This is a genomic window from Bacillus cereus group sp. MYBK79-1, from assembly GCF_051915365.1.
GTDB lineage: Bacteria > Bacillota > Bacilli > Bacillales > Bacillaceae_G > Bacillus_A.
Window position 1 is genome coordinate 1 of the sequence record NZ_JBQAEO010000017.1, and the last position, 57,671, is coordinate 57,671.

Consider the following 57,671-nt stretch of genomic DNA (forward strand, 5'->3'; position numbering starts at 1 on the left):
TAATTATAACAACAGTTGGACTACCAAACGAACAGCTGGATTCGGTTTAGCACATGAAAAAATTTATAAAATGTTTAAAGAGCGTTATGAAGAAAAAACCATTTAAAAAATAGTGTGGGAACAGTGAAGCTAGCTTCACTGTTCCCACACCAAATAATTATAAACTGGATAAACCAATGTACTGAACCCCAACAATTTACACAGACTTCTTGACGGAACCAAAACAGTAAAAAAGCAAAGCGATATCGCTTTGCTTTTTTACTGTTTTTTCTTAGGTCTACGTACTAATTCGCCGCCGCAGTTTGGGCAAACGTTTTGCCTTTCTTCTGTACATGGTGCACAAAATGTACATTCATACACGCAAATGTATGCTTCGGAATTTGATTCGAGAGATTGATCGCAAATTTGACAGTTTGTTTTCATTTCGAGTGCCATAGTAAGTCTCCTTTTAGTTTGAATATTTATAATTTAATTATAATTCAATGAGCAGAGTTAGTCCTTTTCAATTGAAAGGAAATCAAATGAGAAAGTTATGATTTGAAATGAAAGATGCTATTTTATTTTAAAATTGATTATTTAGTGCAGTTGGAATATTATGAAATAGTCAAAAGACAACAGGGGGTATATATTTTGACTAATCATAACGATCATTTAAAAGCAAACTGCGAAAAATGCTTCGGTCTATGTTGCGTGGCGTTACCGTTCGCAGCATCGGTAGATTTTGCGGTGAATAAAGATGGCGGGAAGCCATGTTCTAACTTACAATCAGATTATAAATGTAGCATACATAAAAATCTTAGAGGAAAAGGTTATAAAGGTTGTACAGTATTTGAGTGTTTCGGTGCTGGACAGAAGATTTCGCAAGTTACATTTAACGGGATTGATTGGCGGAAAGATGCTAAGCATGCGAGAAAAATGTACGATGCTTTTCCAGTTATGCATCAGCTTCATGAAATGCTGTGGTATTTGAATGAGGCTCTTCATTTAAAGGCGACACAATCAATTCATAAAGAACTAAGTAAAGCAATTGAAGAGACAGAGCGATTTTCGAATTTAAATGCGGACGAGTTAATGAAAGTAAATATTCCATTACACCGTGCAGAAGTAAATGTGTTACTTTTAGAAACGAGTGAGCTAGTTTGGAAGGAAATGAATGCCATGCGTAAGAAACGAATGAGTCACCGCGGAGCAGACCTTATGGGGGCAAATTTGAAGAAGAAAGATTTGCAAGGAGCGAATTTAAGAGGTGCTTACTTAATTGCGGCTAACTTAAATGGAGCAAATTTACGTGGAGCAGACCTTATAGGAGCAGATTTGCGAGATGCAGATATTCGCGGGGCAGATTTTACAAATAGTATTTTTCTGACGCAAGTTCAAATTAACGCAGCGAAAGGGGATACACATACGAAGTTGCCGAAAATGTTGTCCCGTCCATCGCATTGGAGTGCGTAAAGAATGTGGAGTGAAATAGTTTGGATATGTTTCAATATTTAGAAGAAATGCAAGAAGATATATTTTCGTTATCAGTAGAGCAAATAGAATTGAAGTATTTTGAAATTTGTAGCATGTTAGCATCTGCAGAATATGCAGAACGAATTAAAGCAAGTGATTTAGTGTCATATAAGGAAAGTATTCGAGTAGGTTTGGATGCAGCTGTAGAAATGGCTACTAATGAAGAAACAAAAGCGATTTATTTTGAGTATGATCTTGATAACGAGTGGAATAGTCAGTTTTATATTTGTGAGGAGTATGTTCCACTTGAAGAAGAGGATGATGATTGGGCTTCTGAATGGACATATGATGTTGAGGGACCGAAGTCTATAGAATTAGCAGATGTGTATGTTGAAAATGGCTTTGATACAAATGAAAAGGCAATTGGTATAACTGTATATTTAATTGCCAGAACGGTATGTAATTTTATAAGTGCATGTAGTGATGTACAACATAGTATACCAATTTGTATTGGTTTTCATGATCAGGACCCAATTATGCGAACAGGCAGAGATCTTTAATCTCTGCCTGTTTTTCATTTCTTTTCAAAAGTAGTAATGAAAACACTACATACAATAAGAATACCACCAATAAAAAAGTTACTATTTAATGTTTCATTTAAGAGCAACCAACCAAGTAATGATCCGACGATAGGTTGGAAGAAGAAAAATAAGGAACCGATGCTAGCGTCCATTAATTCTAATCCTTTATTCCAAAGGAAAAAGGCACCTGCTGTTGAGACGATTCCTAAATAAAGTATGCCTAATAATACATACATGTTCATATGTTCAATAGAGCTTGATTGGAATTCCCATATCATAAAAGGTGTAATGAAAAAGAGTGAAAAGAATATGGCGTACGTTGTAATAACTAAAGATGAAAATCGAGCGGAAGCGATTTTTACGTAAATGGATAGTAAAGCCCACGTAATAGCGGCCCCCACTAATATGATTGTACCGATAAAATAGGAACCAATTTCAATATCCCATCCAATGACGATAATGACACCGATTGTCGCTATGATAGTAGATAGCAGTCTACGAGCGGTTAGCTTTTCTTTTAAAATGATCGCTGCAAATATAACCATAAATGCAGGTGTAGCTGATGTGACTAACGAGCCTGTATGAGCGTCAGATAATTTTGTTCCGATAAATTGACATGTAATCGAAATGAAATATCCGATAAATCCAATCCAAGCGAATAAAAGCCAATCTTTTTTGCGAATGGTTATTTTTTTCTTTTGCTTTTTCTCAGCTGTTTTCAAAATGAAATATAAAACAACGAAAGCAATGATAAAGCGTAGCCAAACGAGTGTCAGTGGTGGGATAAAGTCGAGTACGTATTTACTAACGACGTACATACCGCCCCATATACTAGCTGCTAGTGATAAACATATAGCTCCTAAAATTGTTTGTTTCATGTAAAGTACCTCCGTCTATTTTTAGGGTTTTTTGAGTTCCCTAAGACGAGGCATAGTGTTATGTGTTATATGAATGCCCGCCTTAGCTTATAGACGGCCTACAGGTTGATCGTTTTCGAATGAAGTGTTGTAGTACATGAGTGCATTCCTCCTTCATATTTTATAATGATATTATAACTTAATTTTCAGTTTATGGGGATGATTATTAAACGGAGCTGATCTTTTTAAAGTGGAGTATTTTATAATAAGAAAGGTTGAAAAGAACAGGGGATTTCTTGGATATATTTCGTTAGCAGTCGTTTTGTAAATTCGATAATTTAATTATTTTGTTGAAATTATATTCTATGAGTTTGAGAGAATATGTGGAATTGTGTATAAATTATGAACAATAACCGTCACGTTTGACTGTACAGTTTATGTATTGTATGATGTTAGTAATATAAACAAGGGGGGAAGATCGTTGGGAAGGTGTATCGAATCGGACAGTTGGCTCTCATGGCTCACGTGTCGAAACGCACGATTGATTATTATACGAATCTAGGTATCTTAAAAGCGGAGCGATCTCAATCTAATTATCGCTATTACGATGAAACAGCATTTGAGACATTACAATTTATTGAGAAGTGCAAAGAAATGCATATGCCGCTTTGTGAGATTAAAGAGAAAATCGAGGAGAAGAAGAAGCTGCTCGGTATCAATGAACACGTTTCGAAGCATGTGAATGAAGTGACAGACCATATTCATCGATTAGAAGCAGAATTAACGGAGTTAAAGCCGCTTTTAGATGGATTGACTGATTCACAACGTGAAAAAATATCGAAATCTTTATCTGGTCAAACGACAGCTTTAATACAGACACTTGCTCTATTATTATAGAAAAAAGTGAAATCCGACCTCTTTAATTTTTGTATCGGGCTATGTTTTCTAATGAACAAATAAGAAAACATTATAGTATACAGGAGGTGGACACCTTAGTTTTTTAAACTAGGGGGATTCATTGGAAATATTTAATTTAGTCATGGTTGCGATTTTAATCGCATTTACTGGATTTTTCGTAGCAGCAGAGTTTGCGATTGTAAAGGTACGTTCAAGTCGTATCGATCAGCTTGTTGCGGAAGGAAAACGCGGTGCTTTAGCAGCGAAAAAAGTAACATCAAATTTAGATGAATATTTATCTGCTTGTCAATTAGGTATTACAGTTACAGCTATGGGATTAGGTTGGTTAGGTGAACCGACAATTGAAAAGTTATTACACCCACTATTTGAGAGATGGGACTTAAATCCTTCTATCTCATCAGTATTAACTTTTGGTCTTGCTTTTATGCTCATGACATATTTACACGTTGTAGTAGGGGAATTAGCTCCGAAAACGTTAGCAATTCAAAAGGCTGAAAAAGTAACGTTATTATTGGCAGCACCGTTAATGATGTTCTATAAAATCATGTATCCATTTATTTGGGTATTGAACGGTTCAGCGCGTGTGATAACTGGTTTATTCGGTTTAAAACCAGCTTCAGAACATGAAGTAGCTCATACAGAAGAAGAATTACGTCTTATTCTTTCAGATAGCTATGAAAGTGGCGAAATTAATCAAGCTGAATACAAGTATGTAAATAACATTTTTGAATTTGATAATCGTATTGCGAAAGAAATTATGGTACCGCGAACAGAAATCATTGGTTTCTACCTGGAAGATTCAGTAGAAGAACACATGAAAGTAATCCAAAATGAGCGATACACACGTTATCCGATTTTTGGAGAAGATAAAGATGATATTATCGGTATGGTCAACGTAAAAGATTTCTTTATTCGATATATGACCGAAGATCAAAAAGATTTATCATCGATTCGTTCGTATATGCGTCCGATTATTGAAGTGATGGAAACGACTCCAATTCACGATTTATTACTTCAAATGCAGAAGAAGCGAATTCCGATGGCTGTTTTATATGATGAGTACGGAGGAACAGCAGGGATTGTAACGCTTGAGGACATCTTGGAGGAAATCGTCGGCGAAATTCGTGACGAATATGATGAAGATGAAGCACCACCAATTCAGCATGTGAATGAGCACCATAAAATCGTTGATGGAAAAGTGCTTATTTCAGAAGTGAAAGATTTGTTTGGATTACACATTGAAGAAGACGATGTGGATACAATCGGTGGCTGGATTATGATGCAAAATCATGAAATTGAAGAAGGACAACATGTTGAGGCGGAAGGTTATGAATTTAAAGTGTTAGAAAAAGACGCTTACCAAATTAAACGTGTTGAAATTCGTAAAATGGAACAAGAGCAAGAAGAAGAGAAAGCAGCAACTGTGTAAGTTGCTGCTTTTCTTCTAACGTATAAAAAATGTGAAATTAGGAGCGGATATTTTGATTCAAGCAGCCTTACGTGTATATCGATTACAATTGTATGCGATCTTTAGTGGTTTACTACTTATGTGGACGATTACTCCGTTTGGAAAACAAGTAACAGGGTTTGGTATTGGATTAGCTGTAAGTGCGTATTGTCTTTGGTTACTAGCTCGCAGAGTGGAGAAACTCGGAAAAAGTATCGTAATGAAAGAAAAGGCTCCGGGATTAGGAGTTTTAAACCGATTCGCTGCAGCGATTTTAGGAGCAATCATCATGTATGAAATTGAGCATGAAATGGAAATGTGGGCATTTGGTACAGGCATTTTAGGTGGTCACTTTTTAATGATTGCAAATTTAGCTTATGCGAATATGCAGTTAGTGAAAGAGGAAGAGAAGCAAAGGGAACATGCTTCGAAAAACATAGAGCTATGATGAAAGGGGCCTAATGGGGTTCCTTTTTTGTGTTTAAGCGAGCTAATGAAAGGAATCAAATTTACGACAAATATAATACGCTTCTTTTTTACGTTTTTCAATAGTATGAAAAATAATGTAAAAAAATTTAAAAACCCATCGATTTCTAAAGGTTATGTATGTTATTATGACAAAAGACTTTTTGAAAGAGGTGGATATCAATGTTACAAGCGTTACTTATTTTTGTGCTTCAAATTATTTACGTTCCAACTTTAACAATCCGTACGATTTTGCTTGTAAAGAATCAAACAAGATCCGCTGCTGGTGTTGGATTGTTAGAAGGAGCTATTTACATTGTCAGTTTAGGTATTGTGTTTCAAGATTTATCAAATTGGATGAACATCGTTGCCTATGTCATTGGCTTTAGTGCGGGACTATTATTAGGCGGTTATATAGAGAATAAATTAGCAATTGGTTATATTACGTATCAAGTTAGTTTACTAGACCGTTGTAATGAATTAGTAGATGAATTACGTCACTCTGGATTTGGCGTTACAGTATTTGAAGGTGAGGGTATTAATTCTATACGTTATCGTTTAGATATCGTTGCAAAGCGTTCTAGAGAAAAAGAACTGCTAGAAATTATTAATGAAATTGCACCGAAAGCGTTTATGTCTTCATATGAAATCCGTTCATTTAAAGGTGGATATTTAACGAAGGCGATGAAGAAGAGAGCGTTAATGAAGAAGAAAGATGAACATGCATCGTAAAGAAAAGGGAGTAGTGCAGCTTTAAAAGCACGGCATAATCCCCATATAAAAAAGAGAGGGATCTATATTGAAAAAGATTCCTCTCTTTTTTATAGAAATTACAATTTTTATATTTTAAAATAAAGATATAGGATAGATGAATTCATTCACTTCGGAGGTAGTTATTTGAACATTAACGAAAAGGCGATTGAAATGTTTGAACAAAATGAATATGAGAAAGCGATGGAACTGTTTCACCGAGCAGTACATGAATCTAGAGGTGTACAATCTCTCAATAATCTTGCTTGGATGTATTTTTATGAGGAGGAGAATGATGATAAAGCTCTTGAATTAATAAAAGAAGTTGTTAAGTTAGATCCTTCCTCATACTTCCCTTATAACATCTTAGGGGAAATTTACATGAAACAAAAAAAGTGGGCAGAAGCGAAAGAAGCATTACAAAAATCTCTTTCGATTCAACGATCCAATGAAGCATATTACAATGTAGCTGTAGCTCATTATAACCTTGGAGAGTTGGAAGAAGCTTCGGAATTTTTCTTGCGAGTTGCAGGGGATTCGGACTATATCATGTATAACTATGTAAAATGTTTAATTGATTTAGGACGAACGACAGAAGCGAAAGAGAAGTTAGATGCTTTTAACAGGAAAGCTGATGATTTTGTAGGGGAAATTAATGTAGCAGATTTATATGTTGAATTGAATTGTTATAACGAAGCAATTGAGTGTTTTGAAAAGGGATACAAAGAAGATTGGAAAAGCCCCAATTGGATTGTTAGATTTGTTTATGCTTTATATAAAGCTAATAATTTCTCCCGTATAAATGAAGTGATACGGGAATCTATTGAAGCGAAGACAGCAGAAATAGAAGATGTTCAGAATGAAGAAGTAGAAGAAAACTGGACAGAAAACGATAAGAAAGAGTTAATTGAGGAATATACAGAAGAGAATAATTGTTATAAAACAATGATAGAACGTATCAAATCTGGATATGTTCCAGGGTTGGAATTTGAAACGGATTATATAGGGGGGTGTTATTTATTTGGTTGTAAAAGACATAATCATCTTGAATATGAAAAATAAAAAAATTCGACTGTCAAATATGATGGTCGAATCTTTTTATTATAGGTCGCTTTTTGATTTCGAATAATGATTGTGGGGAAGTAGGAAGAGCGTGCGAGACAATCGCGAAAGTGAAAATTACCGAGCGAAGAGAAAAGGGAGATCGGGTTATAATGTGTAATTTATATTAGGGGAATAAAATGGAATGGGGGAATGTGGGAATGTGGAGTATGAAAGATACACAAATGTTAGCGTTAAATAAAAAGTGTTGGGATACAGTAGCACCATATTTCTTTCAGGTAGATTGTTTACCGAAATACGGACCGTATACAGCGTCTGAAGATGAGATTCATTTGTTCGATTCAATTAGAAATAAAAAGGTTCTTGATCTTGGGTGCGGAAGTGGGCATTCGTTGCAATATATGGCAGAACATGGGGCAGAAGAAGTATGGGGTCTTGATCTTTCAAGTGAACAAATTAAAACAGCGAATGAAACGTTAAAGTGTTGGAATCCAAAGTTAATATGCGGAGCAATGGAAGAAGAAGGAGATATTCCGAAAGGGCATTTTGATATTGTATACTCCATTTATGCATTAGGTTGGACTTCGAATTTACGAAAAACGTTGGAACTGATTTATTCATATGTAAAGCCAGGAGGCAGTTTTATTTTTAGCTGGGAGCATCCAGTATATTCAAATTTACAGTATGGTACAGAAGAAATTGCTTTAAAGTCTTCTTACCATGAGGAAACGCCTATTACGTTTGAAACATTTAAAGGGGAGAATGTACAAGCGACATTATATAAGAGAAAAATAAGTACATACATAAATGAGTTAAATAGAGCGGGATTTACAATTGAGAGAATTGAAGAACCTGAACCATCTAGCTTATTTGATGAAGAACGAGCTGAACCGTCTACGAAATATTATTCTTTATATAAAGCTAGAGTGGTACCAACTACTTTTATTATTAAGGCGAGAAAGTAAAGTGTTTTTATAAAAAGAAGCCTAACATTTCAAATAGATGAAATGTTAGGCTTCTTTATTTTTAAAAAAATGAGGTCAAAGGTGTACTTTTCTTATCAAAATGCATTTCATATAAAAGGTGTAATTATTTTTGGGAAGGGGGATTGTTGTGCGTCATCATAGAAAGTGCAAAAAATTTGGAGTGGCACTGCCTCTTCCGCTTATAGGAGCAACTGGCCCCACTGGTAATGGTGGCCCAACCGGTCCAACTGGAGGGCATGAAGGTCCAGTCGGGCCTCCGGGAATTACTGGGCCTACAGGAGCGACTGGTCCACAAGGTCCTCAAGGTATCGGGGGGATACGAGGGCCACGAGGGACAACAGGAGCTCAAGGGATACAAGGTGTGGTTGGTGATACTGGAGAGCAAGGAATTACAGGTCCAGTTGGTTTACAAGGTCCTCAAGGATTAATTGGAGAGCAAGGTCCTGTTGGTGATATTGGATTACAAGGACTGGAAGGAATACAAGGAATTACAGGCCCTGCTGGTAGTCAAGGAATACAAGGAGCCCAAGGAATACAAGGAGAAATAGGTGAGAGAGGACAAACGGGCGCGCAAGGAATGCAGGGAGAAATAGGTGTAACCGGGATAACAGGTGTAACAGGTTCTCAAGGTTCTCAAGGAGCGCAAGGAATACAAGGGGAGGACGGAACTACAGGTATACAAGGAGAAGAAGGTCCACAAGGAATACAAGGAATTACTGGAGAGCAAGGACATCAAGGTGATCAAGGGATACAAGGTGTAGTAGGCCCCACTGGTTCTACTGGAATACAAGGCCCTCAAGGTATAAGCGGAATAAAGGGAGTAACCGGTGTAACAGGCCCTCAAGGTCCACAAGGTGTTCAAGGAATACAAGGAGTAAGTGGATCTACAGGTTTTCAAGGAGCAAAAGGAGTACGAGGGATAACAGGAGCAACCGGTTCTACCGGTACACAAGGACCAGAAGGACCTCCGGGTGCTCCGACGGGAACAACCGGTCCAATTGGTCCATCTAGTGGAGTGACTGGTCCGTCTGGCCCACCTGGCCTACCTGGAGGACCAACAGGTCCAACAGGTGGAACTGGTGCGCGGGGTGTAACAGGCGGAACTGGTGCAATCGGAGTGCAAGGGTTACAAGGTATAACTGGTCCCACTGGCCCTCAAGGTGTAAGGGGAGCACAAGGTTCTCAAGGTGTAATTGGTGTAGCTGGCGTACAAGGTGCACAAGGTTCTCAAGGTAACCAAGGAATAACAGGAGCAACAGGTGCAGAAGGTCCCCAAGGAACTCAAGGTCCACAGGGGGAAATTGGTCCCACAGGTGCAGAAGGTCCTAAAGGTGTGCAAGGAATACAAGGGATAACAGGTCCAACAGGAGCACAGGGAATACAAGGGTTACAAGGAATAATCGGTCCCACAGGCACAACAGGAGCAGCCGGAGTCCAAGGGCCACAAGGAATCACCGGTCCAACAGGAGTAGCTAGAGCGCAAGGTATACAAGGCCCTCAAGGGATACGAGGGGAAACAGGAGCAGCTGGAGCACAAGGTATACAAGGTTCACAAGGAATACAAGGGGAAGTTGGATTAACTGGTGCCCAAGGTGCTCAAGGTCTTCAAGGAGTCCAAGGAATAACAGGTCAGGCAGGAGCCATCGGTTTGCAAGGACCTCAAGGGATACAAGGTATAGTAGGCCCAACAGGAGCACAAGGTTCTCAAGGTATGCAAGGAATACAAGGAATAACCGGTCCGACAGGTGCAGAAGGAATTAGAGGTCCTCAAGGGGATTTAGGAGAAAACGGGATAACAGGTCCACAAGGAGTGCAAGGGGCGCAAGGTATTGAGGGACCCGAGGGACCACAAGGAAATGTTGGGATTACGGGTGTAACTGGAGAAACAGGAGTGACAGGAGAAACAGGGACGACCGGGGCACAAGGTATACAAGGCGTTCAAGGGGTTATAGGTATACAAGGAAGTACAGGAATGACAGGACCTACCGGTGCAACGGGAGTAACCGGAATACAAGGTGTGCAAGGTATTCAAGGTATACAAGGCCTAACTGGAGCAAGTGGAATGACAGGGGGAAGCGGTAGTCAAGGGCCAGCCGGAGCGCAAGGTAGTATAGGGCCCATTGGAGCTGCGGGACCTACCGGAGCCACTGGTAGTATAGGGTCTATAGGTTTCTTAGGAATAGTAGGTGCAACAGGGGCGACTGGTTTACCTAGTGGTGGCGGTTATTTCTTTTCTACTGCAACGAGTACAATTGCAGCGAATGCACTAATACCAATCAATTCCGGGTCTACAATTTTTGGTTCTGGTGTCAGTTTAACAAATGCAACAACTGTAACGTTAAGTACGCCGGGAATATATTTAGTGAGCTATTATTTTCAAGGCGATCCAACTGCTGGAAATGAAACGATTTCAGTGAGGCTCACGTTAAATGGTACGCAAGTTGCAGGGAGTTTTATTTTTTATGTCACGGCAGGGTTTGTATTAGAACCAGCAGTTTTGAATACGATGGTCATTAATGTTACTTCTTCAAATGCTACTTTATCTTTGCAAAATGGCCCATTAGCTATTGGGCATGTAACGACATTATCTGGTGTGATAACTGCTAGTTTAAATGTATTAAAAATAGTTTGATACGTTAGTTATAACGGGGGAGATGCTTGTGAGGGATCAAGATAAGTGTAGTAAGTTTCAAGCACCTATTCCTTTTCCGGCGCCAGGTATTACGGGGCCGACTGGTCCAACGGGTCCGACAGGTTCTTTAGGTGGACCGACTGGCCCGCAAGGAATACAAGGCGTACAAGGACCAATTGGTCCAACCGGTCCAACCGGAATTCAAGGAGTGCAAGGGGTGCAAGGAGAGATTGGTCCAACCGGTCCAACGGGTTTAACAGGACTAAGGGGGGCTCAAGGTAACCAAGGGCCGATGGGAGAACAAGGCCCACAGGGTATACAAGGTGTTCAAGGTATTCAAGGTGAACGGGGGCCGACTGGCCCAACTGGAATTCAAGGGATACAAGGAATACCTGGGCCAATGGGAGAAATCGGTCCAACCGGAATACAAGGTATACAAGGTATGCAAGGTGAAATGGGGCAGACCGGCCCAACCGGAATACAAGGTATACAAGGAGTGCAAGGTGAAATTGGTCCGACTGGTCCAACAGGGAATACCGGTATACAAGGTGTTCAAGGGAATTTAGGAAGTAGTGGATTACAAGGTGTAACAGGAATACAAGGTATACAAGGTCCGATTGGTCCAACCGGTCCAACAGGTTCTCAAGGGATACAAGGGGAACAAGGGCCAATGGGACCAACAGGGGCAACTGGTGTTCAAGGTTTACAAGGTCCACAAGGTGAGATGGGGCTAACTGGTCCAACAGGTTCTCAAGGAATGCAAGGGGTGCAAGGTGTAATAGGCCCAACCGGAGCAACTGGCTTGCAAGGGGATCCAGGTCCAACAGGATCGACAGGTCAGACGGGAGTAACAGGCCCTACTGGATCTGCAACCGGTCCAACCGGAGCAACGGGCCCAACCGGTCCACCAGGAGGCCCAACCGGTCCAACTGGTCCAGCAGGATCACCGGGAGGTCCAACCGGCCCGACTGGAGCAACAGGGGCAACGGGGGCGACCGGAGCAACAGGAACGACTGGAATACAAGGAGTGCAAGGAATACAGGGACCGACAGGAGCGACTGGTTTAACGGGTTTGCAAGGCGTACAGGGTTCAATGGGTTCAACAGGTCCAACGGGTGATCAAGGAATACAAGGTCCACAAGGTGTAATGGGAGCAACAGGTCCAACAGGATTACAAGGTTTACAAGGAGTGGAAGGACCGATAGGAGTGACTGGCCCAACCGGTCCACAAGGAGTGCAAGGGGCACAGGGGTTAATAGGTCCAACCGGTCCACAAGGAATACAAGGTATTCAAGGTGAACAAGGAATAAGAGGAGCAACAGGTCCAACGGGTTTACAGGGTCTTCAAGGAATACAAGGTCCAATAGGGCAAGCAGGTCCTCAAGGAGTGCAAGGAGTACAAGGACCAAGTGGCATTACGGGTCCAACTGGTCCTCAAGGAATTCAAGGAATACAGGGGGCGCAAGGAGAGATAGGTCCAACGGGAGCGACTGGAATACAAGGGGTGCAAGGTCCACAAGGCCTGACCGGTCCGACGGGAGCAACCGGTCCACAGGGTATTCAAGGAATACAAGGAATACAAGGTCCAACCGGTCCACAGGGTATTCAAGGAATACAAGGAATACAAGGTCCAATAGGTCCAACCGGCCCAACTGGACCACAAGGGATTCAAGGAATAACTGGCTCGACTGGTCCAACCGGCCCAACGGGAGCAACCGGAGTGACGGGAGCCACAGGTCCACAAGGGATACAAGGAATCCAAGGCCCACAAGGAGCCACAGGTCCAACAGGAGCAACTGGCCTGACAGGAGCCACAGGTCCACAAGGGATACAAGGAATCCAAGGTCTACAAGGAGTAACCGGTCCAACAGGAGCAACCGGAGCGACGGGAGCCACAGGTCCACAAGGGATACAAGGACCCCAAGGGCCCCAAGGTGTAACTGGAGTGACAGGAGCGACTGGCCCAACTGGAGTGACAGGAGCAACCGGTCCGACGGGATTACAAGGAATAAGGGGAGCAACCGGTCCAACGGGAGCAACCGGAGTAACTGGTTCAACAGGAGCGACAGGTCAGACGGGAACAACCGGCCCAACGGGATCATCTGCAATATCAATAGGTGGTGGGTACTTCTTTTCAACAGCAACAAGTACAATTGCAGCGAACGCTAACATTCCAATTAATAGTGGATCTACAGTATATGGAACGGGTGTATCGTTAACTAGCACCACAACGGTTACAGTATCCACCCCAGGAATATATTTAGTAAGCTACTATTTCCAAGGGGACGCGAATGGTGGGAATGAGACAGTATCTGTCAGATTACTATTAAATGGAGCCCAACTAACAGGGAGTTTTATACAAAACGTAACGACATCAACTGTAGTAATCGAACCTGCCATTTCAAATACACTCCTTGTGAATGTAACGAGTGCCAATTCAACGTTAATATTACAAAATGGTCCGTTAGGTGTAGGGCATGTAACCACTATAGCAGGTGCGATCACGGCAAGTTTAAATGTAGTGAGAATTTTATAAGAAATATAAAAAACACAAGGAATGTCTGTATAGACACACCTTGTGTTTTTTTCATTATCTTTTCGGCTGGAAAATATGTTGAAAGAAGTATTTGTGATGTAAATTATCGACAACTTTATTTGCTTGATATGTGCGGTGTTGTTCGAGTCGAAGTCTTTGCTCCATCATTTTTATTGCGTGATCAGATAAACGTAACATTATACATGTCTCCTTTTCTATAAATATAGGTGACTACTTGGTATCGATCCCACATTTATCATTAAGGAGGCAAAATGTGTAACATAGGCAAAAAGCACCTTCCTCTCCCATTACGCTTACGAGGTTAGCTGTCGGACTCGGGAAGTGAGAGTTTCCCTACTTAAATAAGATTCGCCCCAAGTAGCATAGCTACAAAAATGGTTCCCCCGCTCCAAATTTTGGATTCAGCAAAAGGTATTATAAAGTAAAAGATAACATAAATAAAATAATGAGTCAAACTATTTTTTGTTTTCTGATTTTTTGAGGGAGGTTAAAACCACGCCATCAGGTAATATGATATCCTTTACTTTAATAAATCCATGTTTTTTATATAAAGACAGAGCAGGGGTATTTTCTTTGCCTGTTTGTACAATATATGTTTTGGAAGGGGAGAACATGTCAAATACATATAGTAATAGCTTAGTCGCAATTCCTTTATGAAAATGATCGGGGGAAACTACTAAACGATGAATATCAACTTCCTCTTCATCCATTGTAAAAGAAATAAACCCGGCAAGTGTATCTTCATAAAAATAGCCGTAAAAATTTTCATCACATAATTGAATATCGGTTACAGTATCATAAAGACGAGGGATAGCGGTACTATTTATATATTTCGCCTCAATTTTATAAGCGGGTATTTGAATGTTTAAAATAGAAGCAGCGGTGTTGTGAGAAGTTGTTATTAATTTTTGAATCATAGGGTAAAACCTCCTTGAAGACTTTATTTTCATAGATTTGACAAGATTTTTCTCTTTTGGATATAATAATTATAATAGTTACATAATAATTTAGTGTTAAAAAGAAATACACTATAATAGAAATGGAGGACTAAAGATGGGATGGATTATCACATTAATAGTTGGTGCTATTATAGGTGCAATTGCAGGTTCTATAACGGGTAAAAATTTTCCAGGTGGTATGTTTGGAAATATTATCGCAGGTTTATTAGGTGCTTCGTTAGGTGGTAGATTATTTGGGTCTTTTGGGCCATCTTTTGGTGGGATTCATGTCGTGCCAGCATTATTAGGAGCAATCGTGTTAATTCTTATTGTATCATTTGTAGTGAAAGCTGCAAGGAAATAAAGATATAGATTATGATGAAAAGCCCTGAATAAGGGCTTTTCATCATTCGAAGAGGTGGTTTCATTGGAGAAAATAAATATAAGAAAAAGAGATAAGTTGAAAAAGTTTTTTAGAGAACACAATTATTTAGCGGTGTTACTTGGGTTTGCGTTATTGTTTATAAACATATTACTGTTAACGAAAATTTCTTTTGTGTTTACTCCGTTTATCGTCTTTTTAAAAACAATATTCTTCCCAGTATTATTAGCTGGCGTACTATTTTATATTTTGCATCCATTCGTTTCGCTTCTCGAAAAGAAAGGTGTTTCAAGAATTGTATCAATAGCTTCCATATATTTAATAGTACTAGGATTATTTGTATTTTTAGTTGTAACGGTTATCCCAATTATTAAAGATCAAATCGATGCATTAATAGATAACTTACCGTATTTCGGTCATGAAATCGAACGAGCAGCACGTAGATTTGGAGAAAGTAATTTACTAGGGAAAATTCAAGAGAATTTAAATATTAATGTAGCGAGTATGGTAAAAGACTACACAGTTGATTTTACGAAGTCGTTATCATCAGTAACTGGAAATGTAACTGGATTTTTAAGCACTGTTACAGAGGTCGTTTTAACGTTTGTAATGGTTCCGTTTATATTGTTTTATCTTTTAAAAGATGGTGAACAATTACCGAATCACTTTTTAAAGTTTATTTCAGAGCAAAGACGACCAGCAGCGATGAGCATACTAGATGATATGCATTATGCGATTAGCTCGTATATTAGAGGGCAAATTATCGTTAGCTTGTTTATCGGTATTATGCTATTAATTGGTTACCTTATTATCGGTATTAAATATGCGGTACTACTTGCTATTTTAGCGATGATTGTAAATATCGTTCCGTACGTAGGACCAATTATCGCAATAACTCCAGCGTTAATTATCGCATTTATCGATTCGCCAGCAATGGTGTTAAAAGTAATTATCGTAATGATAGTTGTACAATTAGCAGAAGGTAAATTTATTTCTCCGCAGGTTATGGGGAAAAAATTAGACATTCACCCAATTACTATTATTTTTATTATTTTAACTGCCGGAAATTTATTTGGAATTATGGGGATTATTTTAGCAATTCCAGGATATGCGATATTAAAAGTGTTAGTAACGCATAGTTATAGATTTGTTAAGTTGAATACGTAAAAAAAGAGCTAAAACAGGTAATGTTGTTTTAGCTCTTTTTCATTTATACTCTTGTTGTAGTAAACCAATAAACCTTATGCGTAGGCTTTTAATTCAATAATAGGTAGATTGCTTTCCTTTAGTTTATAATCAAATATTAGATCGTCCATGCGAAAAGTAGCATCTACTTCAAGAGAAATGAAAGTACCCCCGATTTCTACTTGGTTTCCGTTCTCATTTTCAAAAGTGAGCGCACCGTCAAATGTTTCTATGTACTCATCGCAGGTGTATACATATATAGCGATAGGTGTGAAGTGTATAATTACCCCTAAAGTATCACCTTGACTTTTATCATCGTTCTTAAACACATCAATCTTAAACGTATCATTCTTTTTAGTAAACCAACCCAAAACATCACCTCGTTTTTGTAGTGCAAATCGATTATATATATTGATTATATATCTCTCGGAATAAATTGGTAATCACTATTGCTGAAATCTAACAAAAAAAGAAAATTCAGTTTTAGATGAACGAGAAATGTGATAAACTGTAAAAAATAACGAAAAGCGATGAAAGAGAAGAGTACATATTCGAAACTTTTCAGAGAGCTGATGTGTGGTGGAAATCAGTAAGGGATGAATATGGAATGGGCTCTAGAGCTTCTAGCTGAAATGAGTAGGCAAAGACGGTTACTTCACGTTAAGAAGTTGAAGTGAGCTATGATGATAGCTAATGAAGGTGGTACCGCGGGAGTTTCTCGTCCTTTTTTAAGGATGAGGGGCTCTTTTTATTTTGAGAAAGGAGGAGTTAGGTTGAGCGGAAAAATAATGTTAACAGGAATTAAGCCGACAGGTTATCCGCATTTAGGGAATTATATTGGCGCGATTAAACCTGCATTACAAATGTCAAAGAGTAATGAAGGAAAAGCATTGTATTTTATAGCTGATTATCATGCATTAAATGCTGTACATGATCCAGAAAAGTTCAGTAGTTATACGAAAGAGGTAGCAGCCACTTGGTTATCACTTGGAATTGGAGAAGATGTTATTTTCTACAGGCAAACAGAAGTACCGGAAATTCTAGAATTAGCTTGGATATTAGCTTGCCTAACTCCGAAAGGGCTTATGAACCGTGCCCATGCGTATAAAGCGAGGGTGGAGCAAAATAAAGAAGTGGGTTTAGAGGTAGATGCGGGAGTGAATATGGGATTATATACGTACCCGATTTTAATGGCAGCTGACATATTATTATTTCAAGCTACGCATGTACCAGTTGGAAAAGACCAAATTCCGCATATTGAAATTGCGCGTGATATTGCGACGTATTTTAATCATAAATTCGGCATGACATTTACACTTCCGCAGTATGTCATACAAGAAGAAGGTGCCATTTTACCTGGTCTTGATGGAAGAAAGATGAGTAAAAGTTACGGAAATGTGATCCCGTTATTTGCAGAACAAGAAAAACTACGAAAGTTAATCTTTAAAATTAAAACAGACTCCTCACTTCCGAATGAACAGAAAGAATTAGAAACGTTATTTACGATATATAAAGAATTTGCGACGGAAGATGAAATACAGTCGATGCGTGAAAAGTATGAAACTGGCATTGGATGGGGCGATGTGAAAAAAGAGTTATTGCGCGTTGTAGACCGCGAATTAGCCGGACCTCGTGAGAAATACGCTATGTATATGAATGAGCCAAATTTATTATACGAAGCGTTAGAAAAAGGTGCTGAGCGGGCAAGAGAAATCGCGAAGGTAAATTTAGCAAAAATAAAGAAACGGATTGGATTTGAGAGGGGATGCTGAGCGTTCCCTTATTTTTGCGTAATATCATTAGGTGAAGCAAAGAGTTCACATTTTCTTTCGAAACTTATGAGTTGCATATATGAAAAAGTATGCTAATATAGGGTTACTTATTAAATGTGTTTAATAAGTATAATTAAAGTCACTTATTAAAGATGTTTAATAAGTGTATCTCATATAATAAAAAAGGAGAGGATTGTATGAAAACGGAGAAAGAAAAGATGGTGGCAGGAGAAATGTATATTGCGGATGACGAAGAATTGGTAGCTGATAGGGTGGAGGCAAAACGTTTAACACGTCTTTATAATGAGGCGATGGAGACAGGAGATGAACAACATTTTACGTTATTAAATCAGCTTTTAGGTTCTTCAGCTGACGGAAAATCCCACATTAATCCTGATTTTCGTTGTGATTATGGATACAATATCCATGTTGGAAAGAGCTTTTTCGCAAATTTTAATTGTGTGATTTTGGACGTTTGTGAAGTGCGAATCGGTGATAATTGTATGTTTGCACCGGGTGTCCACATTTATACTGCTACGCATCCCTTGCATCCAGTTGAACGGAATTCTGGCAAAGAATATGGGAAGCCTGTAAAGATTGGTAATAATGTTTGGGTTGGCGGAGGAGCTATAATTAACCCTGGTATTTCAATTGGAGACAACGCTGTAATTGCTTCAGGGGCAGTTGTGACAAAAGATGTACCTAATAATGTAGTTGTTGGTGGTAATCCAGCTAAAGTTATTAAAACAATAGACTTATAGAAATCGTTTTTTACGGGTATATGAATAAACTGGTGTCTTATCGTATAGACAATGTGAAAGGTGTTTCATATGGAGAAATATAGTACGGACAATTATACAAAGACATTACTTGCCTCTCGAAATGCTCTTTTTCTCTTATTTGCTTTGCCAGGTGTCGCTTTTGCTACATGGATTTCAAGAACAGCATCTACTCGAGATATTTTAGCAGTGTCAAATGCAGAAATGGGCTGGATTTTATTCGGACTATCTGTCGGTTCAATAATTGGTTTACTAAGTGCAAGCCGCTTCATTGACTGTAAGGGAGCTAGAGACGTTATTATAGGCAGTATGTTTTTTATGATTGTTGGATTGATTTGTTTAGGGATAAATATTTATTTTGTTTCTAGTATGGGGGCTTTTAGTAGCTTACTAGTATTTGGAGTAGGGTACGGATTGGCGGAAGTCGCATTGAATGTAGAAGGCTCTTCCATTGAGCAGAAATTAGGAACAACTCTTCTTCCGAAATTCCATGGCTTTTTTAGTGTAGGAACTTTAGTAGGCGCGCTCAGTGGTTCTGTCGCAGCGTCGCTTCACATCCCGATTCTGTATCAGTTTCTTGCGATTTCGGTAGTGTTTGTATTACTTGTATGTATGGTGTATCGTTTTCTGCCACATGGAACAGGAAAGAAGGAGAAATTGCGGAACAAAAAGCGAGAGAAGCTTAAGACCTTACGTATGGAAAAAAAGGTGCTTTTAATTGGTCTATTTGTGCTTGGAATGGCATTTGCAGAAGGAAGTGCAAATGATTGGTTATCTATCGTGATGGTAGATGGACATGAGCAAAGTGTAGTGACAGGTTCTATTATGTACACAATTTTTGTATTGGCAATGACGTTAGCTCGTATGTGTAGCAGCTATTTCCTTGATCGATTCGGTCGTGTCGCTGTCGTACGTGCCACTATTATGATGGCGATTCTAGGAATTTCAATCGTAATATTTGGGAGTAATTCGTATTTTCTAGCATTTGGTGTAGTACTGTGGGGGATTGGTGCAGCGCTAGGGTTCCCAATTGGTCTGTCAGCTGCTGGAGATGACCGCGAAAATGCGACTTCTAATGTTGCTGCAGTTTCTATCATTGGTTATACCGCTTTTTTAGTCGGACCACCATTTTTAGGGATACTTGGGGAAGCATTCGGAATACGTAATGCCTTGCTAGCTGTTTTATTATTTGTTCTTTTGTCTGGAATTGTATCATCTGTTACGAGAGAGAATACATCAAGCTAAATAAGGATTGCATGCAGCGGAAATATATCATCTTTATTGCTTTAGAAAATGATGTATGATATATTGTCAACGCAACTTATTAAAAGAGTTTAATAAGTATGTTGATTAAGGTGGTGAGCGATTTGAGTGAACAATTTGTTACTCAAAAATCGATTAAAGAGACGATCCTTCGCGGCATTCGTACAGCTCTTCTAGAGCAAGGAAGTGCGACGAAAGTTGAACTTAGTAATACATTAGAAATTAGTTTTCCAACGATAAGTAAATTTATAGAAAATATGAAACAAGAAGGTGAAGTTACTTTAGTCGGTCTAGATGATTCAAGTGGCGGAAGAAGAGCGAAACGATATGCGTATAATCCAGAATATATGTTAGGATTAGCGATATTTTTAGAAAAAAATGAAACAAACTATACCATTTTTAACTGTTTAGGGGAAGTAAAAGAACAAGGAAGTACTTCAAGTGTATTAATGGATACTGGCGTGAATCTATTATCAAAACATATTGAAAATCTTATCGCTACATTCCCGAAAATAAGCTCTATATCAATTGGTGTGCCCGGTTCGGTTGATAATGGTCGTATTTTCTATATTCCTGGTTATGAAAAGTTCCAAAATTTCAATTTGAAAAGTCACTTGGAGGATCTGTTTTCAATACCTGTAGTAATAGAAAATGATATGAATGCCGCAGTGCTTGGTTATTATAAAGGCACTGGAAATAACGACAATTCATCTCTTGTGTATTTGTATTCAGGTCAAAATGGCCCAGGGGCAGGGATTATGATAAATGGAGATGTAGTACGAGGAAGCACCTTTTTCTCAGGAGAAGTATCTTTCGTTCCGCAGTATGATAATAAAAATTTCTTACAAGCTTTAAGAAGTGGAGACGAAGTTAACGATGCAAATAATCCAGAGAAATATAATATAGATGCTATTACCCGTTTAATAGCTACATGTATAGCTATTATTAACCCTCATACCTTTATCTTCTGTGATGATGAGGTGAACCAATTTGTAATAGATCAAATTGTAAAAACTTGTCCGCAGTACATTCCGGTAGAACATATTCCGAAAATAACAGTGAGCGATTGGAAAGAAGATTATTTATATGGACTAAAAAGTCTTGGACTTGATCTTATGATAACAAGAACAAGTAAAGAAAATTAAATATAAAAATGTTGGTTGAATACAGTAAAAGAAAAGGTGTCGATTATGAAAATTGAACATGTAGCAATTTGGGTGAATGATTTAGAAGCCATGCGTGAGTTCTATAAACAGTACTTCGGTGGTGAAGAAAATAGCTTATATCACAATCCGAAAAAGCAGTTTGAATCTTATTTCATAACTTTTGAAGGTGGTGCGCGTCTAGAACTTATGAGACAAGTAGGGATAGACGATAAAATAAAAACACAAACAGTAGGATATGCGCATATTGCTTTTTCTGTAGGTAGTAAAGAAAAGGTGAACGAATTAACGAATACATTAAGAGAAGCAGGATACCATGTGTTAAACGGCCCGCGTACTACAGGGGATGGTTACTATGAAAGTGTAGTAAGTGACCCTGAAGGAAATCAGATTGAGATAACAATCTAACTCTGAAGGGGATAATTCGGACTTACAGTGAAATAAAAAACCGCATTTCGCGTTATAATAACGGGAAATGCGGTTTTTTAATATGTAATGCTTTTTAATTGGAGTGCTGAAATTCTTTAATAATCTTCTCAATAACAGGAGGAAGATTGCTAGGTAACTCATCAAGCGGAAAGAAGTGTAGTTCTTTCGATTCCGTATGGTCGCATACAAGTTCACCATGGAACGTGCGGCAAATATAAACAACGAGTACACCGTGTACTTGATCGCCATTTGGATAGATTTGAAAGAAATCTGGTCCTGAGTATGTACGGAATGGTTCTGGATTTTTAATGATAAGTCCAGTCTCCTCATATACTTCTCGCTTTAAAGCGTCTTCTAACGTTTCATTATACTCTAAGGCGCCGCCAATAATGCCCCAGCGGTTAAAATCTGTGCGTAGCTGCAGTAATATTTTATTTTCCTCATTTAATATAATGGCGTGCGAACCTATTAAAATAAGTGGATGATTGCCTACTAAATTTCTCATGTCTTCAACATAACCCATATTTGTTCTCCTTATAGTTAATAATAATTAGGAAGTTCTTTTAACATTCTTTCTGTTTTACGTGCTGTAAAGGCTAAGTTATGATCATCTTTCGTTCTGAAAAATAAAGTACGTAAAAAGGTTTTAATGTTGGCACATAAAATACAATATTCATTTAGCGAAAGGCGTTTTCTAATTTGAGGAAGCCTTTTTATTTTTTTATAAATAATTGAAATTAACTCATCTTGTGGGAAATCATGATATAGCATCGATAGTAACGGTGTAACAATTCGTTCATCTTCATTATTATGAAAAAGATCCGATGGGATAAAAATTTTATTTAATAAACAATGAATTAATTCTTCATACCACTCAAAATTCGTATAAGAATTGTGAACAATTTCAGTAAAGGCATCAGATACGTGGGCAAGACAATGAACCCACCCTTTATTTTCAATATAGCCTCGAAAATCCGTTTCTAAGTTTGTGTATGTAATGAGTTTGTTTTTTATTTCTTGGATATCCGCCTCTGTAAAAAAGTAGTGCGAGTTAGCGAATTGGAGTATTAATGCAAGTAATGAAACAGTGTAAGAACGTGTGAAAACCCCATCTGTATGTGGGGAGTAAATGTCACAATATAAATACTCATCACTTAAACAAGTTTGCAACAGTAATTTCAGTTGATCATCCATAAGGAATTCATGATGAATGAAATGTGCAAAACATTTATATATAAGCTGGTAACGAACGTAACTATCAGTTGTTCCGACATACTGAAGCATATTGAGTGTTAACTCATTCATATCTATATGTTGCAGTTGCGTATAGTCATTTTGTTGTATAAGCTCTAACTGTTGTTGCAATGCTGTAATATCCAATGGAGAACCTCCTCCGCACTTTAAAGATGTGATGTTTTCTAGTATTCTATATATTCAAGGACAATCCTGCTCATGCAAGGAGAACAAGTAGAAATTCGAGTATGACATAGATGAGGGAAGTATATGATGACTATAGAACAGCTAGAAAAATATTTTAAAATAAGAAGAAATGCTTCTTCTATCATGATAAAAGAAAATAATGCGGAGCCTTTTACAAAAACGCAATTAGAAGAAATAATGCAGTATTGCGTTAATGAGGCTGAAAAAGAGGGAATAGAAAACTTACATTTTGAGGTTTCTTCAAAAAGCCCAAATTACGATGTGTATAAGAAATGCTTCGAAACGTATTCATTTGAATATATTACTGAAAACATGATTGTGTTTAAGGATATATATGAAGTAGAAGATATAGAAAGTGAAATTGATTTTAAGCTTATTGAAGAAGTAGGAGAAAATACATTTTATTCTCTTTGGAACGAAATGACGGAAGAACAAGTCACTTATGATCAATTTGTAAATATGATGCTACAAGAAATTGGTGAGCAATGGAAAGAGCATTGTTTAACAGCGAGTGTAGGTGAAGTGCCGATAGGAATTGTAATTCCCCATATTGAAAGAGGTACGTTAGAAGAAGGAAAACTCATGTATTTCGCAGTCGCTCCAAATATGCGAAATAAAGGGTATGAAGCAGCATTCTTTACAGGAGCAATGTTTGTCTTAAAGGAAATAGGCGCATCTTATTATATTGGCGAGACAAATGTGCAAAATGAATGGATGAAGGATGTTTTTGAAAAGAACGGATGTCAGCTGCTGAGTTGTACTGAGCGATATGTGAGGAAGTTTTAGGAGGATGAAAAAGGTTCTTGAACTTGTTTAACGGGAATCCGTGTACAAATTTTGAACAAGTAAAAGAACTCTTTGCCTGTTTGTAAGATAAAAAGAAAAATGAGAACGACAAAATAGATATTCCTATAATACAATAGAGAAAGATTCGATTATACGAGAAAGCGTTGGTGAAAGAATGGAGCAGCAAAGAAATTGGTTACAAGCAACTGTAGAAAGAAATGAAGACAATACGTTATATATAAAGTGGGAAAATAATATAGAGGAAGTTCGCATTTACTGGAGTACTTCATCAGAGCATATTGAGGAAAATGGAGAATTACTTGCAACGGTAAATGGAGAATCATCATGTACAATTGAAAATCCGAGTGAAAATGAGCGTCCATATTTTAGACTAGTAGGAAGTAATGGACAAGCAGTGACAGTAGCTGAGCGTAGATTGCCATTACAAGGCGCGTTTAACTTCCGTGATATGGGAGGTTATGAAACGACTGAAGGACGTAAAGTAAAATGGGGCAAGTTGTACCGTTCTGAAGAATTAGCAGGATTAACAGAGTGGGATATCGACTATTTACAAAAGTCTGGCTTAAAGTTAATTTGTGACTACCGTACAGACTTTGAAGTGAAGCATAAGCCGAATCCAGAGATTACGGGTGCTCGCCAAGTATGCTTACCAGTTATGCAAGATTTAGCGAAAGACTTGAACATAAATGAATTTTTCCAAGTTGGTGACCTTTCTATGTTAGGGAAGCCAGGCGAGTACCTTGTGAAAATGAATCAAGATTTCGTAAGTGGTAATGAAGCATTCGTGAGCTTCTTAAACTTAGCGCAAAACCCAGAAAACTTACCGTTAGTAAACCACTGTACAGCTGGAAAAGACCGCACTGGATTCGGATCAGCACTATTATTACTTTTACTAGGTGTACCGGAAAAAACAGTAATGGAAGACTATTTACTAAGTAACGGTTTCCGTGAAAAGTTAAATGAAAAAATGATGGCCTTTTTAGGTGCAAAACTACAAAACGATGAAAGTAGAGCGATATTAGGTGCAATGTTTGAAGCGCGCGCTGAATATTTACAAGCTGCGATTGATGAAGTGAAAAAGCAATATGGTTCAGTTGAAGCGTATGCTGAAAAAGCACTTGGCTTTACGAAAGAGTCGTTAGAGGAAATGAAAGTGTTATTGTTAGAGGATAAATAATGAGGATGGAGGCTAATTGGATTAGCCTCCTGTTTCTATTATGAAATTTTTCGTTGCCTAATAACTCCTATTACAATTGGAATAACTGTCCCAATTAACAATATCGGTAAAAATAATTTTCCGAAACCGCCGCTCCAATTTAAAGCGATTGAAATTGTTTCAAATAGGATGAAAGCAAAAATAAGTAAACAGACATTTTTTAATTGATTAAGCATTTTTCTACTATTTAAATAAAACTCTTTAGCATTTGATTCATTCAGTCTTTGTGGGTAGTTATGAACTTCTGGAAACTTTTCTAAAGTTTGCATTAAAAGGAGTATGAAAAGCCCTATTCCTGGCAAAAGCAAAAGTTCCCACTTTAATCCCCAGCGATCTACAGCACCATATGCGTTATAATGTGCGGGTACTTCCTCGGGTAATCTTCCCCAAATAATGATCAGAAAAATGATTGATCCAAAGAACAATGAATATCCAATGATATCTCCAACCCATTCACTTTTTGTTTTTGGGATTGTTATTTTAGGTCTTCCCCATGAATTTACTATGTTGTTCCGCCCCTTTCTATTCCTGTATTACCTTTTTAAAAATTTGATTCATTATCCAAATTATCTCAAATTTATAGTATTTTCACAATTAATTATTTTTGAATAACATAACTCGTTTGCCTAAAAGCAACTTTAAGTTCTCTGTACAGCTACGATTCGTAAAGGGAAAAAGTTCGACTTAAGAGAGAATTAATGAGAAAATACAAGTTGTAAATAACGTACTAGTTGAGGAGAGCATAATGAAATATAAAGTTATATTATTCGACGTAGATGATACATTATTAGATTTTCCTGAAACGGAAAGAAATGCTTTGCATAACGCGTTTGTACAGTTCGGGATGCCTACAGGGTATAATGATTATCTTGCAAGTTATAAAGAGATTAGTAATGGATTATGGAGAAATTTAGAAAATAAAATGATTACGCTAAGTGAATTAGCGGTAGATCGATTTAGACAATTATTTTCCCTTCATAATATAGAAGTAGATGCACAGCAATTTAGTGATGTATACCTTGAAAACTTAGGGAAAGAAGTACACCTTATAGAAGGTGCAGTGCAATTATGTGAGAAACTACAAGGTTGCAAGTTAGGTATTATTACGAATGGATATACGAAGGTGCAACAATCTAGAATCGGAAATTCGCCTTTATGTAATTTCTTTGATCATATTATTATTTCAGAAGAGGTTGGTCATCAAAAACCAGCACGTGAGATTTTTGATTATGCATTTGAGAAGTTTGGGATTACTGATAAATCAAGTGTATTAATCGTTGGAGATTCTTTAACTTCTGATATGAAAGGCGGAGAAGTTTACGGCATTGATACGTGTTGGTATAATCCGAGTTTGAAAGAAAATATGACAGGTGTTAAGCCGACTTATGAAGTGGAGAGCTTGCTACAAATTTTAGGAATTGTGGAAGTGGCGGAAGAAAAGGTAGTTTCATTTTAATCGTGTTGATATATTTTGAGTTACGGTAGATATATTGGGAAAATCGTCGATATAATTTGAGTTGCGTTCAATTTATAGGTACGATCGGTGTAATAACTAGAGGTGAGTGAAAGATGTTAACGTTTTTATTTGAGTTAGACAAGAGTATTCCGCAGAAGGATGAACCACGGTATGCCGCTTATGCAAATGGCTTTATTGAAGGAGATTTAACGATTCGCGCGAGTGACAGCGTATTTTTTCAGAAGCCATGCATGAAGGTTGCAGAGCTTGGCATTTATTTAGGACAGTGGATGGAACAAGTACAATACGGTCAAAACGTACATATGAATTATGAAACGAGTGACCGTGAGGAAGTAATTCTCGGATTCTTCTATGAAGAGGAAGATCAGTGGAGAGTTTCTTCCAGTTGGCAACAATTTGAACTTCAAGAGCGTATATCCACTACAGCATTAGTAGAGAGCGTTCAACGCTATTTGAATGAGCTCAATAAGGAACTGCGCGCGATAGAATATCCCGTTACGTTTGATCAGTACTTAAGAGGAGAGCGAATGATGAAGCTTTCTTACAAACGACTGTGTGATAGTAAAGCGGATACGACGTCGATAGAGGTTTATAATGAAAGCGAAAGAGTAGGCGTAGTACGGGGCTATTATAAAAATATGTTGATGAAAGTGCTAGACTTTATTCCGAAAGTCGGTAGTAATATCATTTATGAAATAAAGGATAGTAAGGACAATATTCGCGTCATTGCAAAGGATGTAAGTAGGCAGCGCCAAAGAAGGATTTTAGTAACGTACATCAATAATAATGATGCAGAGCATGAAATACTTGTATGTGATGGAAAGTTATTGGATGCAAATTTCATATTTACCTTTACATATAAGACAGAAGAATATGTTGTTCACAAAACTTCAATTGGGCTTGGAAAGTTATTACGAAACGGCTACGTAATCGCAGATTGGAATATTCGTCTTGAAGAAGATATGTATGATATCGAGATGGATGTATATGATGAAGATTATATAAAGGATCAATATTTACTGTTAGGCGTATTTCATGCTGTTTTGTATGGGTGATAAATGAGAAATACCGGCATTCTTCATGGGAAGGATGCCGGTATTTTTATATGATTTTGTGTCCTCAATTAATCCTCAAAAATAAAAATCTCATCAATTGTACTATGAAGTGCCTTCGCTATATCGTGAGCGAGTTGTAAGGAAGGGTTATATTTTCCTTTTTCGAGATGGCTAATTGTTTCACGGCGTACACCAACACTTTTTGCTAAATCCTCTTGTGTCATATGTAACTTGGCTCGGTATTCTTTTATTTTCGTTATGAACGCCATGGTGCATCTTCCATTTCATCAACAGGTTTATCGTAAAAGAACATAGAGAAGCCGAACGTAAGAATGAGCGTGCCGAAAATAAGGGCGATATCAATCTCTTGTAGCGTAGGGTTTGGAAATAACATTTCAATAAACATAATAATAGCAGTAGTTAGTAATGTAACGATAAAGGCATTGCGGCACGATTTATTGACGATTTGTTCAAATAGTTCATCGTGTTGAACCGTTCTATACGTTGTGAAAAAGGAGAAGAAACAGAACATAGTAAACAATCCTTTTTCATAAAAAAAGCCGAGGAAACCGAAGAAACCGAGAAATCCTAAATATTTAATCCAAGTTGTTTTCACGATAGATTCTCCTTTCGATGTTAGAAATAAATCACGTTATGTTATAAATATATCACATATAGAAATGTATAGTAATAATAGTTTTCCAATTCTTTTCATAATAATAGTAAAAAGAGGAAATATACTGCGAAATAAAGAGGATAATATTGTAAAATGATTGTAAGGAGGGGGAGGAAGGCATGCTAACTTGGATCATGATCGTTGCATTACTTGTAGTAATTACTGTAGTGGCGACGGTGTTAATTGGGCGAAATGGTGATGCGAATTATAGTAAAGCGACAAAAGGGAATATTAAACGGCTGACGATGATTTATATAATACTAGCTGTCGTTTTAATCGTTGGATTAGGTTTGTATATTTATTTTAAAGGTTGAAAAAACTGAAAAAATATAAAAATCTAAAAATAGAAGTATGCTATAATATTAATATAGTTATTTGGTAATTAAGGAAAGGATTGGATGGAATGATTGAAATTACGAATGTGTCAAAAAGTTATAACGGGTCTACTTATGCAGTAAAAGATTTAAGTTTATCAGTGCCTAGCGGAGAAATTTTTGGATTTTTAGGGCCGAATGGTGCGGGTAAATCAACGACAATTAAGATGATTACTGGTATTCATGGGGTGGACAAAGGGACGATTACGATTAACGGTATTGATATTATGAAAAATCCGATGGAAGCAAAAAAGACGTTTGGTTATGTCCCTGATAGCCCAGATATGTTTTTACGATTAAAGGGAATTGAATATTTAAACTTTATGGCAGATATGTATGAGGTACCGAAAGAAGTACGACAAGAACGAATCGAGTCTTTAGCAAAGAAATTTGATCTTTACAATGCGTTATCGGATCAAATTCAAAGTTACTCGCACGGTATGAGACAAAAAATCGTTATTATTGGTGTGCTCGTGCATGAGCCAGATGTATGGATTTTAGACGAACCGTTAACGGGGCTTGATCCGAAATCTGCATATATATTAAAAGAAATGATGAGAGAACATGCGGATAAAGGGAAGATTGTATTTTTCTCTACTCACGTATTAGAAGTAGCTGAAAAAATATGTGACCGCGTTGCGATTATTAATAGGGGGAATTTGCAGTTTAAAGGAAATTTAGATGAAATGAGAGATCATTTTAAATCCAATGAATCACTTGAAAAAATGTTCTTGGAGATGACGGGCAATGAGTAAAATTTGGACGTTAACGAAAGTATTATTAAAATTAAATTATGCAGATTTTATAACAGATAAGAAGAAGCGATGGGCGTATGTATTTTCATTTGCAGCCATTTTATTTGTCGGCTTTTTACTGTTTGGTTCTATCACGCACGCAATGTATGAGGGAATGATACATTTAGGGCAAAATCCGGGAATGATTATCGCAATGGGACTTGCGATTGCGAGTATATGGGTATTTTTAATGAGTATCACGAACATTTTAACTGTATTTTACTACAGCAATGATATTGAAATGTTACTACCGTTACCATTAAAACCAGCGCAAATTATTTCTGCAAAATTTCTAACAGTATTAATTACACAATACGTAATGAGTTCATTTATTTTATTACCGATCTTTATTACGTATGGGTTAAAAAGTGGCGCATTTATTACATATTACATATATATGATTTTCATTTACTTACTTTTCCCGATTGTGCCGTTAGTATTAGCGTCGTTACTGATGACAGTTATTATGAGGTATACGAATATAGCGAAAAATAAAGATCGAGGAAATATATTTATTGGAATCGTAAGTATACTATTTATTGTAGGAATTAATGTATTTTTACAGTGGAAAAATAAAAGTTCGTTTTCTGAAGATGCAATCACGAATTACCTAGCGAACAACGAATCTTCTCTTTTAGTACAAATGACAAACTATTTTCCAACTACATATTTCGGAGCAGTGGCATTAGTAGAAAATGCAAATTGGAAGGGTCCTTTATACGTAATCATCTTTGCACTTATTTCATTTGTATTCTTTGTGTTGTTTTATTACATTGCAGAGCGTACATATTTAAAAGGGGTTATTGGACTTTCAACGAGTACAGCAAAAAAAGAGGTCATTTCAGCAGAAGGTTTACAGAAATCAACGGTACAAAGTTCACATTTAAAAGCGTATGTGAAAAAAGAATTTAAAACGTTATTCCGTACACCACAATTTTTCTTAAATTGTATCGTACAAACTTTCGTTATGCCGATTATGTTATTCTTTGTTTTATTCGTGCAAGATGGGAATTTAAAGTGGATCACAGGGTATATTGATAATCCAGAATCAGCAGGACTTGCAATTGGCGTTGGTCTTTGCGCATCGCTATTTTTAATGGGAAGTAACGTCATCGCAACAACTTCATTCTCACGTGATGGAAGCTCTTGGTTTGTGAATCGATATTTACCAGTAAAAGCTTCGGATATCTTTTTTGCGAAAGCAATCACTGCTTGGTTAATTAATGTAATTATTTTGGCGGTATTCGGTATTACGATGGCAGTTGTAGCGGGGATTTCTCCTGTCTTCATGATACTTTGGTTTTTACTAAGTGCGAACGGGTTACTGTTAATTAATTTAATCGGTACACGCTGGGATGCACAAACTGCAGATATACATTGGGATACAGAGCAGAAATTATTTAAGAGCCGATATACAACTTTGTGGAATTTTTTAGCTAATATTTTAATAGCTTTAGTTATTGTAGCAGGAGTAAGTTTATTATACTTCTTCCTTCAAGTAGGACTGTGGATTATGTTTATCGTTTTATTTGTAATGTTTACGATTGTAAATTATATTTTCATTAAAATTTTAAAATTAGGTGCCGAACGTATATTGTCAAATATTGAATAAAAAGATAGATCCTCTGTATTCGTGCAGAGGATCTATGTATAGATGGAGGAGAAATGGTGAAGAAAATAGCAATTGTAACAGGGGCAACTCGTCTGAATGGAATTGGTGCAGCTGTATGCAAGGTGCTTGCTCAAGAAGGGATAGACATTTTTTTCACGTACTGGTCTCAGTATGATAAAGCGATGCCGTGGGGAATGCATGACAAAGAGCCCTTTTTGTTGAAAGAGGAGATTGAAAGTTTAGGTGTTCGATGTGAAATGGCAGAAATCAATTTATCGCAGTCGTATTCGCCCAATCGTTTGTTTTATATGGTCTCAGAACGTTTAGGTGATCCATCTATTTTAATTAATAATGCAGCGTATGCTAATCATACGAGAATTGAAGAATTAAATGTAGAACAGTTAGATAAACATTATACAGTGAATGTTCGCGCTACGATGTTATTAAGTTCATTATTTATAAAACATTATGCACTGAAAAAGAGTGGAAGTATTATTAATCTTACTTCAGGACAGTCGTTAGGGCCGATGCCAGATGAACTAGCATACGTAGCAACGAAAGGAGCAATTGAAGCATTTACAAAATCAGTAGCACCAGTTGCGATGGAGAAGGGGATTACAGTGAATGCTGTTGACCCTGGACCGACGAATACAGGATGGATTACAGAGGAACTGAAGCATCATATAGTATGGAAGTTCCCGCAAGGTAAAGTAGGAGAACCGTCAGATGCAGCGCGCTTAATTTCTTTTTTAGTAAGTGAAGAAGCAAAATGGATTACAGGGCAAGTTATTCATTCGAATGGTGGTTATTCATAAAAATATTATGTTAACAAAAGTTGAGAAACAAAAAAATGAAAGAAAATTTTATTTTTTTGTATAAATAAAATGTCAAGAAAGATAAAAATTTGATAGGAGAGTATATCGTCATATGAAGATAGTAATTCTTCATGTGACAATATACTCTTTTTCTTTTGCCAAAGAGAAGAAAAATGCAGTAGAAGAAACTCGAATATTCAAACTGGTTTATCGGTTTTTGTACGTATTATTATGAAGATTACTGTCGGAAAGATGGTAATTCGTATGAAAAGGGATTTTTTAAGGGGAAATCGAATCGTAAAGGGGAGGATAAATAAAGTAAACATAGGGGGATTTATATGAAAATGAAAAAGGTCGCTATCGCATCGATAACAATTGGTACAATGCTTACTATGGCAGCTTGTAGTCCTTCAGCAGATAAAGAAACAGAAAAGAAAGAGCAAGTAACAGCGCAAAATGAAGGAGAATCAAAAACGACAAGTGCAGATGAGACGTCAAAAACAACGAAAGATACTGAAAAAGATACAAATACTTCTTCAAATGAAAAAACAGATAAAGATGCAAAAAATACGAAAGAATCATCAGGAACAGAAAGTAACGGTAAAACGTCATCTCAAAATGAGAATGTGAAAACAAAAGAAAAAGAGACGACAGGAAAAACGAATGACGAAACGACTAGTGGAAAAACGACAGATCAAAGTACAAGTACAAACGCAAACGGAAAAACAACGAAAGATCCGAAGAAAAGCGTAGCTGTGAAAACAAATGTTAAAGAAGTTGCTGCATTAATTGAAAGCTTAGACAAGCAATTAGCTGCAAACCCTAAATTAGAAACAGTAAATAAACTTGGAAAACAAATTAATGAAAAGTGGGATGTAATCGAGAAAGAATTAGAAGCATCTCACCCAGCTGAATATAAAACAATTGGACAAAGTATGTATCCGTTAATTGTAGGAGCGGAGAAAGAAAAGATAGACATTAATAAAATGAAATCATTAACGACGAAAACGAAAAAAGATTTAAATCAGTTATTAACGAAACTTTCGTAGTTTTAAAAGCCTACTTTTGGGAGTAGGCTTTTTTTACGTTGTTTAAGGGGAATTTGGATGAGTGTATCCTTCTATAGAAAATATTATACGGAAAATATAACAAATATTGTATATAGATTGATATAATGATTATATGATGTAAGAAATAGTTTAGGCAATAAAGATTAATATCTATTATTGTTATAAATTTTTATAGAAAATGGGGGCAGTTTTGAATGATAGGTAAAAGTTTAGCTAACGGATTAATGGCGGCAAACGGGGAGCAATTACGCTTAATTTATGTTTTAGTTATGGAGACTGGAATTTTTAATATGATAGCAAATAAAACGAAAGACTTTTTTAATAAAGGTGTAGACCATTCAAAGCAAGAGCTAGATTTCGAAATTGCAAAGCTAAAGGATGTGGATGACAATACACTACGTTTACAATTATTTTTATATATGACAAAAGAATTTGACCTAGCAGGGTCGTACTATAATACCTCTTATGAAATAGAGAATAAATGTGGAGAAATTCTTCAAAAAGCACATACACTTCAAATGAAAAAAGATAAAAATTATAGTGCGTTTGTATCACGTAATGAACATTTGACAATCGATAATCAATTAACATTGTATCAAATGCAAAAAATATTCGAGTCAATTGGTGGGGAGTTAAAAAATCTAACTGCGGATCAAGAAGAAAATTTTGCCAATCAAATTGAGCAATTTATTGAGTCTCTACCAACAGAGCAGCAAGAAAAGATTAAAGATAAATTAAATATTGATGCAGTAACAAGTGCTACGATAAAAAAACTCATTGCGACACAAGGCAGTGCTGTATTGTTGGCTGTTATTGTGGAGATAGCAGGATTTGCGGCGTACACAACTTTAACGTCGTTAATTGCTGGGACAGCTAGTTTGCTTGGATTGACATTACCTTTTAGTGCTTATATAACAGCAACATCTGCATTATCTGTTTTGACAGGACCAGTAGGCTTTATTTTAATTGGTGGATTTAGTAGCATGATGATGTTAACACAAAGTAAAAAAGTGAAGAAAACATTGTTACAGATGGGTATTGTTCAATTAATGCTACCAGTACTTTTAGGAGATGCGAAAGTATATGAGTATGATACTTTTATTCAAGAATGGTCTCAATTTTATAACGAGCAAAGTAAATTGTTAGATGTAATTGCTAATTATAAAAAGGAATGCGAAATGATAACGCAGCAATTAAAAATGAACAAAGATAGTCTAGTGTATTGCAATAATCAATTATCGGAAAGTACAAGTGCTTATAATAACATAGTGAATCAACTCATTGATTCTTTAATACTAGTAAGTGAATATGAAAAGACAGAGGTTTTCAAACAGAAGAGCATGAAAATTGAGGGTTTAGAAATGGAAGTGCGAACTAAGAAAGAGTCTATTAGAAAAAATAGACAGGTAGATTCTTTTTGGGGGAGAGTTAGCGGAATGGTTTCAAATATTTCATATGAAAATGATATTTCAAAAATAAAAAAACAAATCCATGAATTGAAAAGAGAACAAGCTGTTGAAGTGATTTCTATTCGGCCGATAAGCCTAAATAAAATGTGCAATGAAGCACATTTTATTATGAAGGAGAAACAAAAAGTAAATGAAAAAGTGACTAAGTTAAAAGAGCAAAAAAGAGATATTGAAAAAAACTTATCGACAGTAAATACCATGCTTTATGAAAAGAAAGATGAATTACGCGCATTACAAAAAGAAATCTATGGCTTAGGTGATATCGTATGATTCAAAATGAACAATTTTGGGAGTATTGGCGGAATGGTGAATTTGAACAGGCAATGAAATGCACAGTAGGTAAGAAAAATAAAAGAAAAGGTGCTAGGTTATTTGGGAGTACAAATCAAACAGAAGAAATGAATGGTATTGTCGGAATTAGTGTAGGTGAGTTTTTATATGATTATTTTATGATTAATCCTACCGTTGTTAAAGGAATTGACTTTGCACGTAGTGAGGATTTGAGTTCGATATTTTCATTGGCTCAGTTTGCAAAAACAGTCGATATAGACTTAGCTACAGGAGACATGGCTCAATTACAAGGATATGTAGCTGAACAAATGATTGCCCAAAGATTGGAAGCAGCAGGATATGATGTACAGTTTCCAGAAACCTCAAATCAAGCTGGATGGGATATTCTTATTGATGGGGAACAATTTCAAGTGAAGTGTGGTAGTAATAAAGCAATTGTTGATGAACATTTAGAACGTTATCCCGATATTCCTGTATATGTGAATGATGAATTGGCAATGCATTATTCAGATAACCCTAATGTTTATAGTATCGGGGTAACGAGAGAAGAAGTTCTTGAAGCAACACAATCTACTTTATCTCATGCAGAGGGGATACTTGATTTTGAGGTTCCTTGGATTTCGGCTGGGGTGAGTTCTTTTTACAATTTAAGGCGAGTTGTGAAGGAGCAATTACCTTTTCAGCTTGCAGCACGAAATGTGGCTATTGATACAACGAGTCGTGCATCATTAGCCGCTGCAGGACAAGTAGCTTGTACTTTTGCTGCGAAAGCCGTATTTGTATCAGGAGGAGCATTTGTTATAGTACTGCCTCTAGTAGGTGCTTTTGTCGGATTAAAACAGAGCTGGCGTGTTGCGAATAAGTTAAAGAAAATTCTTGCGAAGAAGGAATTTAGTCAATTAGAAATAAGTTTGCAGGATCTAGTTGTAGCTATGAAAAGACAATTGGGCTTGAAAGAAGAAATAAAGAAAGAAAAGTGGAAAAGTATTTTACACGAAATTTTTAATAAAAAACCTATAGTTAATTTAGAAGTGGTTCATCAGGGGAAAATTCAATTTCTCGGTAACATGAACAAGGAGCTTACTGCAATTGAACAGGAAATACATAAAGATGCTTTACGTGCATTTGAAAGGTTAATTGGAGTCTTAACAAAGTCAGGAATTCATGTACACAGTATTCGAAATGAACTTTTGAACGTAGAAAAATCAATGAAGGCATTATATAAGAAACTATAGTTTTTTGCTTAAGTAATTATATGATCTAAATTATAACTTCATTTTGCTATTCAATTCATATTTTTAGACGACACCTATAATGAGAATTAATCATTTTTTAGTGGGAATCCTAACGAAAAAGGATGGTGATAAAAATGACAATCGAACGAATTTGTACAATTGGGCCAGCAAGTAATAATAAAGAAACGTTAGCGCAGTTAATAGAGAACGGTATGAAAATTGTACGGCTTAATTTATCACATGGCACGCATGAAAGTCATAAAGACATCATTCGTTTAGTGAAATCTTTAAATGACTCTATTAAAATTTTAGGCGATGTACAAGGTCCTAAAATAAGATTAGGTGAAATAAAAGGAGAACAAATTATACTTCAGGCGGGAGATTCTTTTATTTTACATACGCAACCAGTTACAGGGAGTAGTACTGAAGCAAGTGTTGATTATGAAGGAATCGCGAATGATGTAAAAGTCGGCAGTAGAATTTTAATTAATGATGGCGAAGTTGAGTTAATCGTAGAGAAGGTAAGTACGGACAAAATAGAAACAAAGGTGAAAACAGGTGGTAATATCTCCTCTCATAAAGGGGTGAACTTACCAGGGGCAATCGTTAGTTTACCAGCTATTACAGAGAAAGATAAAAAAGATATTCAGTTTCTTTTAGAAGAGGATGTTGATTTTATCGCATGTTCTTTCGTGAGAAAACCTAGTCATATAAAAGAAATACGAGAGTATATACAACAATATAAAGAAACGTCACCTAATATAATTGCAAAAATAGAAACGATGGAAGCAATCGAGAATTTCCAAGATATATGTAAAGAAGTAGATGGAGTTATGATTGCAAGGGGGGATTTAGGAGTAGAGTTGCCGTATCAATTTATTCCGCTCTTGCAGAAAATGATGATTAAGGAATGTAATCGAACGAATACATATGTTATTACAGCGACACAAATGCTTCAATCAATGGTAGATCATTCTATTCCAACAAGAGCTGAGGTAACTGATGTGTTTCAAGCTGTACTGGACGGAACGAATGCCGTTATGCTTTCTGCTGAAAGTGCATCAGGAGAGCACCCGATTGAAAGTGTAAAAACATTACGTCTCGTTTCTGAATTCGCTGAGCATGTGAAAAAAGATGGTCCTTTTGTGATGAAATATGTACTCGAATTGCTGCATAAGTCTTTGGATGAGTGATAAAGTGAAACTTTAATCAGTGGGGGTTTTGTCCATCCCCACTGATTATTAGTTGAACCAATCGGGCTTTTACGGGCAGTTGATCTCCTACCTAACACCTCCGCATTTGCTGAATTTTGAGGTGGGAGTCTTACTGCCCGTTAATGTGGGATAAATAAAAAGAGGGCGGATATGCATCCGTCCTCGTGTTTTTAACTAATATTATTCTTGCTCTTGCTCGTCCAAAATTTTATCAAAAGCAGCAGATACTTTATCAAACTCTTCATCATTTTCAATGTATGAAAACTCATTATCTTCTTCTACTTTTAAAAAGAAAATATCAATGTCTTCCTCAGAATCTGTTTGAATGTCTTCTACGAAGGCAACTGCAATATATTCTGCGCCTTCGACATCCATCGCTCCAAGTACTTCTACTTCCTGATCCTCATTATTCTCATCACTGAGAGTAAACACTTCGCCAACTTCAATATCAGACATATCCATTCTCCTCCTGTTCGACTCTAAAAAATAGAGCGCTCAAACTGTATACATACTAACATATCTTTCCATGAAAAATCAATTTCATACATTCGAAAACAACTGATTCTTCAATAGAATAAGTATTTAGCTAGAAGGACTTTTATTTGTGAGTGCTATATTACTTAATCCATTCAACAATTGTATCCATAGTCTGTCTTGTTTTATCACGTTTTGGCTCTTCTTTACGGTAACCAAAGGCAACCATAACGGATACTTCAAGATTATCATCTTGTATAATGCCTTCTTGACGAAGTAAAGAATCTATTTTCTCTTTATCAAATCCTTCTATTGGACAAGAATCAATGCCAATTTGAGCTGCACTCGTCATCATATTACCTAAAGCAATATAAGATTGCTTAGATGCCCAATCAAATACAGCACGATCGGATTGTAACAAGTTAAAATCTGATTCCTGGAACTTTTTGAAGAATTCATATCTAATTTTTTGAGTGTCTTCAGATAATCCGATAATATCGTTCATCATATATTTAATATACTCTGCATCATAATGCATATCTTTAATGTTTCTTGAAAGAACTATGACAAAGTGACTAGCTGTTGCAAGTTGCCCACCAGCGCCCCATGAATACGGTTGTAGTTTTTCTCTTACTTCTTTATTTTGTACGACAATAAATTTCCAAGGTTCATATCCGAAAGAAGAAGGAGATAATCTTCCTGTTTCTAAAATAAATTTAAAATCCTCTTCTGAAATTTTGTGCATAGGATCGAATTCTTTACATGCATGTCTGAAATGAAAAGCCTCCATAATTTTTTCTTTTGTAATTTGTTTTGTATTTGTCATAAAAGTACCTCTTTTCATTAATTTATTTTTGTAAGTAAATTATATTTTTAAAGTAACATAGACACAAGTACGCACATTTATGTGTTATAGTATCAAAAAAGATACTATTGGTAAGGGAAGGGATTTATGATGGATTGTTCAAATGAAAATAATATAAATTACCCATTTTTAAATAAATATTCTTGTCCAGTTGAAGCTATGGTTGAGGTTATTGGCGGGAAATGGAAAGGGGTTATTTTGTATCATTTATTAGATGGTACAAAGAGGTTTAATGAATTAAAAAGATTAAAACCTAATATCACACAACGAATGTTAACACTGCAGCTGAGAGAACTTGAAGCAGACGGCATTATACATCGTGAAGTATACCGTGAAGTTCCTCCGAAAGTAGAATATTCGTTAACTGAGCTTGGTGAATCACTACGTCCAATGATTTTATTAATGATGGAATGGGCAACTCATAATATGGAGAAAGTTTTGGAGAGTAGAAATACAAAAAATAATAGTTAAGAGTTGTAGAAATAAAAGGTGTTTTCCATATGTGAAGACACCTTTTATTTCTATATTTTTTACTTTTTAACTTCAACTGCTGAAATTGCAAAGTCATTCAAGTTTACAGTTTTACCATACCAATCAGAGTGTTTGAAGATGATACCTTTACCATATCCTTCAGTTGAAGTACGATCCCATAGCGTTGTCGAATAGCTAGCAGTAGGGGATGCTGTACTTACAGAAGAAATTCTATTTTGCCAATTAGGAGGCAAATTTTTAAAACCGCTACTAAGAGAAAAATACTCGCCACCCTTATTTGCATGTTCATAGAAGTCTGTACTATTAGGTCCGCTCCCACCAACACCAAGGGGAGTGATTGTATGATTCCACCGTTGTTTATCTTTTTCAATAAAAGACTCTAAACTTTCTTTGCTCGAAAATCCATAAGATAACCAGTCTCCATTTTGATTTTGTTTCGGTAGAACTAATGTTATTTTTACGTCTTCCTTTGATGGAGCACCAAACTTGTTAAGCGCATCTACTGTCTTTTCATCTACAGTTACATATTCAAAAGAGGTAATCAAATAATCCTTTTCGGTACTAGCTGATACTGATCCCAATCCCACAGTTAATGATGAAATGGCGACCACTGCACCTACTATCAATTTTTTAAGCATGAATTCATCTCCTTTAAACTAAGTTTTTTTTACATAACTAAAATGTATGATAATTAATTTATATTGTAAATATTTAGAATTTTATAAAAATAAAACAGAATATTCTTTTATTAGTCTGGAGTAAGGAAAGTAATTTAAAAAAGGATTTACTTAAAAAGTAAATCCTTTTTGGGTGTTAACAATAAACTTAATGTGTGTGATGATTTTGCAATTTGCTAACCTACTTTAAAACTCTACTGATTATAGTTTCATGTTATCCAGTTATGAATCATACACTTCTTTTGCATTTGTAGAAGCCGCATCTAATAAAAGGAAAACAGCCGCTATAATATGTAGAACGATGTCTATATAAGGAAAGAAGGCAACTAGAGTAACGACAATACCTATATAATGAGGGTACGTATTCATGCCTGCTTTTTTAGCTAATAAAATAGTAGTGATATGTAAAGCAATCAATAGGAGCAAAGGTATCCCATATAGGTTAACAAGACTTGGAAATACATAATAACAAGGAAGTAATAAAAGGTGATAGATACCTGTAGTCCACTTTAGTGCTTGTATGTAGGTTTTCAAAATCAATCCTCCTAAAACAATTCATATCTATATATTACCAAAATTAATAGGTGATTGGATATTAGTTGGATATAATTATTTTATGTTAACTAATTGTTTCGTTATCTTTAAAATAGAAAAACCACCCAAACGAGGGTGGTTCGTATTATAAATAACTACTTAAAGAAGAAAGGGAGACTTTCACCTCACTACCTTCCTTCATATTCCGCAGCATAACGGTGTCTGTACTAAGTTCTTCTTCCCCAATAATAAGCACATAAGGGATATTCTCTTTATTTGCATAATTAAGGGCACGTTTTAATTTACGGCCTGCTAGTTCGAGTTCAACTTTTAAGGAAGTGGTAGAACGTAATTGCTGAGCAATTTGTAAACATTGTAATTCTGTCCCGAGTGGGATGATAAATACATTCGCTGTAGATGATACTGTTTCTCTCTGTGATAGTGCTGTATAAATAACGTCTAAGCCGAATGAAATACCGACTGTTGGATAGTTCATATTATCACCACGGAATGCTCCGATAATATTATCGTATCGACCGCCGCTACCGATGCTGGATGTAATTGAGCCGTCTTTTAGAAAGATTTCATACACGGTACCTGTATACATTGTAAGTCCTCGCGCTAAAAACGGATTGAATATAGCATTTTCATTTATTCCAAGGGCGATTAAATATTGCTGTAATTGTTGCAATTCGTTTACTCCATCGGCAACGAGTGGAGTATTGAAAGCTTCTTTAAAGTCAGCAATTGTAAGCTTTAGACAAGATAAAACAGTATTACATATCGTATCAGCCATTTCTTCAGAAATTCCGCGCTCTAATACATCTTTTCGTACACCATCAATCCCAATCTTTTCGATTTTGTCTAATGATAAAATGACGTCACTCGTTCGTTCAGTAGGGATGTTAATGGACTCGAGAATACCGTTTAACAATTTTCGGTTATTATATTGAATCGTTACTTCTAAGTTTAACGTTCGGAACAGTTCAAACGCCATACTCATAAGTTCCGCTTCTGCCATGACAGATTCTACACCAACTATATCAACATCACATTGAATGAACTCACGAAATCTACCTTGTTTAATTGGCCCATCTCGAAATACTTTCCCAATTTCATACCGTTTAAAAGGAAGGCGAATATTCGGATTCATTGCCACAAATTTTGCGAATGGAATAGTTAAATCGTAGCGTAAGGCAAGGTCGCGTCTTCCTTGATCCTGAAGCGTATATATTTCTTTTAATATTTCATCGCCACCGCCGTACTTGTAAGACATAAGCTCATACATATTTAACGTTGGTGTTTCTAACGGTTTACATCCGTATCGTTCAAACGTATCTTCACAAGCTCTTTTAATTTTATTTCGCAACACTTGTTCCTCTGGTAAATAGTCTTTCGTTCCTTTTACATTTTTCATTTCCATTATAATCACTCCTTTTTAAATTAAAAAAAGCTATGCGGATATAAAAATACCCACATAGCTTTATGAACGCTTCGTGGGTCAACAGGAAAAGCCCTGTACCCACGAAGAAAAATTTTTCTTCGGATACACGGCGTTACGTATGATGATGAAGTTGGAAAGAAGTATTAACATTTCGCATGACAAATCTCTCCTTAACATAAGTTTTTCAAAATTATATCAGATGATTTTTGAATTATCAATATTTTTAGTTTTGAAATATACGTGAAGTTATGTAGGAGAAATGGAAAAGGTGTATAATAAAACTTAATAATATGAAATAACCTGTTAAGGAGACCGTTATGAAAAAAGATAAAACAAATGCGATGCGAATATTAGATAAAGAAAAAATTGAATATTCGATGATGTCATATGATCCAGATGATGGGAAAATTGATGGCGTATCAGTAGCCGAGAAAATTGGACGAGAAGTGAGAGAAGTATATAAAACGTTAATCGCTCAAGGGAATAGTAAAAATTATCATGTGTTTATCATACCAGTAGATGAGGAACTGAATTTAAAAGCTGCCGCAAAAGCGATCAGTGAAAAGAAGATTGAAATGATTGCTGTAAAAGATATTACGAAAGTGTCAGGCTATATTCGCGGCGGTTGTTCACCAGTCGGAATGAAAAAGTTATTTTCTACATGTATTGATGAAAGAGCTCAATCACTTGAAACGATTATTGTAAGCGGCGGGAAAATTGGTATACAAATTGAGCTTAAAGTGGATGACTTGGCGAAAGTGACGAGAGCGCAGTTTAGTGAAATAACGAAATAATGATACATAGGAAAAGAAGTTTTAGTTTTAGTGAATTTAGATAAAGATTTATAGGATAATTAGTCCGTTTTGTCTTAGAAAGGTGTAGATTTTTTTGAATACAAAATTAATCATAGTAGAAGGGCTTCCTGGTTTTGGGAAATCCACCACTGCAAACTTGCTTTACGATATTCTCATTGAAAAAAATATTGACGTTCAGTTATTTCTGGAAGGAAATCCAGACCACCCTGCTGATTATGATGGGGTATCTTGTTTTGATAAAAGTGAATTCGAAAGTTTGTTAGTGAATAGTGGTGATTTTAGGGAAATAATTAGTGATAGAGTCACGAAGCGAGGAAACAATTATTTATTGCCATATAAAAAAATTAAAAATGAACCCAGCTCTAATTTTCCTGAAAGTTTATTAAATACCATTTTTAAAAATGATATATATGAATTACCGCTAGAGAGAAATATTGAATTAATAACTGAAAAATGGAGAGATTTTGTTGAAATTGCCAACAACGAAAATAAAATTTATATTTTTGAATGTTGCTTCATACAAAATCCATTAACAATCGGAATGGTTAAATATGGTGAAGAAAAAGAGAAAGTTAAAAGTTATATTAATGCATTAGCGAAAATCATAGAGAAATTAAATCCAGTATTGATTTATATAGAACAAGATGATTTAGAATTCTCATTCAGAAAGGTATTTAATGAAAGAGCAAAAGAATGGTCTGCTGGATTTATTGAGTATTATACAAATCAAGGGTATGGGAAAATGAAAGACTATCACGGTTTAGACGGAACAATTAAAGTTTTAGAAGCAAGAAGAGATATTGAAAGAGAAATATTTGATATGTTAAATATAAAAAAGACGAAAATTGATAATTCACAATATGAAGCTATCAAGTATAAGTCAATGATAATTGAAAGATTGAAATTACTTGAATTTCTAGATTAATTTTGTTCAATTAACGCATACGTTAGTTACATAATACTTTCTAAGGGCTGTCTAATTGGATAGTCTTTTTTTATGATAAGAACTTCTCATATCGAAAATTATATAAATAAACTGTTCACTGGATTCTCATAGAAAACGGTGGTGAGATAAAATTTTTGATTTTGCAGCACTTCAAAATCTTAGCTAGATGGCTATGTATCGGTACCCCGCAATAAAAAGGCAGGAACATAACAAATATGTTCCTGCCTTTGATTTTATCCCACTATTTGTGAGTCGGGCTGCCCGTAAAAGCCCGATTGGTGAGGGTGGATTATCCTTTTTTATTTACAAACTGGATAAAGATTGAATGTCCGGTTTAAAATAGGCTGTAATTTGAATCGTTTGTTTGGCCTTGGGGGAGGACAAAGGCTCGGTGCGAGGACTTTAAATAAACAAGCAGAGTTACTCACAAAGATAGACAAAGGAATGGAGCGTGTTTTAATGAAGGTTCAAGAAATACCCATAAGAAAGCACGTATTGGGGATGCTAATATTTTGGGAAAATCCCACACTAAGAGTATGCAATATTTTATACAGTTTTTTTGCTAATCCAGTAATAAACAAGAACCCTAAAACCGTGCTAGTATAGGAATGTATAAAAAAATGTATAGATTTATAGAACTAAAAAAGAAATGGAGAGAACAATGAGTATAAACTATCCATTTAAACCAAAATCAAATCGTTATTTAGTACCAGGACAATTTTGGGCATCGATAAAGGGAGAAATAATAGATTAAAATTTATAAATTGATTGAGCATCTAAAAGGAGTATAAAGTATTTTGAAAAAAACTAAAATGAGAAACTATGTGAAATTATTTATTCTTTACTTAATTATTGTTTTAATATATTTCCTATTGTTTGATTACAGTAAAGTATATATTAAGGAAAAAATAAATAACGAATTTTTATTTCAATTATATCTATTAATAGGACGTATTAGTATGGGTTTGGGAATATATTTTATTCCAGAGAAGCTAGGTATTAAGATTAAATTTAGATTTAAATTTCTTATAGCAGTTATCGCAATTATAACTACTATAATTTTTCTTGATATAGTTGGTTTAATTGAATAGCTTTGATAACTTCCTATATCGAAAACTATGCAAATAAGCTGTTCACTGGATTCTCATAAAAACTGTGGTGAAATGAAATTTTTGATTTTGCAGTACTTGAAAATGTTAGCTAGATGGCTATGGATCGGTACCACACAATAAAAAGGCAGGAACATATCAAATATGTTCCTGCCTTTCATTTTAGAGAGCTGTTTCCTAGCAGTTGATTTTGTTAACGAAAGTCGACTTTAAATCAATATAGGTGTAGGCTTACAATAAAATTAGAACAATTATACAACACCTTATAAATAATCCAGGCTATTTAATATTAGGAGGAAGCCAACTATACACATAATCCATGACAGTGCTGATCCTGAATGATTAGCGATTTTCATTCGGAGCCTCTCAAGAGGTTTTTGCATCCACCGACCAAACAGGAGATAGAAGAGAAACAGCACGAGAGAGGGCAATACCATAATAAAGTTGTATCCAGCTAAAATAGAAGACCATTCTATCCATGATAGATTAGAAGTAGTTAAAATGCCGATTGCTGCAAAATAAGGAAATGCAGTTCCCGCTTCAATTAATGTAGTAGTGAATCCGAGCGCAATCATTGAAAGAATGCTATTTGATTTTGGTGAAGGGAGCTTTAAATTTTTCTTTGGTGGAATATAAAAGCTTGCGATGAATAATAGGGCCCCAATAATAAATAACGTCCAGCTTACGATTCGGTTTTGAAATACGTCAGAAATAATCTCAAACAAAAAATCTAATCCTAACATGAGTGAAACTCCAACAGCAAAATAACATCCAGCTACCGTCAATAAATAAACGAATAATCGTTTCGTAAGACTCTCATTATCTGTTAAAAGTAGATATATTGTTACTCCTATTGTAGTAGGGCTTAGCGTGTCCAATATAGCCAATCCGCCTATTAGGAGAAATTGTTCTGTATCCATCGCTCATTCCCCCTTATTTCGGCTCAAGATTATTTTTTTCAGTCATAAATATGGCATATGCCTCGTTCATAAACTGAAGCACATCTTGGTCGATTGGATATAAACTGAGTTTATCGGATTGTTTTGGAGACATCCTTATCTCCCAAAGCTTATTTAAAAATTCATCCTCCCCTTCAAATTCTTCTAAGCGTTTTTCATCCATTCTTCTCATGATATTTTGAACTTTCGTTGCTTTTGGGCCGTCTTTCATATAACGCTTTAATTGGCCGATGAGAGCAATCCATTCAAGTGAATCAGAACAGTCACTTGCCATTTTAGGAACCTTTTCCAATAGCTTTATTTCTTTTTCTTTAAATACTGATTCGCGATAATACTGTTGTATATCTTTATTTTTGCTGGATAATTGCATAATCTTTTGAATCGCAATCCAGCTTTCTTCTCCTTCTATCGCAATTCCATTTATCAATTCCCGTAAGGATAATTCTATTTTCTTTAAATTTTCCTGCTCTTTTATTACGTAAGATAATTGACTCTGTAAACTATCCGACCAATCCCAATCATTGAAGTCGAGCATATTTTTAATCTCTTGTAACGGAAATCCAACTTTTTTAAAAAATTGAACTTGCTGTAGTTTTTTTATTTCTTCATTTGTATATAAACGATGGCCACCTTCTGTTTTTGATGCTGGTTTTAATAATCCGATTTTATCGTAATAACGCAGTGTCCTTACTGTAACGCCTGTCAGTTCTCCAACTTTATTAATGTGTATCAATTAATAAACCTACCTTTCTGTACGTTAAGATTTTATCGTTAACGATTATTTTCTTCATACCACATCTATTCTTCTTTACTAAAAAGGTTTTTCAGTAAGTAGCCTGTTCCTAAGCCAATTAGTACACCAGGAAATGCATGATCCAATGTCAGTCCGATCCCTGCACCTATAATGACACATCCATAAATAATAATATCGCCTTGTTTCATCTGAAAACCTCCTATTTTTCTAATTTCTTTTATGAAATTGCTAAATAGTAGCTACTTAACAGTATATAAAATGACCCAACGTCAACTTCAAGTGTTTTTGATTTTTATTAATACATTTATATAAACCTTTAAAGCGCCCTCTAACGGAAGATTTAATTTCAAAATATTTTGCGGGCTTATCGTTCCAAAATATTTATACTAAACAATATAATAGGGGTGTGTTGTTAATAGGTAGAAAGATTAGTTTTAAGAAAGAACATGCTTTAACTAAAGCTATGCATTTATTTTGGGAGAAAGGTCATGATGCTACAAATATCAGATCTTATTGAAACGAAGGGCATAAGCCGAGCTACTCTCTACGATAGTTTTTGAGGTAAGGATGCACTATTTAAACTAGTTCTGGAACATTATAAAAACTTCGGTGCCTTAGCATATAGAATTCACGTATTGTTTTTGCTATCCTGAGTTGAAATGGGAGGGGATGTCTTTTGGGGAGCATACCTCTAAAGTTATTTTTTAAATCAATCCTATTTTTTTCTTATGCGGGATTGTTGTTTATTCTATATTTCAAATTATGTTTGTCTGGAGTGTTTGGACAGGATTAGGAAGGGATGATATAGTCGAATTTTCTGATAATAAGCATGTGATTGGTCGTCCACCTGTTAGCTATAATTTATATAAAAAAGATAGTGGGGAAACTATATTAGATAATGTTATTGGTTATAAAAAAGGAAAAACGAAAAGCTATGTTCGGAATGAAATTGAATTTGTAGTGATAAATGAGATAAAGGGTAGCTATGAATTGTATAAAATAGAAAAGGCTTCAGAAAAGGATATAGAACGGCTGAAAGAAATGCAGAAATTAGAATGAAAGAGACTATCTGAAGGATAAAAATGCTGTTGGGTTAGACTTCGCAATGGCTGAATTGTACGTGAGTAGCGAAGATGAGAAATCCAATTATCCTCGCTTTTATCGTCAGATGTTAGACAGATTAGCAAAAGCGCAATGAGTATTAGCAAGGCGCGTAAAAGATTCAGCTCGCTGGAAGAAATAATTGTGAAGTGGATAGAGGCGCATTTTATCTCGTAATACGAGGGAAAAAGACTTCCAGCTCAATATAAGGCGAAAGTGAGAAAGCTTAACTGTTTATAAAAGATCGGTTGTTGTAGGTGGATTTAGTTTAGTATTTAGAATGTAAGTTTTTAGTGGTATTTTTCGCTTGAAAATGTATAAAAAAAATAATTTATCATTTAAAAACGAACATTAAAAATTATTTTAATAAAAATGTTCACTTTTAGATTGCGTGCACACTAAAAGTTTGATATATTACCAATATAATAATTTTACACATCATCACTCGTATATACTCGGTAATATGGTCCGAGCGTTTCTACCTAGTTCCCAATGAAAGAACTGGACTACGGGTTAAAGTGTTCGGCCGTGCTGTTCAATGAGCACTATCGATCTATAATTTTGCATTTGTTTTACCTTATGCTTAATTAACTTTGACTATCGTAGTTCTAGAAAGTAGAGATTTTTCTACAGTTTCTAGAACTTTTTTGTTTGGACCAAAAGTATCGAGTATAGAAAACAACAAGAGAAAGAGGAGATTATTTATGAAGAAGAATACGTTAAAAAAATGTGCTGCCCTAGTAACTACTGTTGCATTGTCATTCTCGATACTTGCGGGATGTAATGCGAGTCCGAAACAAGTTGAGGCAAAAAACAATCAAAAACCTATCTTAATTCAAGGGCCAATGCCGATAGAAGCTGAAAAGTTTGCAAAAAGGTTAAAAAATGTGAAAGAAGAAAAGTCTGGAACTTTCGTATTTTATAAAGGCACTGTCGACAATTATCCTGTAATCGTAGCGAAAACAGGTAAAGGAATGGAAAATACAGCAGCCGCTACAGCAGTGGCTATTGAAAAATATAAGCCTAAGGCGATTATTAACCAAGGAACATCAGGTGGACACGATCCAAATTTAAACGTATTTGATATTGTTTTAGGAAAACAAGTAGCAAACATAGGTTCATTAAAAACAACAAATATGGATGAGAATCAAGGGATTGAACCGACAAAATGGATTTCAATGGACTTATTGGCTTCGGAAGGAAGTGCAGGAGAAGATCCAAATGCTGAGAAAATCCGATACTACGAGGGAGATAAGGATTTACTTGCAGCAGCTAATGCGGTAAAAGATAGATATACAAAAGGTAAAGTGGTGGAAGGGACTATAGGTTCAGCAGATCTTTGGAATAATGAAGTGGATAGAATTAAGTGGTTCCATACAAAATACGGTACATCTGTAGAAGAAATGGAAGGTGCTGCAGTAGCGCAAATTGCAAAAGCTTATGACGTACCATTTTTAGGGATTCGAGTATTATCTAACAATAAAACAAACGGTGGCAAATACAATCCAAATACAGCGGCGGCAAATCAAGAATATGTATATGAAGTAGTTAAAAAGTATATAGATTCGATACCAAATAAATAGTATTAGTTCTGTCCAAAGATAAAAATGTTATCATTACTGCACAATGTGTTGTGAACTCAGAATTACCAAAGTTCCTTTCATTAAAATAGATTGGTGCCTTACATGGTATCCAATCTATTTTTGTATTAATCCTTCAGAGGAAGAAGGGTTTTACAAAAAAATAAATACAATTATAGAAAAAGGAAAAGTCAAACTATAATCTTAATTTTTATTCAAAATGTTTTTTGAACGATTTATCCCACTTTAATGGGCAGTAAGACCCCCACCTCAAAATTCAGGGGAAGCAAAGAAGTTAGGTGGGGGATCAACTGCCCATAAAAGTCCGATTGGTTCAACTAATAATCAGTGGGGGATGAAGAAAACCCCCACTGATTAAAGTTTCACTTTATCAAATATGCATAATTGCATAAAAAAATTAAAAAATATAAGTTAACATTAAACTACTTTTTAATTGTAAAGAATATTTTAATAATCTTTACTAGAGAAGGATATTCCTTGAGAAGTAGATAAACCAAAAGTGTGAAAATAATACAGACTCAATAGAGTTTTGTATTAAATAAAAAGAAAAGGATGGGTATGGCTTTCTAAAAGTTTTTTTGGGGGTAGAAAGCACTTTTTAGTTAATAGCTTCAAATTATATTTTAAAGGGGAAATGGGTATATGAAGTTTCGAAATACAAAGCTTGCTATGGTTACACTATCTTCATTTTTTATTTTAGGTACTGCATCTTTATCATTCACAGATATCATACACGGTGAAGTAGCTTCTGCATCACCACAAGAGATTACTGTAAAAAGCTATGACGATACATATTATAATAATGCAATAGGAAAAACGGGTTTAGAATTAAAGAAGGAACTTCATAATATTATTGATGATCATACAAAGTTATCATACAGTGCGGTTTGGGAAGCACTAAGAGATACTGATGAAGATCCAAATAATAAAAACAATGTGATACTCTTATATACTGGGCGTTCGCAAGGGAAACTTACGAATGGTTCAGGAGTTGATAATTGGAACCGAGAGCATGTTTGGGCAAAATCTCACGGTGATTTTGGAACGACTGCAGGAGCTGGAACAGATTTGCATCATTTAAGAGCGACGGATGTATCTGTAAATAGTTCACGTGGAAATCTGGATTTTGATAATGGTGGTGTGAATCATTCGGAAGCGACAGAATGTAAATACGATAGTGATTCTTGGGAACCTCGTGATAGTGTAAAAGGAGATATCGCTAGAATGCTATTTTACATGGCTGTTCGTTATGAAGGAGACAACGGCGAAATAGACTTAGAATTAAATGAAAAGGTGAATAACAATAAAGATCCATACATGGGCAAACTATCCGTTTTACTAAAATGGAATGAACAAGACCCGGTAGATGATTTAGAGCGAAAGCGTAATGAAGTGATTTTTACGAAATATCAACATAATCGTAATCCTTTTATTGATCATCCGGAATGGGTAAATAAAATTTGGAACTAAAATACTTAAAGGTATTTTACTTTGAGAGAAGGGATTGATCACTATGATCAATCCCTATTTATATCTATACTAGAATAAATGATTTTTATAGGAGAGGAGGATAGATATTTTATCAAGTTAAGTATAATATGAGCCTTTTAATACGGTCCCCATTCAATATTCACACCAGCAATAAGGAAAATAAGTCCGATGATAAACCAACTGAATGCAAGTGGAGCCATAAATCGAATCCATTTTCCGTAAGAAATGCCGCTCGCTGCGAGGAAGCCCATTAAAACACTGGAAGTTGGATTGAGGCAGTTCACTACTCCTTCGCCAAGCATAACAGCTTGTACTGTAACTTGGCGTGTAATGTGCATGAAATCGGCTAATGGGGCTAATATCGGAATGAAAATAACAGATTCTCCTGTCTCGAATGAAATGAGGAAATGTAATGCCGCACTACTTACATACATGCCGATAACGCCAAATACAGGGCTATGTCCTTCGAGAGACTGTGCGAGTTGGTTAACGATTGTATCAAGTAATTTCCCTTGTTCTAAAATGAAAAGTAATTGCTGATTATGAAATTTATTAATAACATGATAGATTAAACCGTCAAGAGCACCTGTTTTTTCAAGAATGCAATAGCTCCACCTGTAAATAAAATTAAGAAGATGATAGGAGCAGCAAGTGTCATAGCTTTTTCAATAGCGGTAAAAAAAGAAACAAATCCTACCGGCGATTGTGGAACAGAATGATAACTTCCTGGTATTGTCGTTGTAACAGTACCGTTTGTAACTCTTTTAAATTCTCCAGCTGGAACGAAATATGTAGCAATGGCACAAAGTCAGGCAATAAAAAATAGTAGTACGTACGCGTCAGGCATTTTAAACTTTCGTTTACTCGGCTATTTTTTTACCTCGGTATGTAATTGCATAAAACCCCTCCTTTTTCACTTTATTAATTTTTAATATTCTGAAATTTATTTGTGAAATAGATTATAATAAAGGTGCCTTCTTAAGGCAATAGTTTTTCGTTCCCTTTCCTGCAATACAAATTCTTGCAACATTAGACAGGGAAACGAAAATAATCCAAGAATAAGTTATTATAGAAAGAATAAGGAAAAGAGGGAAAAAGATGTGGAAAACTACGGATCTATGTGATGAGTTTGAAAAGGATTTACAAATATGTCGCCAGTCTTTTCGGTCTTTTGGGAAGAAAGAACAATTTCACGGGAAAATTGCAACGGTAAAAGTGAAGGATGATAACGTACTAGTGAAAGAAGGATTGCAAACACTACCAGAAGGAACGGTATTAGTTGTTGATGGCGGAGCGTCCACGAATTGTGCGTTACTTGGTGATAATTTGGCTGCTATTGCGGAGGAAAGAAAGCTGGCAGGAATTATTGTGAATGGATATGTTCGTGATTCTAGTGAACTAAAGCATATTAATATTGGTATTTTAGCGCTAGGAACGATGCCAAATAGAAGTGTAAAAGAGGGAAAAGGAGAGCGTGATATTTCATTGCAATTTGGACAAGTAGAATGGAAGCCGAATGAATATGTATATGCGGATGAAGATGGCGTTATTATTAGTGAAAAGAGATTACATGGTTAAAGGCTAGTAAGTTACTATTCTTAGAAAATAAATCCGATAAAGCATGGACAAAATTCTTTGTCAATAGTAAAATAATACAGAAATTTATAATTAACAGAATGTATAGGTTTATCGTTTTACGATAACTGAAATGGAAGTAAGTAGTGCCTAGAAAAGTGAACGTTATCACAATGATACGTTCATAAACAAAATTATTTTTCCTATACAAATATAGCCGCGAATGATGCGGGTAGGAGGTGTTGCACAGTTTGTTCGACACTTACAAAAAAAGAGTGTCAATTGCACGCCCTTGAAGGGCCTTTTTTTGTGTAAATAGTAGTAAGGGAGGAAATTTGGGGATGGCAATGTTGAAAAAATGGCTGCTTACGTCGTTAATGGCAGTTACACTCGTATTTGTTTCTTTTGCGAATACAGTACATATTACGTTTGCTGAAGGAAATACAGCAAAACTTGCAATTATTGGGGAATCACAAAAGGGCATTATGTTATGTCCAAAAGAAGAGCAACTTAAAGATGGGGAAACAGCTTTAAGTTTGCTGCAAAAGGTCATGGGGGACAAAGTAGAATCTGAAACGATGTCGTTTGGAACATATGTAAAAGGCATCGACGGTTTAATGGCCGGGGCTACAAGTGGTTGGACGTACGATGTAAATGATACATCTGCACAAGTTGGGGCAGATAGTTATAAATTAGAGTCTGGTGATGTTGTTGTTTTCCGCTTTGTTTCAGACTGGAGCAATATGAGCCAGGAAACATTACAGCAAACATTAGATAAATTTGGTACTTGTAAAACTGTAGAAGAACCAAAGACAGATGATCCGAAACAAGAAAAACCAGAAGAACCAAAAACGGATGATCCAAAACAAGAAAAACCAGAAGAACCAAAAACGGATGATCCGAAACAAGAAAAACCAGAAGAACCAAAAACGGATGATCCGAAACAAGAAAAACCAGAAGAACCAAAAACAGATGATCCAAAACAAGAAAAACCAGAACAACCAAAGCAAGAGAACATTCAAATTCCAGCAGCGAAAGTAAATGAAGCAATCTCTAAGACATCTGAAAAGATGTTACAAGATGGAATTGAAAGTGATTGGGTAGCTTTAGGCCTTGCTCGTTCTGGAAAGAATGTTCCAATTGAGGCGAAATTAAATTATGTTAAGGCAGTAACTGAAAAAGTAGAAAAGCGTATTAATCGTTTTTCAGCGACAGATTTAGCTAGAACGATTATTATGATGAATGCAATGTATGCAGACCCTACAAAGGTAGGCGAACATAATTTAGTTCAAAAATTGTATGAATCAGATAAAGTGAATTCTGTGACAGGTTATACATTTGCTTTACTTGCATTTGATACGAAGAAATATGAAGTTCCAGTGAATTCAAAATGGAACCGAGTTGCTTTAGTAGATGCGCTATTAAACGCGCAACATACGGATGGCGGCTGGACTTACGATAGCGCAAGCAGTAAAGACAGTGCTAGTAGCGTTGATGTAACAGGTATGGTTTTATCAGCATTAGCTCCTTATCAAGATCGACCAGATGTGAAACCAGCTGTAGAAAAGGCTGTTGCCTATTTATATAAACAGCAGCTAGAAAATGGTGGTTTTTCTGCTGATGGACAAGAAAATTCTAATAGTGCAGCGCAAGCAATTATTGGATTATCACTTGTGAAAGATGTAGATCAAAACCGTCTACATAAGGCAATGCAAAATCTTCTGTCATACCAACTTCCAAATGGTGAATTCAAATGGTTACCAAGCGATCAAAACGGTAGCGGAATGGCAACAGAGCAAGCGTTATTAGCGTTACTTCAGTTTAAAGAACTTGGGAAATCGATTTATGATTGGTCAAATGTATCTGTTCCTGAAATCGATACGAAACCAAATGTGGACTCAGAAAATGTTGTAGTAGAAAAAGAAGTTACTGAACAACCAGAAGAACAAAAACAAGTACAACAAGAAACGAAAGATGACAATTTAAAAGTTGTTATTGATAACGAACCGGTTAAAAGCAAAAAGTCAGGAAACGGTAGCACGTTACCAAAAACAGGTGGATCTTCTCATAGTGCAGCTACAGAAGTAGGTATGGGTGTATTATGTATTGCTTCTGCATATGTATTATGGAGACGTAAAGCGGCTTAACAAAAATTAGGAGCAATCATTTGCTCCTAATTTTATCCCGCATTAACGGGCAGTAAGATCCCCACCTCAAAAGTTAGCGAGTGCGAGGAAGTTAGGTGGAGATTAACTGCCCGTAAAAGCCCGATTGGTTCAACTAATAATAAGTGGGGGGTGGAAAAGCCCCCCACTTATTAAAGTTTCACTTTATTATGAAAGGTGAGAGACAACATGAGTAAGATGAAGTGGTTTATTTCTTTAATGCTTTCAATGGGGCTACTTGCCGGGTGTGAAGAGGCAGCTGTAAAGCCTGAGAAAAAAGTAGAACCAAAGCAAGAAGAGGTAGCAAAACAAGAAGAGAAAAAAGATGAAGCGAAACCGGAAGAAAAGCCGGAGGAAAAACAAGCTGAACAAGAGCAAAAGCAGCAAGACGAGCAGAAAGAGAAGCAAGAGCAAAAAGTAGAAGAGAAGCCGAAACAAGAAAAGCCGCAGGCACAACCGGAAGTAAAGAAAGAAGAGAAACCTCAGGAACAGCCTGCTACTAAGCAACCAGAACAGCAAAAAGCACAAGAAGAGGAACCACAACAGCAACAACAACCGAAAGCACCAGAAGTAAAAGAAGAAGCGAAGGTTGTTAATCAGCCGAAAGAAACACCGAAGCAGGAGCAAAAGGTTGATCCGAATAAAGAGGAGAAAACGATACCGACTCCGACCGTTCCAAAGCCAGTACCACCCAAAACAGAAATAGTACCAGATTCAGTACCAGTACCTAAACCGCAAGCGAAACAAGTTACGATCTCAGTAAAAGGTGATGAAGGATACTTATTAGGTGCGAAAAAAATGGATGTACAAGAAGGCGATACTGTTTATAAAGTATTACAACGTACAGGTTTAGATGTGGATGCAATGGGTTCTAAAGGTGATATTTACGTAAAAGGTATTAATGATTTATATGAAAAAGATGTAAATGATAATAGTGGATGGAAATATCGTTTGAACGGTTCGTTTCCAAACTATAGTGCGGGTGTAGTTACAGTGAAGCCAGGAGATACAATCGAATGGGTGTATGTATACTAAATTAAGAAAGGCATTCGGTAAAGGACTATGAAAATAAGTTTTTCTTCTTTACATCCTTTTGTGAATTTTTTCTATTATATCGGGGTGATGATACTATGTATGATGTGTCTTCATCCTCTTTTTTTAATTGGAGCAATTCTATTAATCGTTATAATTAATGTGATGCAAGGGAATAGCGAAAAGATAAGAAAGATGTTACCGAGCACAATTGTTTTCTTTTTTATGGTCATTTTATTTAATTCGTTATTAACACATAGAGGTCGAACTACGTTATTTTGGTTAGGTGATAGCCGCATTAAGCTTGAGGCGATTATGTATGGAGTCGTAATGGGGTTATTATTAGTTGCGATTATGTTTACGTTTGCTTCGTATAATGATATTATTTCAAGTCATAAATTTTTATATTTATTTTCTAGAATTTCACCGAAAGTAGCATTGTTAACGATGATTACAGTGAGGTTTGTTCCTTTGTTTATGAGGCGATTACAGAAAATAACACTCGTCCAAAAAACGAAAGGTGTACAAGTAGACGCAGGTTCCATTGTGGAACGGGTGAAAAATGGTATGCAACTATTGCAAGTATTATTAATTTGTTCGTTAGAAGATGCACTGCAAACGGCAGATTCTATGCAAGCTCGCGGATTTGGTGTAACGAAGCGTACGACATATATTCGGTATAGAATGGAAAGACGAGATTGGTATACGCTTAGTTATTTAAGTATTCTATTTATAATTGCTATTGTATGTAGTACGTATGGCGGAGGAAAGTTAATCATTTATCCGAAAGTCGAATCTATTCTATTTCAGCAATACGATGGAATGATGTTTGGCGTATTTACGATGTTTATTAGTCTACCAATTATAATGGAAGGAAGGGAATGGGTATGGTGGCGCATGCAGAAATAAACAATTTATCATTTGTATATGCTGATGAAAACGAATATGCGTTACAGCATATTTCTCTTTCTATTCAAAAAGGAGAGTTTATTGCACTTGCTGGAGGATCAGGTTCTGGGAAGACGACTTTATTAAAACATTTTAAAAAGGAATTACTTCCAATCGGTAAGCGTACTGGAGATACATATTATGATGGTACTTTATTAGAAAATGTACCGGATTTATTATCTGCACAAGAAATTGGTATGGTATTTCAAAATCCAGAAAATCAGCTCGTAATGGATACAGTCATTCAAGAATTAGCATTTTCTTTAGAGAATGTTGGATTACCATCACATATTATTCAAAAACGAATAGCAGAGCTCATTAGCTTCTTAGGATTTCAAGATTTATTGCACCAATCTGTTCATACGTTATCTGGTGGACAAAAACAACTTGTCAATTTAGCTGCCGTACTAGTTATGCAGCCAAAACTATTATTATTAGATGAACCAACAGCGCAGTTAGATCCAATTGCAGCGAAAGAATTTTTAGGATTGTTAAAACGTATTAACGAAGAACTTGGAATTACGATCGTTTTAAGTGAACATCGTTTAGATGAAGTGATACCACTTGCTACGCGCGTTATTTGTATGAATAATGGCCAAATCGTGTATGATGGAAATCCTAAAACGGTTATAGCGAACATGTGGGAAGTAGAAAACTTTCGTCCATTTATTCCGCAAATTCCAAGATTGTTTTTAGAGTGGAATGCAAGAGATATTCCATTTACAGTGCGAGAAGCACAAATGAAACTGAATAACTTTTCAGAGATATCATATGTGAATGAGCCAATAGCACAAAGTGAAAAGCAAGAAGTCATTTTAAGTGCAGAGCATATTTCGTTCCAATATGAAAAAAATAGTCCACTTATTTTACGAGATTTAACCGTATCGATTGAAAAAGGAAAATGGGTAGCTCTCGTTGGGAAAAATGGTACAGGTAAATCTACACTGTTAACGATTTTAGCGGGGTTGCAAAAAGCGAGAAGAGGGAAAGTAAAGTGGAATGGGAAAGTGATACATAAAATTGATTCGAAAGAACGATTTAAAAGGATCGGGTATGTATCACAACATCCGTACTATCATTTTACATTTGATACAGTGTGGGAAGAAGTATATGAACGTGCACGTGAATTATACGGAGAACAAGGAAAAGAAATAGCAGAAGGTATGCTAAAACAGTTTTGGTTGAGCTCGCTTAAAGAACGCCATCCGCACGATTGTAGCGGGGGAGAGCAACAACTACTTGCGTTATGTACAACGTTATTATCAAAGCCGACCTTATTATTACTTGATGAACCGACAAAAGGATTAGATCCATGGAAGAAAGAAAGAGTAGGAGAACTATTTAGGAAGTTGCAAAAAGAAGGTACAACAATTGTAATGGCGACGCATGATATTGAGTTTGCAGCGAAATACGTTGATCAATGTATGATGTTATTTGACGGAGCAGTCATTATGAATGACGCACCGAAAGAATTTTTTAGTGGAAACTTCTTTTATACAACATCTATCAATCGATTCATTCGAAAA

General features: G+C 36.0%; 57 protein-coding genes, 4 pseudogenes, 2 riboswitches and 1 other annotated feature (1 of these 64 running past the window's edge). Of the genes and pseudogenes, 42 read left to right on the forward strand and 19 right to left on the reverse strand.

Translation table 11 applies throughout. The features are described 5' to 3' along the window. Nucleotides 1-258 precede the first annotated feature (258 nt). Nucleotides 259-435 (reverse strand): DUF1272 domain-containing protein, encoded by a 177-nt coding sequence (locus ACTFOB_RS21520; protein WP_002146550.1) that lies wholly within the window; start codon nucleotides 433-435, stop codon nucleotides 259-261. A gap of 195 nt (nucleotides 436-630) precedes the next feature. Between ACTFOB_RS21520 and ACTFOB_RS21525 the strand changes: the two genes are divergently transcribed. Both ACTFOB_RS21525 and ACTFOB_RS21530 read left to right on the forward strand, forming a co-directional pair. Then, nucleotides 631-1,452, forward strand: a complete 822-nt coding sequence (locus ACTFOB_RS21525; protein WP_440029030.1) for a pentapeptide repeat-containing protein — start codon at nucleotides 631-633, stop codon at nucleotides 1,450-1,452. 20 nt (nucleotides 1,453-1,472) lie between these two features. Further along, nucleotides 1,473-2,012, forward strand: a complete 540-nt coding sequence (locus tag ACTFOB_RS21530) for a hypothetical protein (protein ID WP_440029029.1) — start codon at nucleotides 1,473-1,475, stop codon at nucleotides 2,010-2,012. Between the two features lie 14 nt (nucleotides 2,013-2,026). Here the strand turns inward: ACTFOB_RS21530 and ACTFOB_RS21535 are convergent, their stop codons facing one another. Next, nucleotides 2,027-2,911, reverse strand: coding sequence for a DMT family transporter (locus ACTFOB_RS21535; RefSeq protein WP_440029027.1), 885 nt, complete (start codon nucleotides 2,909-2,911; stop codon nucleotides 2,027-2,029). Nucleotides 2,912-3,379: 468 nt separating this feature from the next. Here ACTFOB_RS21535 and ACTFOB_RS21540 point away from each other — a divergent pair, with 468 nt between their 5' ends. From ACTFOB_RS21540 to ACTFOB_RS21575, 8 genes are all read left to right on the forward strand, one after another. Then, the gene (locus tag ACTFOB_RS21540; RefSeq protein ID WP_087958918.1) at nucleotides 3,380-3,787 is read left to right on the forward strand and encodes a MerR family transcriptional regulator; all 408 of its coding nucleotides are present in this window, start codon (nucleotides 3,380-3,382) and stop codon (nucleotides 3,785-3,787) included. Between the two features lie 121 nt (nucleotides 3,788-3,908). Continuing rightward, a complete protein-coding gene (locus ACTFOB_RS21545; protein ID WP_440029025.1) occupies nucleotides 3,909-5,237 on the forward strand; it encodes a hemolysin family protein in 1,329 nt (442 codons plus the stop codon). A gap of 52 nt (nucleotides 5,238-5,289) precedes the next feature. Then, a complete protein-coding gene (locus ACTFOB_RS21550; RefSeq protein WP_046957915.1) occupies nucleotides 5,290-5,703 on the forward strand; it encodes an ATP synthase subunit I in 414 nt (137 codons plus the stop codon). 200 nt (nucleotides 5,704-5,903) lie between these two features. Beyond that, nucleotides 5,904-6,452: a DUF2179 domain-containing protein gene (locus ACTFOB_RS21555; RefSeq protein WP_000938446.1), complete on the forward strand. Its 549-nt coding sequence runs from the start codon at nucleotides 5,904-5,906 to the stop codon at nucleotides 6,450-6,452. Nucleotides 6,453-6,617: 165 nt separating this feature from the next. Beyond that, nucleotides 6,618-7,532, forward strand: coding sequence for a tetratricopeptide repeat protein (locus ACTFOB_RS21560; RefSeq protein WP_440029023.1), 915 nt, complete (start codon nucleotides 6,618-6,620; stop codon nucleotides 7,530-7,532). A 209-nt stretch (nucleotides 7,533-7,741) separates the two neighbouring features. Beyond that, nucleotides 7,742-8,497, forward strand: coding sequence for a class I SAM-dependent methyltransferase (locus ACTFOB_RS21565; protein WP_440029031.1), 756 nt, complete (start codon nucleotides 7,742-7,744; stop codon nucleotides 8,495-8,497). Between the two features lie 148 nt (nucleotides 8,498-8,645). Continuing rightward, nucleotides 8,646-11,150, forward strand: a complete 2,505-nt coding sequence (locus ACTFOB_RS21570) for a collagen-like protein (protein ID WP_440029021.1) — start codon at nucleotides 8,646-8,648, stop codon at nucleotides 11,148-11,150. 22 nt (nucleotides 11,151-11,172) lie between these two features. Further along, nucleotides 11,173-13,686: a BC_3345 family exosporium-associated protein gene (locus ACTFOB_RS21575; RefSeq protein WP_440029019.1), complete on the forward strand. Its 2,514-nt coding sequence runs from the start codon at nucleotides 11,173-11,175 to the stop codon at nucleotides 13,684-13,686. A gap of 54 nt (nucleotides 13,687-13,740) precedes the next feature. On the opposite strand, the gene ACTFOB_RS21580 is transcribed toward ACTFOB_RS21575, so the two are convergent. Beyond that, nucleotides 13,741-13,884 carry a hypothetical protein gene (locus tag ACTFOB_RS21580; protein WP_000945246.1) on the reverse strand — a complete coding sequence of 48 codons (144 nt, stop codon included), beginning with the start codon at nucleotides 13,882-13,884 and terminating at the stop codon, nucleotides 13,741-13,743. A gap of 97 nt (nucleotides 13,885-13,981) precedes the next feature. Continuing rightward, a riboswitch (cyclic di-AMP (ydaO/yuaA leader) is annotated at nucleotides 13,982-14,124 on the reverse strand. 38 nt (nucleotides 14,125-14,162) lie between these two features. Further along, nucleotides 14,163-14,624 (reverse strand): GNAT family N-acetyltransferase, encoded by a 462-nt coding sequence (locus tag ACTFOB_RS21585; RefSeq protein ID WP_440029017.1) that lies wholly within the window; start codon nucleotides 14,622-14,624, stop codon nucleotides 14,163-14,165. Between the two features lie 136 nt (nucleotides 14,625-14,760). Between ACTFOB_RS21585 and ACTFOB_RS21590 the strand changes: the two genes are divergently transcribed. After that, nucleotides 14,761-15,009, forward strand: a complete 249-nt coding sequence (locus ACTFOB_RS21590; RefSeq protein WP_000539721.1) for a GlsB/YeaQ/YmgE family stress response membrane protein — start codon at nucleotides 14,761-14,763, stop codon at nucleotides 15,007-15,009. Nucleotides 15,010-15,072: 63 nt separating this feature from the next. Next, nucleotides 15,073-16,194 carry an AI-2E family transporter gene (locus ACTFOB_RS21595; RefSeq protein ID WP_151634506.1) on the forward strand — a complete coding sequence of 374 codons (1,122 nt, stop codon included), beginning with the start codon at nucleotides 15,073-15,075 and terminating at the stop codon, nucleotides 16,192-16,194. A gap of 74 nt (nucleotides 16,195-16,268) precedes the next feature. Here ACTFOB_RS21595 and ACTFOB_RS21600 read toward each other — a convergent pair whose 3' ends face one another. Further along, a complete protein-coding gene (locus tag ACTFOB_RS21600; protein WP_151634508.1) occupies nucleotides 16,269-16,583 on the reverse strand; it encodes a hypothetical protein in 315 nt (104 codons plus the stop codon). Nucleotides 16,584-16,733: 150 nt separating this feature from the next. Beyond that, nucleotides 16,734-16,941: a binding site (T-box leader), on the forward strand. Nucleotides 16,942-16,946: 5 nt separating this feature from the next. On the opposite strand from ACTFOB_RS21600, the gene ACTFOB_RS21605 reads away from it, so the two are divergent. The 5 genes from ACTFOB_RS21605 to ACTFOB_RS21625 all read left to right on the forward strand — a co-directional run bounded on the left by ACTFOB_RS21605 (nucleotide 16,947) and on the right by ACTFOB_RS21625 (nucleotide 21,597). Next, complete coding sequence (locus ACTFOB_RS21605; protein ID WP_440029015.1) at nucleotides 16,947-17,984, forward strand: tryptophan--tRNA ligase; 1,038 nt, start codon at nucleotides 16,947-16,949, stop codon at nucleotides 17,982-17,984. 197 nt (nucleotides 17,985-18,181) lie between these two features. After that, nucleotides 18,182-18,745 carry a maltose O-acetyltransferase gene (locus ACTFOB_RS21610; protein WP_440029013.1) on the forward strand — a complete coding sequence of 188 codons (564 nt, stop codon included), beginning with the start codon at nucleotides 18,182-18,184 and terminating at the stop codon, nucleotides 18,743-18,745. Nucleotides 18,746-18,814: 69 nt separating this feature from the next. Beyond that, nucleotides 18,815-20,008, forward strand: coding sequence for an MFS transporter (locus tag ACTFOB_RS21615; RefSeq protein WP_440029012.1), 1,194 nt, complete (start codon nucleotides 18,815-18,817; stop codon nucleotides 20,006-20,008). 122 nt (nucleotides 20,009-20,130) lie between these two features. After that, nucleotides 20,131-21,171, forward strand: coding sequence for an ROK family protein (locus ACTFOB_RS21620; RefSeq protein WP_440029010.1), 1,041 nt, complete (start codon nucleotides 20,131-20,133; stop codon nucleotides 21,169-21,171). Between the two features lie 45 nt (nucleotides 21,172-21,216). After that, on the forward strand, nucleotides 21,217-21,597 hold the full coding sequence (locus tag ACTFOB_RS21625; protein WP_440029008.1) for a VOC family protein: 381 nt from the start codon (nucleotides 21,217-21,219) through the stop codon (nucleotides 21,595-21,597). A 94-nt stretch (nucleotides 21,598-21,691) separates the two neighbouring features. On the opposite strand, the gene ACTFOB_RS21630 is transcribed toward ACTFOB_RS21625, so the two are convergent. Next, nucleotides 21,692-22,141, reverse strand: a complete 450-nt coding sequence (locus ACTFOB_RS21630; RefSeq protein WP_440029007.1) for an NUDIX hydrolase — start codon at nucleotides 22,139-22,141, stop codon at nucleotides 21,692-21,694. A 17-nt stretch (nucleotides 22,142-22,158) separates the two neighbouring features. Next, nucleotides 22,159-22,998, reverse strand: a complete 840-nt coding sequence (locus ACTFOB_RS21635) for a DUF2785 domain-containing protein (protein WP_440029005.1) — start codon at nucleotides 22,996-22,998, stop codon at nucleotides 22,159-22,161. A gap of 123 nt (nucleotides 22,999-23,121) precedes the next feature. On the opposite strand from ACTFOB_RS21635, the gene ACTFOB_RS21640 reads away from it, so the two are divergent. Together ACTFOB_RS21640 and ACTFOB_RS21645 are read left to right on the forward strand one after the other, a co-directional pair. Continuing rightward, nucleotides 23,122-23,844: a GNAT family N-acetyltransferase gene (locus tag ACTFOB_RS21640; RefSeq protein ID WP_440029003.1), complete on the forward strand. Its 723-nt coding sequence runs from the start codon at nucleotides 23,122-23,124 to the stop codon at nucleotides 23,842-23,844. A gap of 175 nt (nucleotides 23,845-24,019) precedes the next feature. Continuing rightward, nucleotides 24,020-25,042 (forward strand): tyrosine-protein phosphatase, encoded by a 1,023-nt coding sequence (locus ACTFOB_RS21645; RefSeq protein ID WP_151634531.1) that lies wholly within the window; start codon nucleotides 24,020-24,022, stop codon nucleotides 25,040-25,042. Between the two features lie 38 nt (nucleotides 25,043-25,080). Here ACTFOB_RS21645 and ACTFOB_RS21650 read toward each other — a convergent pair whose 3' ends face one another. Then, complete coding sequence (locus tag ACTFOB_RS21650; protein ID WP_440029000.1) at nucleotides 25,081-25,506, reverse strand: DUF1648 domain-containing protein; 426 nt, start codon at nucleotides 25,504-25,506, stop codon at nucleotides 25,081-25,083. Between the two features lie 320 nt (nucleotides 25,507-25,826). Between ACTFOB_RS21650 and ACTFOB_RS21655 the strand changes: the two genes are divergently transcribed. Next, nucleotides 25,827-26,537, forward strand: a complete 711-nt coding sequence (locus tag ACTFOB_RS21655; protein ID WP_440028997.1) for a YjjG family noncanonical pyrimidine nucleotidase — start codon at nucleotides 25,827-25,829, stop codon at nucleotides 26,535-26,537. A 113-nt stretch (nucleotides 26,538-26,650) separates the two neighbouring features. Then, entirely contained in the window at nucleotides 26,651-27,613 is a 963-nt protein-coding gene (locus ACTFOB_RS21660) for a tubby C-terminal domain-like protein (RefSeq protein WP_440028995.1), read from the forward strand. Between the two features lie 68 nt (nucleotides 27,614-27,681). On the opposite strand, the gene ACTFOB_RS21665 is transcribed toward ACTFOB_RS21660, so the two are convergent. Both ACTFOB_RS21665 and ACTFOB_RS21670 read right to left on the reverse strand, forming a co-directional pair. After that, nucleotides 27,682-27,882, reverse strand: coding sequence for a helix-turn-helix transcriptional regulator (locus tag ACTFOB_RS21665; protein WP_440028993.1), 201 nt, complete (start codon nucleotides 27,880-27,882; stop codon nucleotides 27,682-27,684). After that, complete coding sequence (locus tag ACTFOB_RS21670; protein WP_097833192.1) at nucleotides 27,870-28,229, reverse strand: DUF3796 domain-containing protein; 360 nt, start codon at nucleotides 28,227-28,229, stop codon at nucleotides 27,870-27,872. The genes ACTFOB_RS21665 and ACTFOB_RS21670 overlap by 13 nt, the downstream gene beginning before the upstream one ends. Before the next feature lie 179 nt (nucleotides 28,230-28,408). On the opposite strand from ACTFOB_RS21670, the gene ACTFOB_RS21675 reads away from it, so the two are divergent. The 8 genes from ACTFOB_RS21675 (at nucleotide 28,409) to ACTFOB_RS21710 (ending at nucleotide 37,142) form a co-directional block, all read left to right on the forward strand. Further along, on the forward strand, nucleotides 28,409-28,603 hold the full coding sequence (locus ACTFOB_RS21675) for a hypothetical protein (protein WP_440028990.1): 195 nt from the start codon (nucleotides 28,409-28,411) through the stop codon (nucleotides 28,601-28,603). An 89-nt stretch (nucleotides 28,604-28,692) separates the two neighbouring features. Then, nucleotides 28,693-29,418, forward strand: coding sequence for an ABC transporter ATP-binding protein (locus tag ACTFOB_RS21680; protein ID WP_087984151.1), 726 nt, complete (start codon nucleotides 28,693-28,695; stop codon nucleotides 29,416-29,418). Beyond that, nucleotides 29,411-31,069: a putative ABC transporter permease subunit gene (locus tag ACTFOB_RS21685; RefSeq protein WP_440028988.1), complete on the forward strand. Its 1,659-nt coding sequence runs from the start codon at nucleotides 29,411-29,413 to the stop codon at nucleotides 31,067-31,069. The genes ACTFOB_RS21680 and ACTFOB_RS21685 overlap by 8 nt, the downstream gene beginning before the upstream one ends. Nucleotides 31,070-31,125: 56 nt before the next feature. Continuing rightward, nucleotides 31,126-31,884, forward strand: a complete 759-nt coding sequence (locus ACTFOB_RS21690; protein ID WP_440028986.1) for an SDR family oxidoreductase — start codon at nucleotides 31,126-31,128, stop codon at nucleotides 31,882-31,884. A 338-nt stretch (nucleotides 31,885-32,222) separates the two neighbouring features. Then, complete coding sequence (locus ACTFOB_RS21695; RefSeq protein ID WP_440028984.1) at nucleotides 32,223-32,933, forward strand: hypothetical protein; 711 nt, start codon at nucleotides 32,223-32,225, stop codon at nucleotides 32,931-32,933. A gap of 215 nt (nucleotides 32,934-33,148) precedes the next feature. Then, on the forward strand, nucleotides 33,149-34,693 hold the full coding sequence (locus ACTFOB_RS21700; protein ID WP_440028983.1) for a hypothetical protein: 1,545 nt from the start codon (nucleotides 33,149-33,151) through the stop codon (nucleotides 34,691-34,693). Then, a complete protein-coding gene (locus tag ACTFOB_RS21705) occupies nucleotides 34,690-35,949 on the forward strand; it encodes a hypothetical protein (protein WP_440028981.1) in 1,260 nt (419 codons plus the stop codon). The genes ACTFOB_RS21700 and ACTFOB_RS21705 overlap by 4 nt, the downstream gene beginning before the upstream one ends. Nucleotides 35,950-36,071: 122 nt before the next feature. Then, complete coding sequence (locus ACTFOB_RS21710) at nucleotides 36,072-37,142, forward strand: pyruvate kinase (protein WP_440028979.1); 1,071 nt, start codon at nucleotides 36,072-36,074, stop codon at nucleotides 37,140-37,142. 201 nt (nucleotides 37,143-37,343) lie between these two features. On the opposite strand, the gene ACTFOB_RS21715 is transcribed toward ACTFOB_RS21710, so the two are convergent. Together ACTFOB_RS21715 and ACTFOB_RS21720 are read right to left on the reverse strand one after the other, a co-directional pair. Then, nucleotides 37,344-37,625: a DUF1292 domain-containing protein gene (locus ACTFOB_RS21715; RefSeq protein WP_097819705.1), complete on the reverse strand. Its 282-nt coding sequence runs from the start codon at nucleotides 37,623-37,625 to the stop codon at nucleotides 37,344-37,346. Between the two features lie 154 nt (nucleotides 37,626-37,779). Then, nucleotides 37,780-38,463: an NAD(P)H-dependent oxidoreductase gene (locus tag ACTFOB_RS21720; RefSeq protein WP_440028977.1), complete on the reverse strand. Its 684-nt coding sequence runs from the start codon at nucleotides 38,461-38,463 to the stop codon at nucleotides 37,780-37,782. A gap of 129 nt (nucleotides 38,464-38,592) precedes the next feature. Here ACTFOB_RS21720 and ACTFOB_RS21725 point away from each other — a divergent pair, with 129 nt between their 5' ends. Next, on the forward strand, nucleotides 38,593-38,973 hold the full coding sequence (locus ACTFOB_RS21725) for a winged helix-turn-helix transcriptional regulator (protein WP_000340656.1): 381 nt from the start codon (nucleotides 38,593-38,595) through the stop codon (nucleotides 38,971-38,973). 59 nt (nucleotides 38,974-39,032) lie between these two features. Here ACTFOB_RS21725 and ACTFOB_RS21730 read toward each other — a convergent pair whose 3' ends face one another. The 3 genes from ACTFOB_RS21730 to ACTFOB_RS21740 form a co-directional block, all read right to left on the reverse strand. Beyond that, on the reverse strand, nucleotides 39,033-39,632 hold the full coding sequence (locus ACTFOB_RS21730; RefSeq protein WP_440028975.1) for a hypothetical protein: 600 nt from the start codon (nucleotides 39,630-39,632) through the stop codon (nucleotides 39,033-39,035). 261 nt (nucleotides 39,633-39,893) lie between these two features. Next, nucleotides 39,894-40,205, reverse strand: coding sequence for a hypothetical protein (locus ACTFOB_RS21735; protein WP_440028974.1), 312 nt, complete (start codon nucleotides 40,203-40,205; stop codon nucleotides 39,894-39,896). Between the two features lie 145 nt (nucleotides 40,206-40,350). After that, complete coding sequence (locus tag ACTFOB_RS21740) at nucleotides 40,351-41,628, reverse strand: histidine--tRNA ligase (protein WP_440028972.1); 1,278 nt, start codon at nucleotides 41,626-41,628, stop codon at nucleotides 40,351-40,353. Nucleotides 41,629-41,966: 338 nt separating this feature from the next. On the opposite strand from ACTFOB_RS21740, the gene ybaK reads away from it, so the two are divergent. Both ybaK and ACTFOB_RS21750 read left to right on the forward strand, forming a co-directional pair. Further along, nucleotides 41,967-42,443: a Cys-tRNA(Pro) deacylase gene (gene ybaK, locus ACTFOB_RS21745; protein ID WP_440028970.1), complete on the forward strand. Its 477-nt coding sequence runs from the start codon at nucleotides 41,967-41,969 to the stop codon at nucleotides 42,441-42,443. Nucleotides 42,444-42,537: 94 nt separating this feature from the next. Further along, nucleotides 42,538-43,389, forward strand: coding sequence for a hypothetical protein (locus ACTFOB_RS21750; protein ID WP_440028968.1), 852 nt, complete (start codon nucleotides 42,538-42,540; stop codon nucleotides 43,387-43,389). A gap of 1,393 nt (nucleotides 43,390-44,782) precedes the next feature. On the opposite strand, the gene ACTFOB_RS21755 is transcribed toward ACTFOB_RS21750, so the two are convergent. From ACTFOB_RS21755 to ACTFOB_RS21765, 3 genes are all read right to left on the reverse strand, one after another. Continuing rightward, entirely contained in the window at nucleotides 44,783-45,439 is a 657-nt protein-coding gene (locus tag ACTFOB_RS21755) for a GAP family protein (protein WP_440028966.1), read from the reverse strand. Between the two features lie 13 nt (nucleotides 45,440-45,452). Then, nucleotides 45,453-46,211 carry a MerR family transcriptional regulator gene (locus tag ACTFOB_RS21760; protein ID WP_440028964.1) on the reverse strand — a complete coding sequence of 253 codons (759 nt, stop codon included), beginning with the start codon at nucleotides 46,209-46,211 and terminating at the stop codon, nucleotides 45,453-45,455. 65 nt (nucleotides 46,212-46,276) lie between these two features. Then, nucleotides 46,277-46,420 carry a hypothetical protein gene (locus ACTFOB_RS21765; protein WP_440028962.1) on the reverse strand — a complete coding sequence of 48 codons (144 nt, stop codon included), beginning with the start codon at nucleotides 46,418-46,420 and terminating at the stop codon, nucleotides 46,277-46,279. Between the two features lie 227 nt (nucleotides 46,421-46,647). On the opposite strand from ACTFOB_RS21765, the pseudogene ACTFOB_RS21770 reads away from it, so the two are divergent. From ACTFOB_RS21770 to ACTFOB_RS21790, 5 genes and pseudogenes are all read left to right on the forward strand, one after another. Next, a pseudogene (locus ACTFOB_RS21770) lies at nucleotides 46,648-46,789 on the forward strand (TetR/AcrR family transcriptional regulator); the annotation flags it as partial. A 119-nt stretch (nucleotides 46,790-46,908) separates the two neighbouring features. Beyond that, a pseudogene (locus ACTFOB_RS21775) lies at nucleotides 46,909-47,291 on the forward strand (hypothetical protein). A 19-nt stretch (nucleotides 47,292-47,310) separates the two neighbouring features. Then, nucleotides 47,311-47,427, forward strand: a pseudogene (locus ACTFOB_RS21780) (RNA-guided endonuclease TnpB family protein); the annotation flags it as partial. A 331-nt stretch (nucleotides 47,428-47,758) separates the two neighbouring features. Continuing rightward, nucleotides 47,759-47,862, forward strand: a riboswitch (purine riboswitch). A gap of 175 nt (nucleotides 47,863-48,037) precedes the next feature. After that, nucleotides 48,038-48,916: a 5'-methylthioadenosine/S-adenosylhomocysteine nucleosidase gene (locus ACTFOB_RS21785; protein WP_440028960.1), complete on the forward strand. Its 879-nt coding sequence runs from the start codon at nucleotides 48,038-48,040 to the stop codon at nucleotides 48,914-48,916. A gap of 660 nt (nucleotides 48,917-49,576) precedes the next feature. Next, nucleotides 49,577-50,404 (forward strand): endonuclease I family protein, encoded by an 828-nt coding sequence (locus ACTFOB_RS21790; protein ID WP_016135002.1) that lies wholly within the window; start codon nucleotides 49,577-49,579, stop codon nucleotides 50,402-50,404. 137 nt (nucleotides 50,405-50,541) lie between these two features. Here the strand turns inward: ACTFOB_RS21790 and ACTFOB_RS21795 are convergent. Then, nucleotides 50,542-51,272 (reverse strand): annotated as a pseudogene (locus ACTFOB_RS21795) (hypothetical protein). A gap of 251 nt (nucleotides 51,273-51,523) precedes the next feature. Here ACTFOB_RS21795 and rraA point away from each other — a divergent pair. From rraA to ACTFOB_RS21820, 5 genes are all read left to right on the forward strand, one after another. Next, complete coding sequence (gene rraA / locus ACTFOB_RS21800; protein WP_440028958.1) at nucleotides 51,524-52,003, forward strand: ribonuclease E activity regulator RraA; 480 nt, start codon at nucleotides 51,524-51,526, stop codon at nucleotides 52,001-52,003. Nucleotides 52,004-52,341: 338 nt separating this feature from the next. Further along, on the forward strand, nucleotides 52,342-54,147 hold the full coding sequence (locus ACTFOB_RS21805) for a DUF4430 domain-containing protein (RefSeq protein ID WP_440028955.1): 1,806 nt from the start codon (nucleotides 52,342-52,344) through the stop codon (nucleotides 54,145-54,147). A gap of 207 nt (nucleotides 54,148-54,354) precedes the next feature. Beyond that, nucleotides 54,355-55,200 (forward strand): DUF4430 domain-containing protein, encoded by an 846-nt coding sequence (locus ACTFOB_RS21810; protein WP_440028952.1) that lies wholly within the window; start codon nucleotides 54,355-54,357, stop codon nucleotides 55,198-55,200. A 27-nt stretch (nucleotides 55,201-55,227) separates the two neighbouring features. Next, nucleotides 55,228-56,106, forward strand: a complete 879-nt coding sequence (locus ACTFOB_RS21815; RefSeq protein WP_440028948.1) for an energy-coupling factor transporter transmembrane component T — start codon at nucleotides 55,228-55,230, stop codon at nucleotides 56,104-56,106. Further along, nucleotides 56,079-57,671 carry the 5' portion of an ABC transporter ATP-binding protein gene (locus tag ACTFOB_RS21820; protein WP_440028944.1) on the forward strand. It continues 69 nt past the right edge of the window, so only the first 1,593 of its 1,662 coding nucleotides appear in the window; its start codon is at nucleotides 56,079-56,081; the stop codon falls past the right edge of the window. Before ACTFOB_RS21815 ends, ACTFOB_RS21820 begins: the two co-directional genes overlap by 28 nt.

Bases quoted from the DNA above. Each gene is read 5' to 3' on its own strand.
- ACTFOB_RS21520 (WP_002146550.1), bottom strand. From the start codon at position 435: ATGGCACTCGAAATGAAAACAAACTGTCAAATTTGCGATCAATCTCTC.
- ACTFOB_RS21535 (WP_440029027.1), bottom strand. From the start codon at position 2,911: ATGAAACAAACAATTTTAGGAGCTATATGTTTATCACTAGCAGCTAGT.
- ACTFOB_RS21555 (WP_000938446.1), top strand. From the start codon at position 5,904: ATGTTACAAGCGTTACTTATTTTTGTGCTTCAAATTATTTACGTTCCA.
- ACTFOB_RS21565 (WP_440029031.1), top strand. From the start codon at position 7,742: ATGAAAGATACACAAATGTTAGCGTTAAATAAAAAGTGTTGGGATACA.
- ACTFOB_RS21575 (WP_440029019.1), top strand. From the start codon at position 11,173: ATGCTTGTGAGGGATCAAGATAAGTGTAGTAAGTTTCAAGCACCTATT.
- ACTFOB_RS21580 (WP_000945246.1), bottom strand. From the start codon at position 13,884: ATGTTACGTTTATCTGATCACGCAATAAAAATGATGGAGCAAAGACTT.
- ACTFOB_RS21585 (WP_440029017.1), bottom strand. From the start codon at position 14,624: ATGATTCAAAAATTAATAACAACTTCTCACAACACCGCTGCTTCTATT.
- ACTFOB_RS21590 (WP_000539721.1), top strand. From the start codon at position 14,761: ATGGGATGGATTATCACATTAATAGTTGGTGCTATTATAGGTGCAATT.
- ACTFOB_RS21605 (WP_440029015.1), top strand. From the start codon at position 16,947: ATGAGGGGCTCTTTTTATTTTGAGAAAGGAGGAGTTAGGTTGAGCGGA.
- ACTFOB_RS21610 (WP_440029013.1), top strand. From the start codon at position 18,182: ATGAAAACGGAGAAAGAAAAGATGGTGGCAGGAGAAATGTATATTGCG.
- ACTFOB_RS21615 (WP_440029012.1), top strand. From the start codon at position 18,815: ATGGAGAAATATAGTACGGACAATTATACAAAGACATTACTTGCCTCT.
- ACTFOB_RS21625 (WP_440029008.1), top strand. From the start codon at position 21,217: ATGAAAATTGAACATGTAGCAATTTGGGTGAATGATTTAGAAGCCATG.
- ACTFOB_RS21630 (WP_440029007.1), bottom strand. From the start codon at position 22,141: ATGGGTTATGTTGAAGACATGAGAAATTTAGTAGGCAATCATCCACTT.
- ACTFOB_RS21640 (WP_440029003.1), top strand. From the start codon at position 23,122: ATGATGACTATAGAACAGCTAGAAAAATATTTTAAAATAAGAAGAAAT.
- ACTFOB_RS21645 (WP_151634531.1), top strand. From the start codon at position 24,020: ATGGAGCAGCAAAGAAATTGGTTACAAGCAACTGTAGAAAGAAATGAA.
- ACTFOB_RS21655 (WP_440028997.1), top strand. From the start codon at position 25,827: ATGAAATATAAAGTTATATTATTCGACGTAGATGATACATTATTAGAT.
- ACTFOB_RS21660 (WP_440028995.1), top strand. From the start codon at position 26,651: ATGTTAACGTTTTTATTTGAGTTAGACAAGAGTATTCCGCAGAAGGAT.
- ACTFOB_RS21665 (WP_440028993.1), bottom strand. From the start codon at position 27,882: ATGGCGTTCATAACGAAAATAAAAGAATACCGAGCCAAGTTACATATG.
- ACTFOB_RS21675 (WP_440028990.1), top strand. From the start codon at position 28,409: ATGCTAACTTGGATCATGATCGTTGCATTACTTGTAGTAATTACTGTA.
- ACTFOB_RS21680 (WP_087984151.1), top strand. From the start codon at position 28,693: ATGATTGAAATTACGAATGTGTCAAAAAGTTATAACGGGTCTACTTAT.
- ACTFOB_RS21685 (WP_440028988.1), top strand. From the start codon at position 29,411: ATGAGTAAAATTTGGACGTTAACGAAAGTATTATTAAAATTAAATTAT.
- ACTFOB_RS21695 (WP_440028984.1), top strand. From the start codon at position 32,223: ATGAAAATGAAAAAGGTCGCTATCGCATCGATAACAATTGGTACAATG.
- ACTFOB_RS21700 (WP_440028983.1), top strand. From the start codon at position 33,149: ATGATAGGTAAAAGTTTAGCTAACGGATTAATGGCGGCAAACGGGGAG.
- ACTFOB_RS21705 (WP_440028981.1), top strand. From the start codon at position 34,690: ATGATTCAAAATGAACAATTTTGGGAGTATTGGCGGAATGGTGAATTT.
- ACTFOB_RS21710 (WP_440028979.1), top strand. From the start codon at position 36,072: ATGGTGATAAAAATGACAATCGAACGAATTTGTACAATTGGGCCAGCA.
- ACTFOB_RS21715 (WP_097819705.1), bottom strand. From the start codon at position 37,625: ATGGATATGTCTGATATTGAAGTTGGCGAAGTGTTTACTCTCAGTGAT.
- ACTFOB_RS21720 (WP_440028977.1), bottom strand. From the start codon at position 38,463: ATGACAAATACAAAACAAATTACAAAAGAAAAAATTATGGAGGCTTTT.
- ACTFOB_RS21725 (WP_000340656.1), top strand. From the start codon at position 38,593: ATGGATTGTTCAAATGAAAATAATATAAATTACCCATTTTTAAATAAA.
- ACTFOB_RS21730 (WP_440028975.1), bottom strand. From the start codon at position 39,632: ATGCTTAAAAAATTGATAGTAGGTGCAGTGGTCGCCATTTCATCATTA.
- ACTFOB_RS21740 (WP_440028972.1), bottom strand. From the start codon at position 41,628: ATGGAAATGAAAAATGTAAAAGGAACGAAAGACTATTTACCAGAGGAA.
- ybaK (WP_440028970.1), top strand. From the start codon at position 41,967: ATGAAAAAAGATAAAACAAATGCGATGCGAATATTAGATAAAGAAAAA.
- ACTFOB_RS21755 (WP_440028966.1), bottom strand. From the start codon at position 45,439: ATGGATACAGAACAATTTCTCCTAATAGGCGGATTGGCTATATTGGAC.
- ACTFOB_RS21765 (WP_440028962.1), bottom strand. From the start codon at position 46,420: ATGAAACAAGGCGATATTATTATTTATGGATGTGTCATTATAGGTGCA.
- ACTFOB_RS21785 (WP_440028960.1), top strand. From the start codon at position 48,038: ATGAAGAAGAATACGTTAAAAAAATGTGCTGCCCTAGTAACTACTGTT.
- ACTFOB_RS21790 (WP_016135002.1), top strand. From the start codon at position 49,577: ATGAAGTTTCGAAATACAAAGCTTGCTATGGTTACACTATCTTCATTT.
- rraA (WP_440028958.1), top strand. From the start codon at position 51,524: ATGTGGAAAACTACGGATCTATGTGATGAGTTTGAAAAGGATTTACAA.
- ACTFOB_RS21805 (WP_440028955.1), top strand. From the start codon at position 52,342: ATGGCAATGTTGAAAAAATGGCTGCTTACGTCGTTAATGGCAGTTACA.
- ACTFOB_RS21810 (WP_440028952.1), top strand. From the start codon at position 54,355: ATGAGTAAGATGAAGTGGTTTATTTCTTTAATGCTTTCAATGGGGCTA.
- ACTFOB_RS21815 (WP_440028948.1), top strand. From the start codon at position 55,228: ATGAAAATAAGTTTTTCTTCTTTACATCCTTTTGTGAATTTTTTCTAT.